Source organism: Gordonia desulfuricans NBRC 100010, assembly GCF_001485495.1.
GTDB lineage: Bacteria > Actinomycetota > Actinomycetes > Mycobacteriales > Mycobacteriaceae > Gordonia > Gordonia desulfuricans.
This window is the reverse complement of sequence record NZ_BCNF01000064.1, coordinates 1-55,527: the sequence shown is the minus strand read 5'-3', so window position 1 is coordinate 55,527 and position 55,527 is coordinate 1. Positions and strand designations below refer to the sequence as shown.

General features: G+C 69.2%; 45 protein-coding genes and 1 riboswitch. Of the genes, 19 read left to right on the top strand and 26 right to left on the bottom strand.

The annotated features are described in order from the left end of the window. Positions 1-124: 124 nt before the first annotated feature. Positions 125-793, bottom strand: coding sequence for a PaaI family thioesterase (locus tag GD1_RS11315; RefSeq protein ID WP_059037087.1), 669 nt, complete (start codon positions 791-793; stop codon positions 125-127). 126 nt (positions 794-919) lie between these two features. Here GD1_RS11315 and GD1_RS11310 point away from each other — a divergent pair, with 126 nt between their 5' ends. Then, positions 920-1,744 carry a crotonase/enoyl-CoA hydratase family protein gene (locus tag GD1_RS11310; protein WP_053776002.1) on the top strand — a complete coding sequence of 275 codons (825 nt, stop codon included), beginning with the start codon at positions 920-922 and terminating at the stop codon, positions 1,742-1,744. Between the two features lie 45 nt (positions 1,745-1,789). Here GD1_RS11310 and GD1_RS11305 read toward each other — a convergent pair whose 3' ends face one another. Further along, positions 1,790-2,263 (bottom strand): nitroreductase family deazaflavin-dependent oxidoreductase, encoded by a 474-nt coding sequence (locus tag GD1_RS11305; protein ID WP_059037096.1) that lies wholly within the window; start codon positions 2,261-2,263, stop codon positions 1,790-1,792. Positions 2,264-2,417: 154 nt separating this feature from the next. On the opposite strand from GD1_RS11305, the gene GD1_RS11300 reads away from it, so the two are divergent. After that, a complete protein-coding gene (locus GD1_RS11300) occupies positions 2,418-2,909 on the top strand; it encodes a hypothetical protein (protein ID WP_059037095.1) in 492 nt (163 codons plus the stop codon). Here GD1_RS11300 and GD1_RS11295 read toward each other — a convergent pair. The 3 genes from GD1_RS11295 to htpG form a co-directional block, all read right to left on the bottom strand. Next, on the bottom strand, positions 2,883-4,775 hold the full coding sequence (locus tag GD1_RS11295) for an FUSC family protein (RefSeq protein ID WP_059037086.1): 1,893 nt from the start codon (positions 4,773-4,775) through the stop codon (positions 2,883-2,885). The genes GD1_RS11300 and GD1_RS11295 overlap by 27 nt on opposite strands. A 180-nt stretch (positions 4,776-4,955) precedes the next feature. After that, positions 4,956-5,942, bottom strand: a complete 987-nt coding sequence (locus GD1_RS24695; RefSeq protein WP_157079442.1) for a hypothetical protein — start codon at positions 5,940-5,942, stop codon at positions 4,956-4,958. A 44-nt stretch (positions 5,943-5,986) separates the two neighbouring features. Continuing rightward, a complete protein-coding gene (gene htpG, locus GD1_RS11285) occupies positions 5,987-7,960 on the bottom strand; it encodes a molecular chaperone HtpG (RefSeq protein ID WP_174519042.1) in 1,974 nt (657 codons plus the stop codon). A gap of 212 nt (positions 7,961-8,172) precedes the next feature. Between htpG and GD1_RS11280 the strand changes: the two genes are divergently transcribed. Continuing rightward, complete coding sequence (locus tag GD1_RS11280; protein WP_059037083.1) at positions 8,173-8,925, top strand: PIG-L deacetylase family protein; 753 nt, start codon at positions 8,173-8,175, stop codon at positions 8,923-8,925. Between the two features lie 27 nt (positions 8,926-8,952). On the opposite strand, the gene recD is transcribed toward GD1_RS11280, so the two are convergent. The 4 genes from recD to GD1_RS11260 are packed head-to-tail and all read right to left on the bottom strand — an operon-like array spanning position 8,953 to position 18,271. After that, positions 8,953-10,911: an exodeoxyribonuclease V subunit alpha gene (recD, locus tag GD1_RS11275; RefSeq protein WP_083534097.1), complete on the bottom strand. Its 1,959-nt coding sequence runs from the start codon at positions 10,909-10,911 to the stop codon at positions 8,953-8,955. Next, a complete protein-coding gene (locus tag GD1_RS11270) occupies positions 10,908-14,327 on the bottom strand; it encodes a UvrD-helicase domain-containing protein (protein WP_083534096.1) in 3,420 nt (1,139 codons plus the stop codon). Before GD1_RS11270 ends, recD begins: the two co-directional genes overlap by 4 nt. Next, positions 14,324-17,776: an exodeoxyribonuclease V subunit gamma gene (gene recC / locus GD1_RS11265; protein WP_059037082.1), complete on the bottom strand. Its 3,453-nt coding sequence runs from the start codon at positions 17,774-17,776 to the stop codon at positions 14,324-14,326. Before recC ends, GD1_RS11270 begins: the two co-directional genes overlap by 4 nt. Positions 17,777-17,788: 12 nt before the next feature. Next, positions 17,789-18,271, bottom strand: coding sequence for an acyl-CoA thioesterase (locus tag GD1_RS11260; protein WP_244882672.1), 483 nt, complete (start codon positions 18,269-18,271; stop codon positions 17,789-17,791). A 237-nt stretch (positions 18,272-18,508) separates the two neighbouring features. Between GD1_RS11260 and GD1_RS11255 the strand changes: the two genes are divergently transcribed. Then, positions 18,509-19,075 carry a GNAT family N-acetyltransferase gene (locus tag GD1_RS11255; RefSeq protein ID WP_202926787.1) on the top strand — a complete coding sequence of 189 codons (567 nt, stop codon included), beginning with the start codon at positions 18,509-18,511 and terminating at the stop codon, positions 19,073-19,075. A 163-nt stretch (positions 19,076-19,238) separates the two neighbouring features. Beyond that, positions 19,239-20,708 (top strand): NAD(P)/FAD-dependent oxidoreductase, encoded by a 1,470-nt coding sequence (locus GD1_RS11250; RefSeq protein ID WP_059037081.1) that lies wholly within the window; start codon positions 19,239-19,241, stop codon positions 20,706-20,708. A gap of 134 nt (positions 20,709-20,842) precedes the next feature. Here the strand turns inward: GD1_RS11250 and GD1_RS11245 are convergent, their stop codons facing one another. The 8 genes from GD1_RS11245 to GD1_RS11210 form a co-directional block, all read right to left on the bottom strand. Continuing rightward, the gene (locus GD1_RS11245) at positions 20,843-21,571 is read right to left on the bottom strand and encodes an urease accessory protein UreD (protein ID WP_059037080.1); all 729 of its coding nucleotides are present in this window, start codon (positions 21,569-21,571) and stop codon (positions 20,843-20,845) included. After that, a complete protein-coding gene (ureG, locus tag GD1_RS11240) occupies positions 21,571-22,260 on the bottom strand; it encodes an urease accessory protein UreG (protein ID WP_059037079.1) in 690 nt (229 codons plus the stop codon). Before ureG ends, GD1_RS11245 begins: the two co-directional genes overlap by 1 nt. Positions 22,261-22,348: 88 nt before the next feature. Next, positions 22,349-22,966, bottom strand: a complete 618-nt coding sequence (locus tag GD1_RS11235) for an urease accessory protein UreF (RefSeq protein ID WP_059037092.1) — start codon at positions 22,964-22,966, stop codon at positions 22,349-22,351. Positions 22,967-23,059: 93 nt separating this feature from the next. After that, positions 23,060-24,778, bottom strand: coding sequence for an urease subunit alpha (locus tag GD1_RS11230; RefSeq protein WP_059037078.1), 1,719 nt, complete (start codon positions 24,776-24,778; stop codon positions 23,060-23,062). A 2-nt stretch (positions 24,779-24,780) separates the two neighbouring features. Next, positions 24,781-25,110 (bottom strand): urease subunit beta, encoded by a 330-nt coding sequence (locus GD1_RS11225; RefSeq protein WP_059037077.1) that lies wholly within the window; start codon positions 25,108-25,110, stop codon positions 24,781-24,783. Between the two features lie 69 nt (positions 25,111-25,179). Continuing rightward, entirely contained in the window at positions 25,180-25,482 is a 303-nt protein-coding gene (locus GD1_RS11220) for an urease subunit gamma (RefSeq protein ID WP_020794154.1), read from the bottom strand. Positions 25,483-25,614: 132 nt separating this feature from the next. Beyond that, positions 25,615-26,874: a DUF6986 family protein gene (locus tag GD1_RS11215; RefSeq protein WP_059037076.1), complete on the bottom strand. Its 1,260-nt coding sequence runs from the start codon at positions 26,872-26,874 to the stop codon at positions 25,615-25,617. Beyond that, positions 26,871-27,296, bottom strand: coding sequence for a PaaI family thioesterase (locus tag GD1_RS11210; RefSeq protein WP_059037075.1), 426 nt, complete (start codon positions 27,294-27,296; stop codon positions 26,871-26,873). The genes GD1_RS11215 and GD1_RS11210 overlap by 4 nt, the downstream gene beginning before the upstream one ends. Positions 27,297-27,716: 420 nt before the next feature. On the opposite strand from GD1_RS11210, the gene GD1_RS11205 reads away from it, so the two are divergent. The 9 genes from GD1_RS11205 to GD1_RS11165 all read left to right on the top strand — a co-directional run bounded on the left by GD1_RS11205 (position 27,717) and on the right by GD1_RS11165 (position 39,311). Further along, the gene (locus tag GD1_RS11205) at positions 27,717-28,115 is read left to right on the top strand and encodes a BlaI/MecI/CopY family transcriptional regulator (RefSeq protein WP_053776014.1); all 399 of its coding nucleotides are present in this window, start codon (positions 27,717-27,719) and stop codon (positions 28,113-28,115) included. A gap of 94 nt (positions 28,116-28,209) precedes the next feature. After that, positions 28,210-29,163, top strand: a complete 954-nt coding sequence (locus tag GD1_RS11200) for a M56 family metallopeptidase (protein ID WP_059037074.1) — start codon at positions 28,210-28,212, stop codon at positions 29,161-29,163. A 100-nt stretch (positions 29,164-29,263) separates the two neighbouring features. Beyond that, positions 29,264-30,721: an NADP-dependent phosphogluconate dehydrogenase gene (gene gnd / locus GD1_RS11195; protein WP_059037073.1), complete on the top strand. Its 1,458-nt coding sequence runs from the start codon at positions 29,264-29,266 to the stop codon at positions 30,719-30,721. A gap of 84 nt (positions 30,722-30,805) precedes the next feature. After that, positions 30,806-32,239 (top strand): GMP reductase, encoded by a 1,434-nt coding sequence (gene guaB1 / locus GD1_RS11190; RefSeq protein WP_059037091.1) that lies wholly within the window; start codon positions 30,806-30,808, stop codon positions 32,237-32,239. Positions 32,240-32,249: 10 nt separating this feature from the next. Then, positions 32,250-33,683: a hemolysin family protein gene (locus GD1_RS11185; RefSeq protein WP_059037072.1), complete on the top strand. Its 1,434-nt coding sequence runs from the start codon at positions 32,250-32,252 to the stop codon at positions 33,681-33,683. Then, on the top strand, positions 33,680-34,762 hold the full coding sequence (locus GD1_RS11180; protein ID WP_053776016.1) for a hemolysin family protein: 1,083 nt from the start codon (positions 33,680-33,682) through the stop codon (positions 34,760-34,762). Before GD1_RS11185 ends, GD1_RS11180 begins: the two co-directional genes overlap by 4 nt. Next, complete coding sequence (locus tag GD1_RS11175) at positions 34,759-35,685, top strand: 3-methyladenine DNA glycosylase (RefSeq protein ID WP_238403562.1); 927 nt, start codon at positions 34,759-34,761, stop codon at positions 35,683-35,685. Before GD1_RS11180 ends, GD1_RS11175 begins: the two co-directional genes overlap by 4 nt. 121 nt (positions 35,686-35,806) lie before the next feature. Further along, the gene (locus GD1_RS11170; protein ID WP_059037071.1) at positions 35,807-38,029 is read left to right on the top strand and encodes a malate synthase G; all 2,223 of its coding nucleotides are present in this window, start codon (positions 35,807-35,809) and stop codon (positions 38,027-38,029) included. An 85-nt stretch (positions 38,030-38,114) separates the two neighbouring features. Further along, positions 38,115-39,311, top strand: a complete 1,197-nt coding sequence (locus tag GD1_RS11165; protein WP_059037070.1) for a hypothetical protein — start codon at positions 38,115-38,117, stop codon at positions 39,309-39,311. Between the two features lie 122 nt (positions 39,312-39,433). Here GD1_RS11165 and gcvP read toward each other — a convergent pair whose 3' ends face one another. The 8 genes from gcvP to secA2 all read right to left on the bottom strand — a co-directional run bounded on the left by gcvP (position 39,434) and on the right by secA2 (position 49,331). After that, a complete protein-coding gene (gene gcvP / locus GD1_RS11160) occupies positions 39,434-42,352 on the bottom strand; it encodes an aminomethyl-transferring glycine dehydrogenase (protein WP_059037069.1) in 2,919 nt (972 codons plus the stop codon). 178 nt (positions 42,353-42,530) lie between these two features. Continuing rightward, positions 42,531-42,642, bottom strand: a riboswitch (glycine riboswitch). A gap of 103 nt (positions 42,643-42,745) precedes the next feature. Continuing rightward, entirely contained in the window at positions 42,746-43,369 is a 624-nt protein-coding gene (locus tag GD1_RS11155) for a MerR family transcriptional regulator (protein ID WP_020790178.1), read from the bottom strand. Positions 43,370-43,701: 332 nt separating this feature from the next. Next, positions 43,702-44,187: a bifunctional nuclease family protein gene (locus tag GD1_RS11150; protein WP_020790174.1), complete on the bottom strand. Its 486-nt coding sequence runs from the start codon at positions 44,185-44,187 to the stop codon at positions 43,702-43,704. Between the two features lie 85 nt (positions 44,188-44,272). Then, on the bottom strand, positions 44,273-44,959 hold the full coding sequence (gene ftsR / locus GD1_RS11145; RefSeq protein ID WP_059037089.1) for a transcriptional regulator FtsR: 687 nt from the start codon (positions 44,957-44,959) through the stop codon (positions 44,273-44,275). Between the two features lie 44 nt (positions 44,960-45,003). Next, positions 45,004-45,447 (bottom strand): glycogen accumulation regulator GarA, encoded by a 444-nt coding sequence (garA, locus tag GD1_RS11140; protein WP_053776020.1) that lies wholly within the window; start codon positions 45,445-45,447, stop codon positions 45,004-45,006. A gap of 276 nt (positions 45,448-45,723) precedes the next feature. Beyond that, the gene (gcvH, locus tag GD1_RS11135) at positions 45,724-46,128 is read right to left on the bottom strand and encodes a glycine cleavage system protein GcvH (protein ID WP_059037068.1); all 405 of its coding nucleotides are present in this window, start codon (positions 46,126-46,128) and stop codon (positions 45,724-45,726) included. A 48-nt stretch (positions 46,129-46,176) separates the two neighbouring features. Beyond that, positions 46,177-46,806, bottom strand: a complete 630-nt coding sequence (locus GD1_RS11130; RefSeq protein ID WP_059037067.1) for a CDP-alcohol phosphatidyltransferase family protein — start codon at positions 46,804-46,806, stop codon at positions 46,177-46,179. A 14-nt stretch (positions 46,807-46,820) separates the two neighbouring features. Then, the gene (gene secA2 / locus GD1_RS11125) at positions 46,821-49,331 is read right to left on the bottom strand and encodes an accessory Sec system translocase SecA2 (protein WP_059037066.1); all 2,511 of its coding nucleotides are present in this window, start codon (positions 49,329-49,331) and stop codon (positions 46,821-46,823) included. Positions 49,332-49,459: 128 nt separating this feature from the next. On the opposite strand from secA2, the gene GD1_RS11120 reads away from it, so the two are divergent. Next, on the top strand, positions 49,460-50,977 hold the full coding sequence (locus GD1_RS11120) for a hypothetical protein (RefSeq protein ID WP_059037065.1): 1,518 nt from the start codon (positions 49,460-49,462) through the stop codon (positions 50,975-50,977). Positions 50,978-51,099: 122 nt separating this feature from the next. Here GD1_RS11120 and GD1_RS11115 read toward each other — a convergent pair whose 3' ends face one another. After that, positions 51,100-52,272 carry a hypothetical protein gene (locus GD1_RS11115; protein WP_157079441.1) on the bottom strand — a complete coding sequence of 391 codons (1,173 nt, stop codon included), beginning with the start codon at positions 52,270-52,272 and terminating at the stop codon, positions 51,100-51,102. 75 nt (positions 52,273-52,347) lie between these two features. On the opposite strand from GD1_RS11115, the gene GD1_RS11110 reads away from it, so the two are divergent. The 4 genes from GD1_RS11110 (at position 52,348) to GD1_RS11095 (ending at position 55,187) form a co-directional block, all read left to right on the top strand. Next, positions 52,348-52,815: an META domain-containing protein gene (locus GD1_RS11110; RefSeq protein WP_244882669.1), complete on the top strand. Its 468-nt coding sequence runs from the start codon at positions 52,348-52,350 to the stop codon at positions 52,813-52,815. 116 nt (positions 52,816-52,931) lie between these two features. After that, positions 52,932-53,921, top strand: a complete 990-nt coding sequence (locus tag GD1_RS11105) for a malate dehydrogenase (protein ID WP_059037063.1) — start codon at positions 52,932-52,934, stop codon at positions 53,919-53,921. A gap of 68 nt (positions 53,922-53,989) precedes the next feature. Next, entirely contained in the window at positions 53,990-54,853 is an 864-nt protein-coding gene (ppk2, locus tag GD1_RS11100) for a polyphosphate kinase 2 (RefSeq protein WP_059037062.1), read from the top strand. A gap of 34 nt (positions 54,854-54,887) precedes the next feature. Continuing rightward, positions 54,888-55,187, top strand: coding sequence for a DUF503 domain-containing protein (locus tag GD1_RS11095; protein ID WP_020789630.1), 300 nt, complete (start codon positions 54,888-54,890; stop codon positions 55,185-55,187). The last annotated feature ends 340 nt before the right edge of the window (positions 55,188-55,527 follow it).

The following is a 55,527-nucleotide window of genomic DNA, read 5'->3' as shown; positions in this document are numbered from 1 at the left end:
CACCAACAGCCGGTTGAAGATTGAGACTGGACACTGACTCGACACGTCGCTTCGCTCCTCATCGGCTCAACCACCAACGGCCGGTTGAAGATTGAGTAGGGATCGTCGCGTACCCCGCGAATGGTCAGCCGTCGGACAGGGCCTTGCGGATCTTGTCGGCCGCGCCGCTCTCGCGGGCCCAACGCGGCAGGATGAAGATCCCCTCGGCCTCGGCGGTGGTGCCCTCGGCGGTGCTGATTCGACCGACGGCGATCGACTTGACCCCCTCGACGCGATCGAGGCGCGCCTCGGCGCGCACCTTGCCGAGTTTGGTGCCCTGCCGGTACCGGATGGTGAGGGTGCCGGTCATCCCGGGTGCACCGGCATGCTCGGCGGCCGATCCCAGGATCTGGTCGAGGATCGCGGCCAGGATGCCGCCATGCACCAGACCGGCGGGACCCTCGTACGCCGGGCCCATCTCGAACTCCGCCCAGGCGAGGCCGTCGTCGTCGAAGACGACATCCAGCGGTGGTGCGATCGGGTTGCGAGTACCGATGACGGCATTGCCCCACGTGCGCTTGGTGCCGTCGGTGTTGAAACGCACGCCGAAGGAGTCGTCCGGCAGTTGGCGCGAGCGCAGGATCTCCGCCGCGGCCTCGATGTGTTCGATCGCGGTGGCCGCCGCCGATGCGTCGACCTCGGTGAGCACCGTGTCGGCGATCAGGGTGCGTACCGCCTCTGCGATGTCGGTGGCGACGGCAGTGCGTTCCTGCAGCTCCTGGGCCCCGATGTCCTCGGTGAAGTAACCGCTCATGGTTTCAGTGCTCCGCTCGTCGGGTGGGCCGGAATCGGTACCGCATCCCATCAGTTGTAACAGGCCGACCCCGGCCATACCCGGTCTCGCGTCCAGTTCTTCCTACCAGCGAGTAACCTCCCTCGTATGAGCGAACAGTGGAACGCATTCGACGTCACGGTCGACGACGGCATCGCCGAGGTGTCGCTGATCGGCCCCGGCAAGGGCAACGCCATGGGTCCCGACTTCTGGCGGGAACTGCCCGAATTGTTCAAGGGCCTCGACACCGACGATGCCGTGCGCGCGGTGATCCTGCGCGGCGCCGGCAAGCACTTCTCCTTCGGCCTGGACCTCGTGTCGATGGCCGGCGATCTCGCACCAGTCCTCGCCGACAACGCGAAGGCCAAGCCGCGCACCGAATTCCATGACATGGTGCGCAGCATGCAGGCGGCCATCACCGCTGTCGCCGACTGTCGCAAGCCGGTGATCGCGGCGATCAGCGGCTGGTGCATCGGCGGCGGCGTGGACCTGATCACCGCCGCCGACATCCGCTACGCGAGCGCCGACGCCCAGTTCAGCGTGCGTGAGGTGCGCGTGGCGATGGTTGCCGACGTGGGCAGCCTCGCCCGACTGCCCGGACTGATCGGCGACGGCCACCTGCGCGAGCTCGCCCTCACCGGCAAGGACATCGACGCCGCCCGCGCGGAGAAGATCGGCCTGGTCAACGACGTGTACGCCACCCCCGAGGAACTCCTCGAGGCCGCCCGCGCCACCGCACGCGAGATCGCCGACAACCCGCCGCTGGTGGTGCAGGGCATCAAGACGGTGCTCGACCACAGCCGCGCCCCGGCGCAGGCCGACAGCCTGCGCTACGTTGCCGCGTGGAACTCCGCCTTCCTGCCCAGCAACGACATCGGCGAGGCCGTGGCCGCCGTGTTCGAGAAGCGCAAGCCCAAGTTCAGCGGATCCTGACGCCCGGGAGCCGAGGGCCGCACGGCCCTCGGCTCTGTCAGATTGTCAGGGCACCGGCGTCAGTTCGAAGACCGGGATCGTCCGGTCCGTGCGGCGTTCGTACAGATCGAAGTTCGGCCACACCGACCGGAGGGTCTGCCAGGCCGCCGCGCGGTCCGCGTCGTGTAGTTCCCGCACCCGCACCGTGCGGGTCACCCCTTGGTCGATGATCGCGGCGGTGTCGGTGGCACGGAGGTTGAACACCCACTGCGGGGTGTTCGGCCCACCGAAATACGAGCCCGCGACCAGCCAGGAGCCGTCGTCACGCGGTACCGCGAGCAGTCGCGTCCGCCGCACCACACCGCTCTTGCGGCCGGCCACCACCACCGTCGTATTGGGCAGCCCCGCGATGTCGAGCAATCCGTAGCGCTCCCGGGTGATCTTGCGGATCGCGTTGTCACACTGGACGATCCGCGGAAGGTACTTCGGCAGCCACGCGATCGAACCGACCCGGATCGCAACGGGGGTGAGCAGACCCATACCGACCAGTCTGTCATGCCGGTCCGTCATGCCTCAGATGTGGCACAGGTCCGACCGTCGATACTCCCCGGGTCGCCGTGACCTGTCAACGGCGCCCTCCACAGGTGTGGAGCAACGATCGCCGGTCGCGGTGGTACGGCCGCACGATCGGTGCATGACACCACATCACGTCCCCGCCCACCACATCCCGCCGGCCGAACCCATCCCGCACATCGACACCGCCCGCCTGCCCTTCGACGGAGCCGACGAACTCCGGCAGCGATGGCGCGCGCTGATGGGCCCGCTCGGCTTCTCCGAGTCGCTGCTCTGGTTCGTGTTCGTCCTCGACGACCGCGAGTTCATGCAGACGATCAACCAGATACCGCTGCCGACCACACCCAACGTCCACCTGATCGACGGTCTGATGGCGGAATTCGCGCGGGCGACCGAGCAGTTCACACGGGTCAGCGTCGCATGCCTGTACACACGACCCGGTTCCGACGGCATCACCGCGCGTGACCGTGGATGGGCGCAGGTGATCACCGACGGCGCGGCCAGGCACCACGTACCGATCCATCCGTTGTTCCGGGCCAACGATCTCGCGCTGGTCCCGTTGGGTCCCGACTCCGGGATCGAGTCGTCAGGTCCGTTCGAGCAGGCCTCGTAACCGGGACAGTTCGTCGTCGATCTCGTTCAGTTCCGAACCCCGATCCACCGAACCCGCGGCATCCGAATCCCGATCACAGGTCACGTCGAGTCCGTCACCGGAACCCAGTCCGACGATCCGTTCGGCGAGCACGGCAGCACGGTCGGCATCGGGCGGGTAAGTCCCCGCCAGTCGTTGCCCGGCGTACACGGTTACCGCATCGGCAAGCCGGCCGGTGGCCGTGGCCACCGGAATCCACGCCATCGCAGTGGTTCCGGCCGGTGGCGGCTCGGCCGATGCCCGCTGCATCCGGGTCTGCAGATCCGACAGCGCCCGGTACGCGTCACGACGCGCGGCCACGAGTTCGTCATGCCGTCGACGCGCGGCGCCCGCATCTTCGGGAACCGCCGTGGCAGCAATCCGAAGATGTGTTGCGATGCACGACATCGCGGTGGCAAAGGTCTCGGCGACCCAGGCTCGGCGTGAATGCGGCCAGATCAGATAGCCGAAAACGATCACCACGAGACCGCCCACAACGGTGGCGCCGATGCGCTGCCAGCTGTCGTTCGCCGAACTGTCGCCGGGGCTGATCACGTCGACGAGCAAGATGACCACCGGCGCGATCGCGACCGCCTGGAGCGCATACGACCGCATCATGAACCATGGCACGCACGCCGACAGCAGCCCGATCGCGACGCCGATTTCCCACCCCTTCGGCACCAGCAGGATCACCCCCGTGGCGATCGCGACGCCGATCACCGTTCCGACGACCCGCAGGATGGCCCTGTCGAACACCGATCCGAAATCCGGCTTCATCACCAGACAGACGGTGAGCGGGACCCAGAACCAGTGGCTGAACGGAAAATACGCCTTGGCGCCCACCGCGATCCCAAAGCAGAGGGACAACCGCACGGCCGCGAAAACGACCTCGGAGCCGATGGCATGGAAGGTGAACCCGCGACGGGGCGCCAGAACCGAGCGATGCGTACCACCCAGCGCATGATCGAGGGCACGGACTCGTCGGCAGAGTGGGGACGTCGAGGTCTGCACCACCGTAGGTGGTGGTGTCGGCTCCTTCTGCCGTCGGCCAACCGATCCGGCCAAATCGGTGAGATGCCCGCCGACGGCCGCCAGCTCCGAGGTGTCGGTCGAGGCCAGCACCAGCGCCTGCACGCGATCGGCGGCACCCACGACATCGGCGTCGAGCGACCAGTCGCCTGCCGATCCCATCCGGTGGACGCGGACCTCGGAGACCCGGCCGGCGGCGTTGCGGTGGGCGGTTGTCGCGGCGATCCGGGCCCGCCCCGTCCGATCGCTCCCATTCCGATCCTCGGGGTCGGCGAGGTCGGCAATCCGCGCGGTGGCCAGATCGGCCAGCGACTGCAGCAGCGCGACCAACACGATCCGTTGCGGCCGACGCGGTTCGACGAGCATCTCGATCGCGAGCAGCGCGGCATACAGCGCGCCGCCGACCAAGTACAGCCAGATCGGGGTCCACCAGTCGATGCCGTCGACACCGATCGCGATGGACGCAACCAACAAGAACTGCATCCCCGCGACGGAGAACTCCGGCCCGAATCCGGCGATCAGTCCCGCAAGCAGGGCGACGGCCGCCATCACCGGGATCAACGCGGCCAGCGGGATGTTCTGCACGAACCCGAGGAGGTAACCGCACGCCGCTATCGGCGTGGAGATCGCAATGATCCGGAAGTTCAGCCGGTACGTGCCCTCGCGTTCACCGGCGGCGAGCAACAACGTGGCCAGTCCGATCCACATACCGATGAGCACATGGCCGGTCAACGACCCGATGACGAACGGTCCGCCGACGGCGATGCCGGATCGGATCGAGTGGCCGATCGGGATCGCCGCGGGCTCGATCCGCATCATCTCGCCGAGCCACGATGCCGGCCGAACCAGGCCGTGCGATACCGCCGACCCACGAGCAGTACGGCCTGCCGAGGTTCCCTCCGTCGGGTTCCGATCCGGCGGGGTCCGGTCAAAGGGTCCTCGATCCAGCACTTCGTCTCCCACGAGTCGGCCGACCACGGAATGTGTCTGATCGTGAATCTAGCGCACGGAGGCGGTGAACCGCGGATCCGGCCGCGCCCTGAGATCGACCGTGCCGTCCACGATCTGGTCGACGGTCGCCGAATGGTCACCGCCGTAGGTGGCCGCATACTCGGCAGTCCAGGTGACGCTGCCGAACACCGGCACCCGTAACGGCGTGGGCTTGTCGATCTCGATCAGCAGCTCGTCGAGATCATCGGGAGGAGTCCATTGCACGGAATCGGTTGTGGCCGAACGGAACAGACGTTGAGTACAGCCGGGCCGATCGGTGGAGGCGTCGGCTTGCCGCGACCGGGCGCACTCGGCGAAATAGGCGGTCAACGCGTCGTCGACGGCGTGCGTGCCGGCGTCGGTCAGGCTCACCGCCAGATCCGGGGTGGGCGATACGGACCCGACACCGCCTCTCGCCTGACCACCGGAGTCGGCGATCGCGAGATAGCGGGTGCCGCTCCCCCACACCAGCGGGCCGCCGAAGATGTGGGCGGTGCGGATTCCGGTGGTGGCGTGACCGAGCAGGGACAGACCGGCGAGTGCGCGTTGGGTGTCCTGCGGGATGGTGACCGGGATGACCGCACCGTCGATCACCCAGCGTCCGGGAGCCCCGGACAGGCGGTAGGTCACCTCGACCGGCTCGGTACCCGAGCGGAATCGAGCGGTCACCGCGATCGGCCCGCCCGACTCGGCGCCACCGGCTCCGGTGGTGTCGGGGCCGGTGGTGTCGGGGCCGGGTGTGACCACCTCGATCGCGGTGATCGGTGCGGCCCGACGCTGGACGGCGATCGCGGTGTCGGACAGGAACGCCGTCGAGGGCGGTGTGACGATCAGCTGTCGGGCCCGGGTGCCGTCGGCGTCGGCGAGTGCATGCAGGAAGGTTCGGACCGTGTTCTGCGGGGTGTCACGGGAATCGTCGGACCCCGAGGGCCAGAACACGATGGTCCCGATCACCGCGACCAGCACAAGGGTGACGAAGACGGCGGCACCCGCCACCACTCGGTTGACGGATGGGGACGGGCGCCGCCGCTCGGGAACGGTCACTCCGCGGCGGCGGTCCCACCCAGCGACGAGGTCAGCTCGTCGGCGAGCAGCCGGGCGAACCCGGCCGGGTCGTCGAGTTCGCCGCCCTCGGCGATCAGCGCCATGCCGTGCACCAGCTTGGCCGTCGGCACCAGCGGCGTGTGGTCGTCGGCGGCCGCGAACGCCTTGTTCAGCCCGGCGACCAGCGGGTGGTTCGGGTTGAGTTCCAGGGTGCGCTTGGACTTGGGCAGTTCCTGACCCGAGGCCCGGTACAGCTTCTCCAGCTGTGGCGACATCGAGAAGTCGTCGCCGACGAGGCAGGCCGCGGACTCGGTGAGCCGCTTGGACAGCCGCGCTTCGGTGATGTCGTCGCCGAGTGCCTCACCGAGCCACCCCAGCAGACCCTCGAACTCCTCGGCCTGGGCCTGGTCCTCGGCGTCGTCGGCGGTCTCGGCATCGTCGAGCTCGTCCAGGTCGACCGATCCCTTGGCGATCGACCGGAACGCCTTGCCCTCGAACTCCAGACCCGAGGTCACCCACATCTCGTCGACCGGGTCGGACAGGATCAGGACCTCGATCCCCTTGGCGCGGAACGCCTCGAGATGCGGCGAGTTCTCGATCTGCTGCCGCGACTCGCCGGTCATGTAGTAGATCGAGTCCTGCTTCTCCGGCATCCGGCCGACATAGTCGGCGAGGGTGACCAGATCGGTCTCGCTCTGGGTCGACGAGAACGACGACGCCTTGAGCACCGCGTCGCGGTTGTCGAAGTCGTTGACCAGGCCTTCCTTGAACACCCGCCCGAAGGTCGACCAGAAGGTCTGGTAGTCCTCGGCCCGCGAGCCGCGCATCTCGGTGATCGTGGAGATGACCTTCTTGGTGAGGCGGCGGCGGATCGCGCGGATCTGCCGGTCCTGCTGCAGGATCTCACGGGAGACGTTGAGCGAGAGGTCGGCGGCGTCGACCACACCCTTGACGAAGCGCAGGTACTCGGGCATGAGTTCCTCGCAGTCGTCCATGATGAACACGCGCTTGACGTAGAGGTGGATACCGGAGTTGTGCTCCCGCATGAACAGGTCGAACGGCGCCTGGGTGGGGATGAACAGCAGCGCCTGGTACTCGAAGGTGCCCTCGGCCTTGAGGGTGATGATCTCCAGCGGCTTGTCCCAGGCGTGCCCGACGTGGCGGTAGAACTCCTCGTACTCCTCGTCGGAGACCTCGTCGCGGGACCGGGCCCACAGCGCCTTCATCGAGTTGACGGTCTCGGTCTCGACGGTGGTGACGGTGGTCGGCTCACCGCCCTCCTCCTCGGCCGGGGTGGTGGTGGTCTTCTCCACGTCCATCCGGATCGGCCAGCCGATGAAGTCCGAGTACTTCTTCACCAGCGAGCGCAGCGTCGCCGGGTCGGTGTAGTCGTGCAGATGGTTCTCGGTGTCGACCGGCTTGAGGGTCAGGATCACCGAGGTGCCCTGCGGGGCGTCGTCGACGTCGGCGATGGTGTAGGTGCCGTCGCCGGTGGAGCTCCAGCGGGTACCGGTCTGCTCGCCGGCCTTGCGGGTGATCAGGGTGACGGTGTCGGCGACCATGAACGTCGAGTAGAAACCGATACCGAACTGCCCGATGAGCTCCTCGGTGGTCGAGGAGTCCTTGGCCTCGGCGAGCTTCTTGCGCAGCTCGGCGGTACCCGACTTGGCCACGGTGCCGATCAGGTCGACGACGTCCTCACGCGACATGCCGATTCCGTTGTCGCGCACGACGAGTGTGCGGGCGTCGCCGTCGGTCTCGGTGTCGAGGGTGATGTGCAGATCCGAGGTGTCGACGTCGAGATCCTTGTCCAGCAACGACTCCAACCGCAGTTTGTCGAGCGCGTCGGAGGCATTCGAGATCAACTCGCGCAGGAAGCTGTCCTTGTTGGAGTAGATCGAATGGACCATCAGATCCAGCAGCTGCCGGGTCTCGGCCTGAAATTCCCTGACTTCGGATTCGGTACTCATCGGCGACCTCCACAATGATCACTGATCGGCTACGACTCGACCTGCGCCGCCCGGTCCACACGACCGCGGGCCGCGGGCCGGCGGCACAGATTCTGACGGCCCGAATTCTATCCAGGCGCACCCAGTAGGCTGGAACAGGGTGCCGCTCCCGAGTACGACCGACCACCGGGCACCGGGCACCGGACACCGGGAAACAGGAGGACGTCGGGCCGATGACAGTCCCGCGCTTGATGTGTGTGCATGCCCATCCCGACGACGAGTCACTGTGGACCGGCGGGACCATCGCCCGGCATGTGGCGCTCGGTGGCGACGTGACGGTGGTGACCACGACCTGGGTGCCGGGAACCTCACGGCACGGGGAACTGTGTCAGGCCCTCGGCGAGCTCGGGGTGACCCGCGAGCCGATCATGCTGGGATATGCCGACGAGGGGGTACCGCTCTCGGCGCCGAACAGCCCGCGATTCTGCGACGGCCGATTCGACAAGCAGGTCCGCGAACTGGTCACGCACATCCGGCGGTTCAAGCCGGAGATCATCGTCACCTACGACCCGGCCGGCATCTACGGCCACCGCGACCACGTGCACACCAACCGGCTGGCATGTGCGGCCGCCGACGCCGCGGCGATCCCGATGTTGCACCGCAGCACCGGTCCGGCCTGGCGGGTGCGGTCGCTGTATCTGTCGACCATTCCGGAGTGGATGATCGAGGACGTCGCCGACGACTTCTTCCCCAACATCTCCCGCTATGCGCTGCCGGGTACGCCGACGGCGCTGGTGGATCTGAGTCTCGATGTCTCGGAGTGGATTCCGCAGAAGACCAAGGCGATCCTGTCGCACCGCAGCGAAGTGGAACGCAGCTACATGATCTCGTCGCTGATGAAGCTGCCCGAACCCCGCCTGAGCCGGCTGCTGGGCACCGAGTGCTACATCCGCCGCGACCTCGTGCCCGGCGGCAGCGACCTGTAGTCCGGGTCCGGTGTGGACCGGACCGCGTCAGCGCTCGTACGGGGCATCGGGATAGGGGTGCAGTTCCGAGCGCAGTCCGCTGGCGCGATGGACACGACGTTCCACCGCCGCCTGCAGGCTCTCCGGCGTCCCGACGATGCGCACCCGCGACTTGGCGCGGGTGATCGCGGTGTAGAGGAGTTCTCTGGTCAGCAAGGGTGAGTCGGCCGGCGGCAGCACCACCGTCACCGCCCCGAACTGGCTGCCCTGACTGCGGTGGATGGTCATCGCGTAGGCCCACATCGTCTCGGCCAGCCGGGCCGGCGACACCTGGACCGGATCACTGAACTCGCTGCGCCGGAACGCCACCGACAGGCTCGGCTCACCGTCGTCGTCGAGGCGTCGGATCACCACACCGCAGTCGCCGTTGAAGACCTTGTTCTGGCGGTCGTTGGCGGTCACCAGGATCGGGGTCCCCGGCTCCCAGCGGATCATGTCCGGCGACACCGGCGGATGGCCCGGGACCTCCGAGAGCCACTCCATGATCTGACGGGACCAGCCCTGCACACCCCAGCTGCCCTCGCGGTGGGCACACAGCACGCGGTGCCCGTCGAGGGCGTCGAGGGCGTCGACCGCCGATCCGGTGCGGCCCGCCTCCCACAGCGCGCGTCCCCAGGCCACCACGTCGCGGGCGATCGCCGGATCACCGGGTTCGACCAGTTCGACGTCGTCGACCTCCGGTGATGCCAGTAGTTCCAGCACGGCGTCGGCGTCACCGCTGTTCACCGCGCTCGCGATGTCGGCGATACCGCCCCGGTTGCGGTAGTTGCGGGTCAGCGCGACGATCCCGTCACCGAGTCGCGGCAGCTCCGGTCCGGACAGCTCCGCGGTCGCCAGATCGGCGAGGTCGGTGCCCGGCATCGAACCGCTCGCCGCGCGCTCGACGAGGTCGGCGAGCACCGCACCGGCCTCCACCGACGCCAGCTGATGCGGGTCGCCGACGAAGATCAGGCGGGCATCCGGGCGGATCGCCTCCAGCAGGTGACTCATCGCGGTGATCGACAGCATCGACGTCTCGTCGACCACCACGACGTCGTGCGGCAGCAGATTCCCGCTCCGATAGCGCGGGGCCGACCCCGGTCGCCAGCCGAGCAGCCCATGCACGGTGACCGCATGCACCGTCGGGGTGTGGGTGTCGGGGATGTCGGTGTCGGGGGATGCGGCGGCCCGCCGCATGCCGTCCAGGGACGCCTGCAGCTGGGCGACGGCACGCCCGGTGGGCGCACACACCGCCACATGCGCCGGTCCCCCGGCGATCTGCTCGAGGACCGACAGGATGCGGGCGACGGTGTAGGTCTTGCCGGTCCCGGGCCCGCCGGTCAGCACCGAGGTCCATCGGGATGCGGCCACCGCGGCGGCGAGGCGTTGGCGCGGTGAGGCATCCGGGCTGGCGGCGAAGGCGGCGTCCACCGCGGCGCGCACGGCGTCGGCGTCGACGTCGGGGCGGCGTGCGCTGCGCTCGGCGAGGATGGTGCGGATCACCTGCTCCTGCTGGAAATACTTGCGCAGGTAGAGAAGTGGGCCGTCGTCGGAGTCCATCACCACCAGTGGCCGCAACGCTCCGCCGCTGGCGCCGACGATCAGCGGACCGGCCCGCAGCGCGGTGAGCATCGCCTCGGTACTCGGCAGTGCCAGCACCGGTTCACCGTTCTCGTCGGCGGGTACGGCGATGTCGGCGAGGGCCAGACAGGTGGAGCCCTGCCGGACCGCGCGGACCGCGAGCGCGGTGGCGAGCTGTTCGATCTCGCCGACCCGGTCGCCCGACATCCGTACCAGCCGGCCGGTGATGTGGATGTCGGCGGCGTCGAGGACCCCGACGCGATTGGCCTCGCGCAGCAGACCGGCGGCCGAGTGCACCTGCATGCCGTTGCGGTCGTCGGTCACCGCAGGCGCGTCGCCGGCTGCGGAGGTGCCGGAACCGGCAGGTGCGTCATGTGTGGTGCTCATCGGTCTCCCCCGGCCAGCAGATCCGACAGCGTGGTGACCAGCTCGGCCGGTACATGCCACTCGAACACCCCGCATCCCGGTGGGGTGTCGGGTCCGGCCATGCCGCGGACGAAGTGATACTGCACCGGCCCGAGATGGGTGGCCGGATGGTAGCCGGGTAGGCGCCAGCGCAGGTACCGGTGCAGCGCAACCGAATACAGCAACGCCTGCAACGGATAGTGCGATCGGATCATCTCGGCGGCCATGGCGGCGGTGGAGAAGTCGTCGACGGCGAGTTCCCCGGGGTGCAGCCGGTTGGTCTTGTAGTCGACCACCACGAACCTCCCGTCCGGGGTGCGCAGCACCGAATCGATACTGCCGGTGAGGAATCCGCGCAGTTGCTGATCGGGGACGGTGCGCAGGACGTCGGCGTAGCCGGCCAGCGGGTCGTCGGCGGGCAGGAGCCGATCGAGATGTCCGGCGATCGCCGCGAGGGTGGCACCGTTGCCGTGCCCGTCACCGAGGGGTAGCTCGAAATCCAACTCGGCCAGGCGGTCCCGCGGTCCGATCCCCCACAGGTCACCGAAACCCAGCGGGGTGGTCAGCACACCGTCGAGGGCTGCGGTGAGCGCGTCGATGTCCACCGGCGAGGCGTAGCGGGCGGCCGATTCGACACACAGCTCGCGGATGTGTGCGGTGCGATCGGGTTGTGCGGTGTCGACGTATTCGAGCACCTCGTGCACCAGGGTGCCGAAGGCCGCACCGAACGGCATCCCGTTCATGGGTGACGGGCGTCGGCCGTCGATGCCCGCGACCGCGTCGACGGGCTCACCGCCGTGGTCGACCGGCTCGTCGGCGACCGTCTCGGACTCGGATTCACTGCCTGCCGACGGTTCGGCGTGACCGTGCCCGGCGTCGGCGACGATCGCCGAGTAGGACGTGCGCCGCCACCCGCGGTCGATGGTGCCGGTGAACGATGCGGCGGCCAGTTCGATCTCGTCCGAGCCGGTCTCGGCGGCCGACCGGCGGGGCGGGGTGAGGCCACCGGCCGATTCGACGCTGATCGTGTCGGTCCCCGCGGCGAACTGCTGTAGCCGGGTGGCGCACTCGTCGGGCGCGGGTACCGGCACCTTCTCGGGCAGGTCGGTACCCATCGGCAGGAATCCGACCGTCTGGCGGGCGAACAGCAGCCGGTGCAGCGACGACTCGGCCGTGCCGTACGACGGCGCCCACCACATCACCACCTGTGAGGCGGCGCGGGTGAGTGCCACGTAGAACTTGCGGAGGTCCTCGCCGGCGTCCTCGGAGATACTGCGCGACAGCCGTTCTCCCCGACCGGTCGATCCCTGACCGCCGACGTCGAGATGCCGGCGGCCCTCGTCGTCGTGGTAGTGGAAGGTGGGTGGCTGCCGATAGCGCGACCCGTCCCAGCCGAACGGGACATAGACGATCGGGAACTGCAGCCCCTTGCTGGCGTGCACGGTCATGATCTGCACGACGTGGGTGTCGCGGTCGAGGCGCCGGGTCTGTTCCTCCGAGCGGCGCCACCGGGAGACGTCGGCGATCCGGTCGGCGAGCCACTCCTGCAGTGAGGTGAGGCCGCAATCCTGTTCCACCACATGGCGATTGCAGACCGTCGACACCTGCATCAGGTCGGTCAGGGTGCGTTCGCCGTCGTCGGTGGCCAGGACCCGGGCGGCGACCCCGCCGCGGGCGAGCACCTGCCCGGCCATCGCGGCGAAGCCGCCGTCGGTGAACACCCGGGCGAGATCGGCGAGGTCGGCGGCCAGTGCGGTCAGCCGGTCGTCACCGGCCGAGGCGACCTCGGCCGGCGTCCACCCGATCAGCGGGGTGAGGGCGGCCAGCGCGACCCGGTCGGCGCGTGAGGGTTGTTCGACGGCCCGGAGCAGCCACAGCCAGTGCAGGGCGCTCATCGTGCTGAACACGCTGGTGCCGGTGCCGACCACCGATCCGATGCCGTGCCCGGCCAGGGCGCGTTGCAGGGGTTCGATGGTCTTGTTGGCCGACACCAGGATCGCGATGTCGCCGGGGTGCACCGGCCGCGGACCGTCCACCGAGTCCAGGCGTGCGTCGGAGGCCAGCAGGGCGGCGATGTCGGCGGCGACGTCGGCGATCACCCGGTCGCGGACCGGCCCGATCGAGGCGAACTCGCCCCTCCCCGACCGCACCGGGAAGTCGTCGTGGGTGAACCACCGCAACCGCAGTGCCGGCGCGCCGGTCAGGCGGCTGCCGGTCCGGCCCGCCTTGACCTCGTGCACGGTGATGTCGGCATGGCCCAGGTTGGCACCGCCGTACACCCGGAACAGCGCCTTGACCAGCTCTTCGTCGGAGCGCCAGTTGGTGTCGAGGGCGAGCAGGTGGTCGGCGACCCGCACCGCCTGCAGGTAGCTGAGCACCTCGGCACCACGAAAGGCATAGATCGACTGCTTCGGGTCACCGACCAGCACCAGCCGCACACGACGGGCGGTGCGCTCGGTTCCGGGGCCGGTTCCGACGTCGTGGAAGCAGCGGCGCAGGATCTCCCACTGATAGGGATCGGTGTCCTGGAACTCGTCGACGAGCACCAGGTCGAAGGCGTCGCGGATCCGGGCGCAGGCCTCGGCGCCGATGGTCGGGTCGGTGACGATACCGTGCAGGATCGTCTGCAGGTCGTCGTAGGTGCGCAGGCGCAAGACACGTTTGCGTCGCTCGACGATCTCACGCACCTTGGCGCTGAACCGGACCCGTCGGGTCGCGACGGTGTCGGCGGCACCGTTGCCGGTACCCGGCGCCGGGGCGAGGATCGCGCCGGGACTGCGCACCGACTCCTTGGCGATGGTCACCGCATCGCCGAAGCCGAACGCCGGCTCCTCGGCGTCGCGCGCGAATCCCCGTAGATAGAGGTCGAGTGCGGCCTCTTCCACGAGATCGTCGACGTCCTCCACGATCTCGTGCACGAGTTCCCGCTCGCCGAGGAAGCCCAGCGCCTCGAGCATGCGGTTGCAGAAGGTGTGGGTGGTGGCGATGGTGGACGCATCGAAGTCCGAGAGTGCCCGCGTGAGTCGGTCACGGCGCGTGGCGATCTCCGCCTCCCCGCCGGTCCTCAGCACGCGGAGCAACACATCGTCGCCGCTCGGCTCATCGGTGTCGAGCGCGCGGACGAGACCGGCGAGCCGGGCACGCATCCGATCGCGCAGCTCGGCGGTGGCCGACCGGCTGAAGGTGACCAGGAGCAGTTTGTCGATCGGGATGCCCTCGGCGATCTGACGTGCGGCGATCCCGACGATCGCGTACGTCTTGCCGGTTCCGGCGCTCGCCTCGAGCACGGTGGTGCCGTCACCGAGGTCGGCGGACAGGTCGAACGGACGCGGTACCCCGGGGGCGGCGGCCGTCTCGGCGGCCCCGGTGGAGTCGGTACGGGCAGGAGACGTGGTCATCGGGGCGTCACCTCATGTTCCACGATCGGCGTCCAGAGACGTTGCGCCAGGGCACCGAACAGCTTCTCCCCGACCTGCAGACCCATTGTGGCCCAGGGGGACTCGTCGGTGACCGTCGCCACGGTGACGGCGTCGAAGCCGACCGGGGCGGTGACGTCGTTGCCGAAGACGTATCGGATGTAGGGGTCGGTGGTGTCGCCGTACATGTTGTCGAACCGCTGGGCCGCCGCCCGCAGCGCGATGGACGGGGAGCTGCCGTCGGCCAGCCTGCTCCCGTAGACCTCGCCGGCGTCGAGCGGCAACGGCAGGACCTCGAGCAGACCGAGCCGGCGGATCTCGACGAGGTCGGCGAGCAATGTCATGGCGTCATCGGGTGCCCGCAGGTGCACCGACGACACGCCCGGCGCCCTCTGCGGGGCGCGACCCACGACGATCCCCGCGGTCGGGACCGGCCCGGCAGCCGCACCCGACTGCGCCGCGGCGGTCAGGGCGAGCAGGCGGATCCACAGGGCCAGGCGCTGTTTGGGCCGGATCTTGGAATAGGTCGCCTCGACGACGGAGGTGCCGAAGACGTCACCGACGCTGCCGTGCAGGCGTCGTCCGCCGGGCAGTTCGAGGACGAAGTCGCGGGTCGCACCGGCGTCCCGACGCAGGGATGCCGCGGTGGATCCGACCGCGCGGACCTGCCCGGAGATGCGTTCGAGATCACGGCGGCCGAACTCGGCGGGCGGCAGCGTCCCGCGGCGCAGCTCGGCCATCAGGCAGTCCCGCAGGTCGGCCCCGGCGAGGGTCCGGTGCAGCAGCCGGTTGCCGATCGCCCACTCGGCGAGTCCACCGAGGGTGACGTCGAGACCGTCCTCGTCGGCGGTCTCGTCGTCGGGCATGCGGGCACCGAGTCGTTGGCGGACGAAGCCCTCGATCGGGTTGGTGAAGAACGAGATCAGCGATGTGAGCTCGATGTCGGTGTCGGGATCGGCACCCGGATCTGCGGCGCCGGGGGATGTCGCGGGTGCGATCACCGCGTCGGCGATCCGGACGGCCGGGGTCTGTGGTCCGCGCAGGGCACGGGCACCGTCGAGGAGTCCGGTGTCGAACCCGAACGGTCCGGCGATGCCGGCGACCGCACCCGGGACGAAGTTGCGTGTGTCGAAGCCGTGCAGGGTGTGCCGGATGATCACCTCGTCGGCATCGGTGGCGCGCAGCGCGGCCAGGGTGTCGGCGAGTTCGCTCACCACCACCGCGGGCGGGACGGGCGTACCACTGACCGGGTCGGCTCCGGTGTAACACACGAGCAGGTGCTCCTCGGCCGCCATGATCGCGTCGAGGAACAGCTGGCGGTCCTCGTCGCGCGGATTGCGTTCACCGACAAGCGGGACCCGACCGAGGACGTCATCACCGTCGACACGCAGTGCACGCGGGAACGACTCGGCGTCGATGCCGAGCAGGACCACCACCCGGTGCGGCACCGAGCGCATCGGGACCAGGGTGCACACGGTGAGCTCGCCGGTGCGGAAGTTGGCGCGGGTCGGTCGGCCGGCGATCATCAGGGCGACCAGGTCACGAACGTCGGAGAGCCGTAGCGGCCGGGTGGGGTCGCCGGAGCCGAGTGCCTCGGTGATCATCCGGACGGTCTGGGCGACCTGCCATTCGTCGCCGGTCGCGGTGTCGACGAGGTCGTCGACGATGCCGATGAGGGTCTGGGCCCAGACGGTGGCCGGATGGGTTCCGGTCAGCCGGGTGAGCAGGTCGCCGAGCCGGTCGACGAATTCCATCAGACGTCCGGCGAGGTCGATCTGGGTGCTCTCCAGTCCCTCGATCGGCAGGGCGGTGCCCAGCCATTCGCCGTCGTCCTCCTCGGCGACGGCACCGAGTGCGATGCGGTCGAGGCCGGCGTCGAAGGTACCCTGCGCGAATCCGGCGAGCTCGAACCGGGACCGTTGGGTGTCGTCGATCCCCCAACGGATTCCGCTGCGCGACAGCCATTCCCGAATCCACTCGAGATCGTCGTCGGACATCGCGAAGCGGTACCGAACCGGCGGCCGGGACAGCAGGTCGGCCACCTCGCTCGCGGTGACACGGCCGACGGCGAGTTCGACGACGGTGGCGACGACGTCGAGGACGGGGTTGACGTGACGGAGTCCGCGGTCGGCCAGACGTACCCGCAGCCGGGCGGCGGGGTGGTCGAGCCCGGACTGGCCGAACGACCCGCGGATGAGCGGGGCGAAGGTCTCGACGTCCGGGCACATGACGATCACGTCGCGGGGCGCCAGCGTGGGGTCGGCGTCGAACAGGTGCAGCAGCCGGTCGCGTAAGACCTCGACCTGCCGTTCCGGGCCGTGGCAGGCATGGATCTCCACCGAGGTGTCGGCTGCGGCCGGTGCCGGCCGGTCACGGGGTGCGGTGTCGTCGCGGATGCCGCGCTGTACGCGCTGCAGAAGCGTCGGCGTGTCGGTCGGGGTGCTCGCCGCCCCCTCGTGGTGGAGGTCGGCGTGGACCATCGGCTGCAGGTTGATCTGCAGTTCGCGGATGTCGTGGGACAGGCCCGCCAGCAAGGGATTCCGCAACGCGGGTGCGGTGTGCGCAGCCCGGCGGGGGTCGGCGGGGTGAGTGGATCCGGCCAGTACGTCCCACAACGCCGGCGAGGCATGCGGGATGAACAGGTGCACGTCGCGGTGGGTGGACACCGCCGCGGCCACCCGCCGGAACGACTCGGTCAGACGGGTCGGACCGAAGACCGCCGAGCGGGGCGGAAGGTCGATCACATCGGCGTCGGCGCGCAGTCGCGCGCAGACGTCGTCGAGTGCCTCCACCGGATGCGGTACCCCGATCCGCGCACGGACCTCACGCCAGACCAGCGGCTGCCAGGCCATGTCGGCGGGCAGGGCACCCCCGGCACCGTCCCCCTCGTCGCCGCGTGCCCACCCGGTGAGCATTCCCGGCCGCTGCCGGGCATACCGCTCGAAGAGATCGGCGATATGGCGTGCCGTGGCGTACCGGCGACCGGCACGCAGATCATCGGCCGCGCCGGTCGCGGGTGTCGCGGACCCGCCGGGATCGGCGCCCCCGACACCGATGTGGCGGGCCAGCATGCGCAGCGCCGGGTGGGTGATCAGCTCGTCCAGCACGGCGAGCACCGACCACACCAATGCGTTTGCACCCCACGCCGATGCGCGGTCGGCGGCATATCCGGGATCGGCGGCGAGCACCTGCTCGACGACACGATCGGTCACCGCCGCGGGCGACGAGAAGTCGATGTTGGCGGCGATGCCGTCACCGCCGGGTCCGGCACCGAGCCGGGTCGCGAGCCGCTGCTGCAGCCAGCGCTCCACCCCACGGGCGGGGACCGCGACGATCTCGGTGGCCAGCGGGTCGTCGAGCGGCACGAGCAGGATGTCGCCGAGGGCGTCGGCGAGGGTGTCGGTCCGCTCGGCGCGGTGCAGGACGAACATCGGCGTCCGGTGTCAGCGAGCCGGCCGCAGGGCCGGAACCTCACCCTGGTAGGCCGAGAGCACCGCCCGCACGCCGTCGGGGATCGGGATCGGCCGGCCCGATTCGGGGTCGATCACGACCATGGTGGTGCCGGCGAGGGCGGAGAGAACACCGTCGGCAGCGGTGATCGCGGCACCGATGGTGTACGAGCTGGTCCCGAGCCGGGTGATGGCCATCGCCACGCTCACCGGCTCCTCGGTGTAGAGGATCGGTGCCCGGAACTCGATGTCCTGGCGGGCCACCAACAGGTGCACCTGCTCGCCGCGACCACGGAACCAGCGGCTGAACGCACGGACCCGGCCCTCTTCGAACAGTCGCGCCACCTGCACGTTGTTGATGTGGCGGTTGACGTCCATGTCACCCCAGCGCAGCTGGGCCTCGACGACGACCACGTCGTCGGCGGGCGGCGCGGCAACGGGTGCGACGGGAGCGGAATCAGGTGTATCGGCGAGCACGACGGCAAGCCTAACGCCCGGTTCCGACATCGCCGGCAACACGCGGGGTGAAGTCGGCGGTATCGGTCGTACCGACTCCGTACACTCGTGACCGCACAGGCGCGTGATGCACCGGCCACCCCTCTCCACGGGCGGCGGGTGCATCCCGGTGGGCGCGCCGCCCGACCCGGATCCGCGTCGGGCGAATGTCGGAAGAGCCAGGGTATTGGGGGTCGAGTGATCGTTCAGACATCGCGGATGGTGCTGCGACCCGTGCAGCGCGATGATGTCGCCGATCTCGTCCGGCTCGACGCCGATCCGCACGTGATGCGCCATGTCAGCGGCGGACTCCCCACCCCGCGCGCGACGATCGAGGACTGGGTGGTCCCCCGTGCACAGGCCGAACTCCAGATCGGGCGGGGCGGCATCTGGGTGACCATCGACCGGCGGTACGGTGAGTTCTTCGGCTGGGTGTCGCTGCGCGCTCCACGCCACTCCCGACGACCCGAACTCGAACTCAGTTACCGGTTGCGGCGCGAGTACTGGGGTCGCGGGCTGGCGACCGAGGCGGCGCGCGCCGTCGTCGACCTCGCATTCACCGATCTCGGTGCCGCTCGCGTGTTCGCCAGCGCATCGTCGACCAACACGTCGTCACGGCGGGTGATCGAGAAGCTCGGGATGCGGGTGTCGGGAATCCATGTCTCCGACGAGCACGCGATCGACGGGATCGGCGAGGTCGAATACGACCTGCTGCGCGAACACTGGGAGATCAGGGCCCTGCGCCGACGGTCCGCGGAGGCCCCGTCGACCGATCTCACCGCCTGACCGGACCGGCCGGCGCGGCGTCGTGGACGTCGGTCGTCGGATCGGCCCTCGAGCGGGTGACGCGCCGGGAATTCACGCCTCATCGAGACCGAACCCCCGGCGGGGACTACCGTATGAGGTGCCCCAGACATGCGCTCCCCAGCCAGTTAGGAGACCTCCTCGGATGAGCAGTCCCACTCCGACGTCGGCCCGTCCACATGTCGTCATCATCGGGTCCGGATTCGGCGGGCTCTTCGCCGCCCAGCGCCTGGCCAAAGCCGATGTCGACGTCACGCTCATCGCCAAGACCACCCACCACCTGTTCCAGCCGATGCTGTACCAGGTGGCGACCGGCATCGTCGCCGAAGGCGAGATCGCGCCGGCCACCCGGGTGGTGCTGCGCAAGCAGAAGAATGCCACCGTGCTGATGGGTGACGTCTTCGGGATCGACCTGGCCGGCAAGAAGGTGACCTCCCGGCTCCTCGAGCGGATCACCGTCACCCCGTTCGACAAGCTGATTCTCGCCGCCGGTGCCGACCAGTCGTACTTCGGCAACGATCACTTCGCCGAGTACGCACCCGGCATGAAGACGATCGACCATGCCTTGGAACTGCGTGGCCGGATCCTGGGCGCCTTCGAGCAGGCCGAACTCTCCGACGACCCGGAGGAGCGCGCTCGGCTGCTGACCTTCGTGGTGGTCGGCGCGGGTCCGACCGGTGTGGAACTCGCCGGGCAGATCGCCGAGATGAGCGACAAGACCCTCAAGGGCGCCTTCCGCAACATCGATCCCACCGAGGCCCGGGTGATCCTGCTCGACGCGGCACCCGCGGTGCTGCCACCGTTCGGCCCCAAACTGGGCCAGAAGGCGGCCGCCCGGCTGGAGAAGCTGGGTGTCGAGATCCAGCTCAACGCGATGGTCGTCGACCTCGACTACGACGGCCTCGTCGTCAAGGAGAAGGACGGCTCGACCCGCCGGATCGAGTCGCAGTGCAAGGTGTGGTCGGCCGGTGTGCAGGCCAGCCCGCTGGGCAAGCAGCTCTCGGAGCAGTCCGGGGTGGAACTCGATCGCGCCGGTCGCGTCAAGGTGGGCCCCGACCTGACCATCCCCGGCAACCCCGATGTGTTCGTCGTCGGCGACATGATGGCCGTCGACGGAGTCCCCGGTGTGGCGCAGGGCGCGATCCAGGGTGGCCGCTACGCCGCCGATGCGATCAAGGCCGAACTCAAGGGTCAGACCCCAGACCAGCGCAAACCCTTCAGCTATTACGACAAGGGTTCGATGGCGACGATCTCTCGGTTCAGTGCCGTCATGCAGGTGCCGATCCCGGGCACCAAGAAGAAGTTCGAGACCGAGGGCTACTTCGCGTGGCTGGGCTGGCTGGCGCTGCACCTGGTGTACCTGGTGGGCTTCCGCAATCGCCTGAACACGCTGGTCAACTGGTTCTTCGCGTTCAGCACCCGCGGACGCACACAGTTGGCCGTCACCGAGCAGCAGGTCTACGCGCGTACCGCGATCGGCCAGTTGTCGGAGCTGGAGCGGAAGACGATCGCCGAGGTCGAGGCCGATTCCGCCGGGGCCGACGACCCCACCGGCAGCGGCCCCGATGGCGCCGGCGCCAAGGGCGCTGCCTCCAAGGACGCTCCGGCCGGCTGAGCAGACGTCTGCCCCACGACGACAGAACGGCACGACGACAGAACGGCACGACGACAGAACGGTGGGCCGGTCACCCTGGGTGACCGGCCCACCGTTCTGTCGTCCGGAGATCGGCTGCGGTGACCTGCGCGCGGCTAGGCGTGGGACAACGCGACGACGTCCAGACCGTCGCAGAGTGCCCGGGCCTGCGCGACCGACCCCGCGAGCGCGGTGGTCAGGGTCGCATCGCCCGGCAGGGTCAGGCGCGCGGCATAGTGCACCGCGTCGACGTCGGCCGCGCGGGCGTCCGGGTAGCGGAACACGCTGCTGACCGCCGACAGCCCACTGCGCTGCGTGGCGCCGGCCACCGTACCGGCGGTTCGCGCCCCCAGTGCCACCCGATGCCGCAGCACCGGCAGACCGGGCAGATCGACGCGCAACCCACCCTGCCAGCGACCGTCGGCATCGGTGTCGGCGAAGTTCCCCGAACGGCCGATCTGGACGTGCTCGTGCAGGTCGAGGGTGGCATCCGGATCGAGCACCACGCCGATGTCCGAGCGGTGGTGGGCACCTCCGGCGACGACGGTCGGCTGGGGGTCGACCCGCAGCCGGGCACCCGCACCCACCTCGATGTGCCAGTGCGCGGTCGAGTCCGGCCGGTCGGCAGCCGGTAGTGCGATGGTGGCCGCCACCGAACCCAGGTCCAGTACCGCACCCGCCCCGACCCGGATGACGACCTCGATGTGGTCGCCGCCGAGCGGGGTGGCCGCGGTCCCGATCAGATGGGCCGACGACACGCCGGTCTGCCGGACCGCGAGCCCACCGGTGGCCCGCAGCCGCGGTGACCGCCCGGCGTCGACGACGATCTCGACCTCGGTACGCACTATCCGGTCACCGCGGCCGCCTCGGCCAGCTGTTCGCGGATCCAGGCCAGGACGGTCGACGCCGCCGGGTCGTCGGTGAGCGAGATCATCGCGGTGGGGCGACCCTCACGGACACGCTCGGCGTCGGTGCGCATCACCTCGAGATCGGCGCCGACCAGCGGCGCCAGGTCGGTCTTGTTGATCACCAGCAGATCCGAGAAGGTGACGCCGGGGCCGCCCTTGCGCGGGACCTTGTCGCCGCCGGCGACGTCGATGACGAAGATCTGCACGTCGATCAGGCCGGTCGAGAAGGTCGCGGTGAGATTGTCGCCCCCGGATTCGACGAGGATCAGATCCAGCGGCGGGTTGGCCGCGACCAGATCGTCGATGGCATCGAGGTTGGCGGTGATGTCGTCACGGATGGCGGTGTGCGGGCAGCCGCCGGTCTGTACCGCGGTGATCCGCTCGTCGGGCAGAACCGCGTGGCGGCGCAGGAAATCGGCGTCCTCGGTGGTGTAGATGTCGTTGGTCAGCACGGCCACCGACAACTGGTCACGCAGCTGCCGGCAGAGCGCGGCGACCAGGGCGGTCTTGCCCGACCCCACCGGTCCGCCGATCCCGACGCGCAGCGCCTCACCCGGACGACGGTCGCGTCGGGGCCGGTCGTGGTGGTGGCCGTGGGGTTCGCCGTCGATCAGGTGCGGGGGCATGGAGATCCTCTTCTCGGGGTCGGGTGGACAACAGATCCGGTGGACGAGCGGACCGGCAGCGAACGCTGCGGTCGGTACGTCCCGGACGTCAGGACGCGAACAGCGGCATGGGGCGTCGTTCGTGGCGTTCGGCGAAGACGTCGAGCACCGGGTCGGACAGGTCGGCCAGACCGACCGCGGCCTGTGCCGCCACCTGCTCGCATTCGGGGCCGAGGTCGGTGATCATGATCGCGACGTCGGCCGGGTCGAGGGCCAGCAACCGCTGGCCGGCGGTCGCCGACCCGCTGACCGTGGTGTAACCGACCACCAGCGCGGTGTGGAATCCGGACAGGCCCGATGCGGCCCCGACCGATCCGCTGATCACCGGCAGGTGTGTAGCCGGCGAATGCGCCGACCAGTCGGCGTCGGGCCACATGCGTCGGGCCAGCCGCGCCATGCCGCGTCCCTGCGCCAGCGATGCCTTGCGGGCCGCGGGCGACGGTGTGCGGGCATCGGTCTCCAGTTGGGCCGACCCCACCTCAAGGGTGCCGTCGGCGACCGCCGCGGCGATCGACGCCGACACCAGACCGCTGGTGGTCAGCCGCCGGTACAGGAAGTCGGCGAGATCGGCGGCGGTGCGGATCACGCCGTCGGTGACGGCCTGCTCCACACCCCCGGAGTGCACATGTCCGCCCACCGGCAGACGCGAGTCGGCCAGGGCCAACATCATCGCCAGCGGCGACGACGGGGGCAGCGGGCCGGCGGGCCCGGCGGGTTCGGGCGGGCCGAGAGGGTTCGGGGACGGTGACATACGGCGTGCTCAGAACAGGAAGTAGCGCTGGGCCATCGGCAGCTCGGACACCGGCTCGGAATCCCACACCTCGCCGTCGATCCGGACGGTGAAGGTGTCCGGATCGACCTCGATCCGCGGAGTGGCGTCGTTGAGCGGCATGTCGGCCTTGCCGATCGACCGCGTGTTCTTGACCGGTACGAGACGTCGGCGGATGCCGATCCGCTCGGCCAGGTCGGGGTCGGCGCCGGGTGCGACGAAGCTGATCGACGTGGCCGCGGCGACCGGTGCGGCGGCCCCGAACATCGGCCGCGGCAGCACCGGCTGCGGCGTGGGGATGGACGCATTGGCGTCGCCCATCTGCGCCCACGCGATCGCCCCGCCCTTGATCACCAGGTCGGGTTTGACACCGAAGAACGCCGGGTCCCACAGCACCAGGTCGGCCAGCTTGCCGACCTCCACCGAACCCACCTCGTCATCGAAACCGTGGGCGATGGCCGGGCAGATCGTGTACTTGGCGACGTAGCGCTGTGCCCGGTTGTTGTCGGCGCGTGAGTCACCGACGAGCGATCCCCGCTTGCGCTTCATCACATGTGCGGTCTGCCAGGTCCGCAGGACGACCTCGCCGATGCGGCCCATCGCCTGCGCGTCGGAGCCGATCATCGAGATGGCGCCGAGATCGTGCAGCAGATCCTCTGCGGCGATGGTCGACGGCCGGATCCGGCTCTCGGCGAAGGCCAGGTCCTCCGGCACCGTCGGATTGAGGTGATGGCACACCATCAGCATGTCGAGGTGCTCGTCGAGGGTGTTGACCGTGTGCGGACGCGTCGGGTTGGTGGAGCTCGGCAGCACATTGGGCGCGGCCGCGACGGTGATGATGTCCGGTGCGTGACCGCCGCCGGCCCCCTCGGTGTGGTAGGCGTGGATGCTCCGACCGGCGATCGCGCCGAGGGTGGACTCGACGAATCCGGTCTCGTTGAGGGTGTCGGAGTGCAGGGCCACCTGGACGCCGGTCTCGTCGGCGACACGCAGGCACGCGTCGATCGCCGCCGGGGTGGAACCCCAGTCCTCGTGGAGTTTGAATCCCGACGCCCCGGCCCGGATCTGCTCGCGCATCGCCTCCGCGCTGACCGTGTTGCCCTTGCCGAGCAGCGCGATGTTCATCGGCCAGTGGTCGGTGGCGGCCAGGATCGACGCGAGATGCCAGGCGCCGGGGGTGACGGTGGTGGCCTTGCTGCCCTCGGCGGGGCCGGTGCCGCCGCCGATCAGGGTGGTGATGCCGTTGCCGAGGGCCTCGTCCATGATCTGCGGGCAGATGAAGTGGACGTGGCAGTCGATGCCGCCGGCGGTGAGGATCTTGCCGTTGCCGGCGATGATCTCGGTGGACGGGCCGATCACCAGATCGGGATGGATCCCGTTCATGGTGTCGGGGTTGCCGGCCTTGCCGAGGGCGACGATGCGGCCGTCACGCAGTCCGACGTCGGCCTTGATGACGCCCCAGTGGTCGAGCACCACGACGCCGGTGATCACGGTGTCGGGGGCGCCGTCGGCGCGGGAGGCGCGGCTCTGCCCCATCGACTCACGGATCACCTTGCCGCCGCCGAACACCGCCTCGTCCCCGGCCCGGCCGGGGCCGCCGCTGCGGTCCTCGGTGACCTCGATCAGCAGGTCGGTGTCGGCGAGCCGGATCAGGTCACCGGTGGTGGGCCCGAACAGCTGCGCGTATCGATCGCGTCCCAGTGTTGCCATCGTCAGTCGATCCTTCCGGGAGCGTCGAGGGAGATGCCGTACACCTCACGGGTGCCGCCGACCGGCACCAGGGTCACCGTCATCGCGATCCCCGGCTCGAACCGCACCGCGGTGCCCGCGGCGATGTCGAGGCGGTGGCCGCGTGCGGCGTCGCGGTCGAAGTCGAGGGCGGGGTTCGCCTGGGGGAAGTGCACGTGGCTGCCCACCTGCACGGGCCGGTCACCGGTGTTGACAACCGTGAGTTCGATGGTCTGGGCGCCCTGATTGAGTTCGATGGTGCCCTCGGCGGCGATCACCTCGCCCGGCACCACCGCTGACGTCTTCTCCGACATGTGGTCTTCTGTCCGTTCTCGTCTGCTCGGCTGACTGTTGCGACTGCGATTCGGCGGGGATAGCGCCGGTCAGCCGATCGGGTTGTGCACGGTGACCAGCTTGGTGCCGTCCGGGAAGGTCGCCTCCACCTGCACGTCGTGCAGCATCTCCGGGATGCCGGGCATGACCTCGTCACGGGTCAGGACCTCGCGGCCGCTGGTCATCAGTTCGGCGACCGAACGGCCGTCGCGGGCGCCTTCGAGGACGTGGTCGGTGATCACCGCGACCGCCTCGGGGTGGTTGAGCTTGAGGCCGCGGGCCTGCCGACGTCGCGCCAGTTCGGCGGCGTAGGAGATCAGCAGACGTTCCTGTTCATGCGGCGACAGTCGCACCGGACCCTCTCTTCGTCGTTCGACACACAGACCCGGCACCCCTGGAAGGGTGCCGGGTCTGTAATCCTGCCACGGTCCGGATGCGGCGGCGCGGTGAGCGACGAGCGGTGTCGGTCACGGCACACCGGGATGTCAGGGGGCGACCAGCGCACCTCCGCCTGCGGTCAGCTCGTCCAGCCGTGCCGGGGTACAGGCCGGTCCGACGGCCTCCACCTCGGCCGCCGTGAACGCCCCGGCGGCCAGGCCGCGGCGGATCACCCCGGCCAGCGACAGGGCGGTGGCGGGCTCGTCGACGACGTCGCCGGACTGGCGTTCGAAGTAGGACTGCAGCCTGTTCGCCGCGGTGGGCATGGCCGAGCGGAAGAACCCGGTGACCGCCAGCCATCGGGTCACCAGGTGACCCGGGTGCATGTCCCAGCCCTGGTAGAAGCCGCGCTCGAGTGAGCGGGTGACCAGGCGGTGATGGCGGCGCACCGCGGCGTCGACCTGTTCGGCCGAACCCGTCGGCATCACCTGGGTGGAGCCGTCGCTGATCCACACACCGGTCTGTGCGGCGGCCGCCTGCATGACGGCCTTGGCATGGTCGGCGACGGGATGCTCGAGCGACTGCTGCGCGGAGACGATGCCGCACGCCGCGCTGTAGTCGTAGGTGCCGTAGTGCAGCCCGACGATGCGCGGTGCCCCGCGATGGATCGCCTCGGCCACCGTGGCCCGCCCGTCCGGCCCCAGGACCGCCTGCGGGATCTCGATCTGCAGCTCCACCCGGAGCGAGCCCTCGGCCACCCCGTGGACGCGTTCGAACTCGGCACAGATCAGGTTGACCGCGTCGATCTGGCGGACATCGCGCAGCTTCGGGACGGTCACCACGAAGCCGTCCGGGATCCCGCCGGCGGCGTCGAGGACCAGTTCCAGGGTCCGCAGCCCACGGGTGCGTTCGGCGGCGCCGAGCCCCTTGGCCCGCACACCGGCGATGCGCGGGCTGTGGGGGCGGCGCGTGGTCCACGCGGCGAGAGTCTGTCCGGCCCGGCGGGCGTCGGCGTCCTCGCGCACGTCGCCACGCCATCCGTAGCCGTCCTCGAGGTCGATCCGGAGATCCTCGATCGGGTTGTCGACCAGGCGGGCGCGGGCGATGGCGCGGACCTCGTCGTCGGCGAGTTCGGCCAGGGCCGGAGCGGTGTCGGCGAGTTCGAGCGCCGCCGCGCCCCAGCGCTGTGGGGTGTCGACGTCGGCGTCGGCGGCGCTGACGTAGACCGTGTGCACCGGCTGGGGTTCCGGGCGGTCGCCGGGGAACCAGCGATCGAGGTCGCTGTCGACGGGGGTGAGGACATCCTCGATCGCCGCGCGAACCGCCGCCGCGAGCTCCCGTCCGGTGTCGGTTCGGTCCGGGCTCACTCTGCCGGGGCCTCGAGGTTCTGCAGGCGCACCTGGCTGCGGGCGATCAGCCGGCCGTCGTCGTCGGTCATGTCGACCAGCCACAGCTGTTGACGGCGACCCCGATGGATCGGGGTGGACTTGGCGGTGACGGTGCCCTCGGAGACCGAGCGCAGGAAGTCGGTGCTGTTGTTGACGCCCACGGCATGACCGCCGATGCCGGTGTCCTGCAGCCAGAAGAAGGCACTCATGCTGGCCACCGACTCGGCGAGCGCGCAGTACACGCCGCCGTGGACGATGCCGAACGGCTGATGAAGCTTCGGATCGAGTTCGAGGGTGGCGATCATCTCGTCGGCGGTCACCGACTGCACCACGGTGCCGAGCTCGGCATCGAAGCCCACGGTTCCCGAGGTCTTCACGAATTCATCTGTGTTCACTGCCATGCGACAAGCGTGACATGACCTGCGCGGCGGAGACACCCAGGGCGGCGAAGTGTCACGGGAGCCGACCGGCCGGGACCAAAGGCACAGGGACGAGGCGGGCAGGAGACCCGAGAGGACGGAGGCCCCGAAGAAGCCCCAGGCGAACCAGAATGGCCCAGGGGAACCGATAGGCCCCATGTCCCGTTGGGGACATGGGGCCTATCGGTGCGTGGACCGGGGGTCTCTGCAGCCCTCAGGACTCTCGCGCGGTCCAACGAGAATTAATGTAGGCTAGCCTTACCAATCCTGTCAAGCGGGCTGGGAATAGATCAGCAAAACTGCACGTCAGATACCACGGGAACACACAACGACTCGGCAGAGCGCCGGCCGCCACGCACAGAAGACACGGCAGATGCGGCATCGAGGAGGATCGGCAGTAAAATGCGAAAGATGAACGGATTGGGAGACCTGGAGCGGGCAGTGATGGACACACTGTGGGCCAGTCCGACTCCGCAGACGGTCCGCCAGGTCCATGCGACGTTGTCGGAGAGCCGATCGCTCGCCTACACCACAGTGATGACCGTCCTGCAGCGACTGGCCAAGAAGAACCTGGTCACCCAGATCCGTGAGGATCGGGCACACACCTATGTCCCCACCCACCCGCGCGAGGATCTCGTCGCGTCGTTGATGGTGGACGCATTGAGCGAGGCCGACGCCCCGGGATCGCGACATGCGGCACTCGTGTCGTTCGTCGGCCGGGTCGGTGCCGACGAGGCCGCCGCACTGCGTCACGCACTCGATGAGCTCGAAGCCGCACGCGGCGTCACCGAGACCGGTTAGATTCACAAAGAACCGGTTGAGTTCACGTCAGCCCGACGGCACCCCCTGACGGCACCCACAGCCCACACAGCCCGACCCGCGAGGACAGCCAACGATGACCGCCCTGTTATTCGGCATCCTGACCTTGCTGTTGGTCGGCCCGGTCCCGGAGGCCCTGACGCGGGCCGAATGGCCGATCCGGGCCCCCCGCGCCGCGATGACCCTGTGGCAGGCGATCGCGCTGGCCGCGGTGCTGTCGGCGTTCAGCTGTGGTCTGGCCATCGCCGCCAACCTGCTCGCCCCGGGCAGTGACGGCACCCCGACGACGCATCCGCTGCACGAGATCGAACGTCTCGGACTCCCGCTGTGGTGTCTGTACATCGGCATCTTCGCACTCACCCTGCTGGTGGGCGCCCGGCTGTTCTTCACCGTCATCCGCGTCGGTGTGCGAACCAGGGCCCGCCGCGCCAACCATCGCCAGCTGATCGACATCCTGGACAACTGCGACCGCTCGGATCACTCCCATCCCCTGTTCGCCCGCGACATCCGGATGCTCGGCGTCCAGCAGCCCCTCGCCTACTGTCTGCCCGGTCTGCGGCAGCGGGTGGTGCTCAGCGAAGGGGTGGTCGCACGCCTGTCCCGCGACGAACTGATCGCGGTGATCGCCCACGAACGCGCCCATCTGCGGGCTCGGCACGACCTCGTCCTCGAGGCCTTCATCGCCCTGCACGAGGCATTCCCCCGGTTCGTCCGGAGCCAGTCGGCACTCGGTGCGGTGATGCTGCTCGTCGAGGCGCTGGCCGACGACCAGGCGGTCCGGGCGACCGGGCCGACCACCCTCGGCCGCGCGCTGGTGGCGTGCGCCGATGCCACCGCACCGCGCGGGGCGATGGCGGTCGGCGGCCCGACGACCCTGGCCCGGGTCCAGCGCCTTCGCCACGATCGCCCGACCCGGCTGCTCGCCGCATCCGCCTACACCGTCGCCGTGACCATCCTGGTGGTCCCCACCCTGGCCGTCGCGATCCCCTGGCTGACCGAGATCTCCCGCCTGCTCACCGCCCAGTCGTGAGTGCGTGCTCGTGCGAGCCACCCACTCCGCGCCGGCCGGGTCGCCCGGTGACTGTGATGTCGGGTACACGCCCTTCCGAGCGACCCCATAGTCTTGTCCCATGACTACTGCCGCCTCGAGTTCTTCGACCGCAAAGGCCCAGATCGGTGTGACCGGACTGGCCGTCATGGGGTCGAACATCGCCCGCAACTTCGCCCGTCACGGCTACACCGTCGCACTGCACAACCGCAGTGTGGCCAAGACCGACGCCCTCCTCGCCGACCACGGTGACGAGGGCTCGTTCGTCCGCACCGAGACCATCGCGGAGTTCATCGATGCGCTCGAGCGTCCCCGCCGCGTGCTGATCATGGTCAAGGCCGGCGACGCCACCGATGCGGTGATCAACGAACTCGCCGACGCGATGGAGCCCGGCGACATCATCATCGACGGCGGCAATTCCCTGTACACCGACACCATCCGCCGCGAGAAGGCGATGGCCGAGCGCAACCTGCACTTCGTCGGCGCCGGGATCTCCGGCGGCGAGGAAGGCGCCCTCAACGGCCCCTCGATCATGCCCGGCGGTCCGGCCAAGTCGTACGAGTCACTCGGCCCGCTGCTCGAGTCGATCTCGGCGAAGGTCGACGGCACCCCGTGCTGTACCCACATCGGCCCCGACGGCAGCGGCCACTTCGTCAAGATGGTGCACAACGGCATCGAGTACGCCGACATGCAGCTGATCGGCGAGGCCTACGACCTCATGCGTCGCGTCCTCGACCTGCCCGCCGCCGAGATCGGCGAGGTCTTCGCCGGCTGGAACACCGGCGACCTGGAGAGCTACCTCGTCGAGATCACCGCCCAGGTCCTCGCACAGGTCGACGCCGAGACCGGCAAGCCGCTCGTGGACGTCGTCGTCGACGCCGCCGGCCAGAAGGGCACCGGACGCTGGACGGTGAAGTCGGCCCTCGATCTCGGCATCCCCGTGACCGGCATCGCCGAGGCCGTCTTCGCCCGCGCCCTGTCGAGCTCCACCGAGCAGCGCGTCGCCGCCCGCGGACTGGCCGGTGGCACCCCGGGTACCGCCCCCGCCGACAAGGCGACCTTCATCGACGACATCCGGGCCGCACTGTATGCGTCCAAGGTGGTCGCCTACGCCCAGGGCTTCGACCAGATCGCCGCCGGCAGCGCCGAGTACGGCTGGGACGTCGACCCCGGTTCGCTGGCCACCATCTGGCGGGGCGGCTGCATCATCCGCGCGCAGTTCCTCAACCGCATCCGCGAGGCCTACGCCGAGAACCCGAAGCTGCCGAGCCTGCTCCTCGACCCGTACTTCCGCGAGGCCGTCGAGTCCGGCGTGGACAGCTGGCGTCGCGTGGTGGCCACCGCCACCACCATGGGTGTCCCGGTCCCGGCGTTCGCGTCGTCGCTGTCGTACTACGACGGCCTGCGCAGCGATCGTCTCCCGGCCGCGCTGACCCAGGGCCTGCGCGACTACTTCGGTGCGCACACCTACCAGCGTGTGGACAAGCCCGGCACGTTCCACACCCTCTGGAGCGGCGACCGCACCGAGGTGGAGCAGTAACGATTCCTCACCGGGGTGTGGTCACCGGCCGGCGGTGACCACACCCCACCCGCAACCCACAGCGAACAGGAGCCCGACGCACCCGTGCGTTTCATCACCGGTCACCAACCCCCGCACGACCTCACCTACAGCGACGTGTTCGTCGTACCGTCCCGGTCCGACGTCACCTCCAGGTTCGACGTCGACCTGTCCACGTCCGACGGGTCCGGGGCGACGATCCCGCTGGTCGCGGCGAACATGACGTCGGTGACCGGCAAGCGGATGGCCGAGACACTGGCCCGGCGCGGCGGGCTGGCGGTGCTCCCCCAGGATCTGCCGTTGTCGGCGGTGGCGGAGTCGATCGCCTTCGTCAAGTCCCGGAACCTCGTCGCCGACACCCCGGTCACGCTGACCACCGAGGACTCGGTCTCCGATGCCCTGGCACTGCTGCACAAGCGTGCCCACGGCGCCGCGGTGGTCGTCGACGCGGGTATCCCGATCGGTGTGGTCACCGAGGACGCCTGCGTCGACGTCGACCGCTTCGCCCGGGTGCGCGCGGTGCTGGATCCGGCGGTGATCGTCCTGCCCGTGGAGACCCCGCCCCGCGAGGTCTTCGACGCGCTCACCGACGTCCACCAGGATCTCGCGGTCCTCACCCATCCCGACGGCACCCTCGCCGGTGTGCTGACGCGTGTCGGGGCGCTGCGCCACGGGGTGTACCGGCCCAATCTCGATGCCGACGGCCGCCTGCGGATCGGCTGCGCCGTCGGCATCAACGGCGACGTCGCCGCCAAGGCCCGCGGGCTGGTCGACGCCGGCGCCGACATCCTCGTCGTCGACACCGCCCACGGCCATCAGGACCGCATGCTGGGGGCGGTGGCCTCGGTCGCCGACGCCGATCTCGGGGTGCCGATCGTGGCCGGCAACGTGGTGTCGGCCGACGGCACGCTCGACCTGATCGCGGCCGGGGCGTCGATCGTCAAGGTCGGTGTGGGCCCCGGAGCGATGTGCACCACCCGCATGATGACCGGCGTCGGCCGGCCACAGTTCTCCGCGGTCGCCGACTGTGCGGCCGCCGCCCGCGAGCACGGCGCACATGTGTGGGCCGACGGCGGCGTACGGCATCCGCGCGACGTGGCACTCGCCCTGGCCGCCGGGGCGTCGAACGTCATGATCGGTTCGTGGTTCGCCGGTACCTACGAGTCCCCCGGCGACCTCATGCGCGACGCGCACGGCGAGTACAAAGTCAGCTTCGGGATGGCCTCCAAACGTGCGGTGGTCGCCCGATCGTCCTCCGACACCGCCTACGACCGCGCCCGCAAGAGTCTGTTCGAGGAGGGCATCTCGTCGTCGCGGATCCCGCTCGATCCCGAACGCCCCAGCGTCGAGGACCTCGTCGACCACATCTGTTCCGGCGTCCGCAGCACCGCCACCTACGCGGGTGCGCGGACGCTTGCCGAACTGCACGACCGAGTGGTGCTCGGGGTGCAGTCCCCGGCCGGATTCGCCGAGGGACGTCCCCTCCCGGGCGGGTGGTGACGCCCCGATGATGGAGATCGTCCTCTACATCGCCGGCCTGATCGGATTCGTCGCACTGACCCTCGGCACGGCCCTGTTCGTGGCCGCCGAGTTCTCCCTGACCGCACTGGAGCGGTCGGTGATCGACGCCTACGTCACCGCTCGCGGCGACCGGCGCTCCCGGATGGTCCAGCGAGCGCACCGGAGTCTGTCGTTCCAGCTGTCAGGTGCACAGCTCGGCATCACCATCACCACCCTGATCACCGGTTACATCGCCGAACCGGTGCTGGCGAGCCTCATCACACCGGGTCTGGAGGCGATCGGCCTCGGCGCGTCCACCGCGTCCGGCATCTCGCTGGCCCTGGCGCTGATCATCGCGACGTCGTTGTCGATGGTGCTCGGTGAGCTGGTCCCCAAGAACATCGCGATCGCCCATCCGCTGTCGGCGGCCCGCGCGACCGCCGGCCCGATGACGATCTTCTCGCTGGTGTTCACGCCGGTGATCAAGGGACTCAACGGCACCGCGAACTGGGTGGTCCGCCGGATGGGTATCGAACCCGCCGAAGAACTGCGTTCGGGGCGGTCTCCGCAAGAACTCGCGTCCCTGGTGCGCAACTCGGCGCGGCAGGGTGCCATCGACGCCGACACGGCGACCCTGGTCAACCGGTCGCTGCGGTTCGGCGAGCTGACCGCCGAGGACCTGATGACCCCGCGGGTGCGGGTGGATTCGCTCGACGTGGAGGCCACCGTCCGCGATCTGGTCGTCACCTGCGCCCACACCGGTCACTCCCGCTTCCCGGTGGTCGGTCACGGCGACCTCGACGAACTGGTCGGGGTGGTGCACATCAAACAGGCGTTCACCATCGCCCCGGACAGACAGGCCACCACCCTGCTCGGCGAGATCGCCCGTCCCGTACCGCGCGTCCCCACCAGCCTCGACGGTGACGCCCTGATGGACTTCATCCGCACCGACGGCATGCAGCTGTGTGTCGTCATCGACGAGTACGGCGGTGCCGCCGGGATCGTCACCACCGAGGACCTGATCGAGGAGATCCTCGGCGACGTCACCGACGAGCACGACGACGAGTACCCCGACGTGCAGGTCGACGGCGACGGTTTTCTGTGTTCCGGGCTGCTGCGCACCGACGAGCTGGCCGACGCCACCGGCTATCGCGCCCCCGACGGCTCCTACGACACACTCGGCGGACTCGTCATGTTCGTCCTCGGCCGCATCCCGGAGGTCGGCGACACCGTCGATCTGCCGACCCGCACCCCGATCGTCGTCGTCGCCGACGACGAGGATGAACCCGACGAGGCCGACCCCACCGATCCGGACATCGAACGCCGCTGGCGGGCGACGGTCACCCAGATGGACGGACGCCGCGTCGACGTGGTCTCGCTACGACCGGTCACCGACGACGGTCCGGACGGCCACCACCCCGCCGGCGCGGAGCCGGGGCGATGAACGACATCTGGGGTGTGGTCCTGACCGTGGCGTTGCTGGCGGGCAATGCGTTCTTCGTCGGCGCCGAGTTCTCCCTGATCTCTGCACGACGGGACCGGCTGGAGGCCCTGGCCGACGAGGGCAGGACCCGCGCCCGGACCGTCATCCACGCCGGTGAACACCTGTCGCTGATGCTCGCGGGTGCACAGCTGGGCATCACGATCTGCTCGATCCTGCTCGGCCGGGTCGGCGAACCGGCGGTGGCCCATCTCATCGAGCGGCCCCTGCATCTGGCGCATCTGCCCGCCGGACTGCTGCACCCGGTGGCGTTCGCGATCGCCCTGAGCCTGGTCGCCCTGCTGCACATCCTGCTCGGCGAGATGGTGCCCAAGAACATCGCCCTGGCCGGTCCGGAGCGGGCGGCCATGCTGATGGTGCCGGTGCACCTGGCGTTCATCAAGGTGGCGCGACCGCTGATCGCCTTCTACAACCTGCTGGCCAACCTCACCCTGCGGGCGTTGCGGGTGGAACCGAAGGACGAGCTGGACTCGACGGTGTCACCGGTCCAGCTGGCCCAGATGCTCGGCGAGTCCCGTGAGGAGGGGCTGATCGACGCCGAGGAGCACGCCCGGCTGAACCGGGCGTTGCGGTCGGTCAACCGCAATGTGGCAGAGGTGATGATCCCCCTCGACAAGATGCGCAGCGTCGACGTCGAACGTGACCCGGTGACCGGCGGCACCGGCCCGAGCCTCGGCGCGGTGGAACGCGCGGTCACCGACACCGGCTTCTCCCGGTTCCCGGTCCGCGGCCCCGACGGCACCTACACCGGCTATCTGCATCTCAAGGACGTGCTCGACGACATCCTCGACGAGACCATCGGACCGGATTCGATCATCGGGGTCGACCAGGTGCGACCCCTTCCGGTGATCGCCGACGACACCCCGCTCGACGAGGCCACCGGGACCCTTCGCCGCACCAGCTCGCATCTGGGTGCGGTGGTCGACGGAACCGGCCGCACCGTGGGGATCGTCGCCCTCGCCGACCTGGTCGAGGAGTTCGTCGGGACGGTTCGCGACGAGACGCACCGGGTGGCCGAATGACCACCACCCGACCGGCCGGCCCCGCCCCGATGGTCCTCGACGTCGACGACTGGACCGCCCGTCGCGCCGTCCACACCGATCGGGTCGAGCAGCTCATCGGCCCCTATCTGCAGGCGCGCCGCACCGGCGCCCGGCATCCGGTGCTGGACTTCCTGTTCACCTACTACTCGTCGCGTCCGTCACACATCCGGCGCTGGCACCCCGGATTCGGGGTGGTCCTCACCGGACCGGACGCCGACACCGCCGGCTTCCTGCGCACCCGCGGGTATCGCCGCACCGACCCCGGGGCCGCCGATGCCGGGGTCACCGTCGACCCGGCGTTCCTGGCGAGCCGGTCGCGGGCGCTGGCGACCACGGCGGCCCTGCTGTCGGCCACGGCGGGCCGCGCCCCGCGCCTGGGCTGTTTCGGGTTGCACGAGTGGGCGATGGTCTACCACGCCGACGAGACCCGCCATGACCTCCCACTGCGACTCGGAGCTGCCGGGACCGACGCCGTGGTCGAGTCGATGCCGTTGCGTTGCACGCACTTCGACGCCTTCCGCTTCTTCACCGACGACGCCCGGCCGCGCAACGAACTGAACCTGACACCGGCCGACCGACTCCGGCGTGATCAGCCCGGATGTCTGCATGCCACAATGGACTTGTACCGGGCGTGTTTCACACTGACACCCCTACTGGATGCGTCCCTCACCCTGGACGCGTTCGAGCTGGCCCGCGACGCCCGAGACCTCGACATGCGCGCCAGCCCCTATGACCTGCGGAACCTCGGTTACGAACCGGTTCCGGTGGAGACGTCGGCGGGTCGCGCCCGCTACGTCCGCGAACAGTCCGCGCTCACCGAGCGCGGCACTCGCCTCCGTGCGGAGATCCTGCACCGGATCACCCAGCTCACCGCAGCCGTCCCCGACCCGCCGGCCCACTGAGGGAAACCCCTCCTGGCGGGTAACATGGACGGCTGCCAGACCCATCACAGGTTCCGTGACCGGCGACGATGCCCTTCGGGGTTGGGCGCCGGGCGCCGCGAACCCACGTAGAAAGGCTCACATGTCCGACCGGATCACCGTCGACGGCTTGCAGATCGCCACCGTGCTCTACGACTTCATCAACGACGAGGCGCTGCCCGGCACCGGTGTAGACAAGGATGCCTTCTGGTCGGGTGCCGCCGCCGTCATCAAGGACCTGGCCCCCAAGAACAAGGCACTGCTGGCCGTCCGCGACGAACTCCAGGCCAAGATCGACGACTGGCACCGTGCCCATGACGGCGCCGATTTCGGCGATCCCGCCGTCGCCGCCGAGTACAAGGCCTTCCTCGGCGAGATCGGTTACCTCGTCCCGGTTCCCGAGGACTTCCAGATCGGCACCCAGAACGTCGATTCCGAGATCGCCGAGACCGCCGGCCCCCAGCTGGTGGTGCCGATCCTGAATGCGCGTTTCGCACTCAACGCCTCCAATGCGCGGTGGGGCTCGCTGTACGACGCCCTCTACGGCACCGATGTCATCCCCGAGACCGACGGCGCCGAGAAGGGCCGCTCGTACAACAAGGTCCGCGGCGACAAGGTGATCGCCTACGCGAAGGACTTCCTCGACAAGGCCGTGCCGCTGGAGTCGGGTAGCTACACCGACGTCACCGGTTTCGCCGTCGTCGACGGCGCACTGCAGGTGAGCGTGACCGGTGGCACCACCGTGGCCCTCGCCGATCCGTCGGTGTTCGCCGGCTACCGGGGCGAGGCCGCGTCGCCGAGCTCGGTGCTGTTGCGCCACAACGGCCTCTACCTCGACATCGAGATCGACCCGTCGTCGCCGATCGGGTCGACCGATCCGGCCGGCATCAAGGATGTCGTGATGGAGTCGGCGATCACCACGATCATGGACTTCGAGGACTCGGTCGCCGCGGTCGACGCCGACGACAAGGTGCTCGGCTACCGCAACTGGCTGGGCCTGAACCGGGGTGACCTGGCCGAGGACGTCAGCAAGGGCGGCAAGACCTTCACCCGCACGCTGAACGGCAACCGCGTCTACACCGGCGCCGACGGTGCCGAGTTCGACCTGCACGGCCGCTCGCTGTTGTTCGTCCGCAACGTCGGCCACCTGATGACCAACCCGGCCATCCTGGACGCCGAGGGCAACGAGATCCCCGAGGGCATCATCGACGCCCTGGTCACCTCGCTGGCGGGTATGCACGGTCTGGCCGCCGAGGGTGCGCAGGCCGCCGGCCTGGGCGTCGCCGCGGAGGGTCTGCAGAACTCGCGGACCGGCTCGATCTACATCGTCAAGCCCAAGATGCACGGCCCCGACGAGGTCGCGTTCACCGCCGAACTGTTCGGCCGGGTCGAGCAGGTCCTGGGCCTGCCGGAGAACACCCTCAAGGTGGGCATCATGGACGAGGAGCGCCGCACCACGGTGAACCTCAAGGCCGCGATCAAGTCCGCGAGCGACCGCGTGGTGTTCATCAACACCGGCTTCCTCGACCGCACCGGCGACGAGATCCACACCTCCATGGAGGCCGGCGCGATGTGTCGCAAGGGCGCGATGAAGCAGCAGAAGTGGATCTCGGCCTACGAGGACTTCAACGTCGACACCGGTCTGGCCGCCGGTCTGCAGCACAAGGCGCAGATCGGTAAGGGCATGTGGGCGATGACCGACCTCATGGCCGACATGGTCGAGCAGAAGATCGGTCAGCCGCGCGCCGGCGCCACCACCGCGTGGGTGCCGTCGCCGACCGCCGCCACCCTGCACGCCATGCACTACCACCTGGTGGACGTGTTCGAGCGTCAGGACGAGATCGCCAAGCGCAATCCCGCGTCGGTCGACGACATCCTGACCATCCCGCTGGCCGCATCGACCAACTGGTCCGACGCCGAGAAGCAGGAGGAACTGGACAACAACTGCCAGTCGATCCTCGGCTATGTGGTGCGCTGGATCGATCAGGGCGTCGGCTGCTCCAAGGTGCCCGACATCCACGACATCGCGCTGATGGAGGACCGGGCCACCCTGCGGATCTCGAGCCAGTTGCTGGCCAACTGGATCCGCCACGGCATCGTCACCGAGGACCAGGTGGTCGAGGCGCTCAAGCGGATGGCACCGGTGGTCGACCGGCAGAACGCCGACGACGCCGGCTACCGGCCGATGGCCCCCGATTTCGACACCAACATCGCGTGGCAGGCCGCCAAGGAGCTCATCCTGAACGGGACCACCCAGCCCAGTGGTTACACTGAGCCGATCCTTCATCGTCGTCGCCGCGAGTTCAAGGCCGCGGCCCAGGCATGAGGTGACGATCGCCGGTCCGTGCCCGGGTACCGCCCGGGCACGGACCGGCGATCGTGTGTAACCGCACGCTAACGGAGGGGCCGGGGTGGCACATCATCGCGTCGCCGATGGCAAGAATTCACTTCGCCGTCGGGGGGTGAGCAGGGGGCTGGTCTTCATGCTGCTCGCCGTACTGCTCGTCGCCTCCGGTGTGGTGGTGTGGTTCCAGGTCGGCGATCACGTCGGCCGGGAGGGCGACGCCGCGGCCGCCACCTGTGTGGAAGGTCCCGCCACGGTGGCGATCATCGCCGATCCCGACATCGCCGAGGGTCTCTCGGCGATCGCGAAGTCCTACGCCGAGACCCGTCCGGTGATTCGTGATCACTGCATCACGATCGCCGTGCGGCCGGGTGACGCCAAGATCACCCTCGACGGCCTCACCGGCAACTGGGATCCGCAGGCCAACGGCCAGTATCCGGCGGCGTGGATACCGCAGTCGTCGGTGTGGGCGGCCGATCTGGTCACCGCGAAGCCGTCGGTCGTCGACGGCACCCCGGAGTCGCTGGTCACCTCACCGGTGGTGCTGGCCACCTCCCCCGAGCTCGGTGCGCAGCTCACCGGCAAACTCGACTGGGCGCAGCTGCCCACCCTCGCCCGCCGCGACGACTCGCTGACCGAGTTCGGTCTGCGTGGCTGGGGCTCGCTGCGCATGGCGATGCCCACCGGCGCGCAATCGGATGCCTCGGCGCTCGCCGCCCAGGCCGTCGCGATGCGGATCACCCGGACCACCGGTGTGCTGACCGCCGCCGACGCGTCGTCGAAGGGGGTCGCCGCGGGTATCGGCGCGCTCACCGAGGCCGCACCCCGCTCGCCGGACGGCACCCCGGTCGGGGCGGCCACCGCGATCGCCGACGCCGCCGACGCCGCCGACGCCAAGGCGGCGCCCATCCACGCGGTCCCGATCACCGAGCAGCGCCTGTTCCAGCTGACCAAGGCCGACACCACCGCGAAGCTCGCCGAGGTGCTGCCCTCGGGTCCGACGCCGCTCGCCGACTACCCGTTCCTGAAGCTCACCGGCGATCAGGTGCCGGAATACGCGGCCACCGCCGTCGCCGACTTCTTCCGGTTCGCCGAGGAACCCGATCACCTCGCCGTCCTGACCGCGCTCGGCTTCCGCGGTGCCGCCCCGATGCCGCCCAAGACCGCGACGGTGACGTTCCCGGTGACCCCCAACCCGATGGCGAGCCCGGAGACCGCGGCCGTCGTCGACATCAACCGGCTGGTGTTCGGCCCGACCAGCTGACCCCGGCGACCGACAGACCGCACAGACCGAGAGTGGCCCCGGGAATCCTCCCGGGGCCACTCTCGTCTCACCGACGGCTCATGCCGACGTCACACTCGTGCTGAGGTGACCGTGGTGCACGGTCACTCGGCGAAGGCCTCGACCGGCGGGCAGCTGCACACCAGGTTACGGTCGCCGTAGGTGCCGTCGATCCGCCGCACCGACGGCCACACCTTGGTCCGTGCACCGGCCGACGGCAGACCCTGCGGATACACCGCGACCTCGCGGGAGTAGGCGTGATCCCACTCCCCGACCAGGCATTCGGCCGTGTGCGGGGCGCCGTGCAGCGGGTTGTCGTCGGCGGGCCAGGTGCCCTTGGCGACCTCGTCGATCTCGGCACGGATGGAGATCATGGCGTCGCAGAAGGCGTCGAGCTCGTCGAGGTTCTCACTCTCGGTGGGCTCCACCATCAGGGTGCCGGCCACCGGGAAACTCATCGTCGGCGCATGGAAACCGTAGTCGGCCAGGCGTTTTGCCACATCGTCGACGGTGACGCCGGTCGCCTTGGTCAGCCCGCGCAGGTCGAGGATGCACTCGTGCGCCACCCACCCGTACTCGTCGGTGCCGTCGGTACCGGTGCCCTCGTGTCCGGTGTAGAGCACCGGGAAGTACTCGCCGAGGCGTCGGGCGATGTAGTTGGCCGAGGCGATGGCGGTGAGGGTGGCCCGCCGCAGTCCCTGCGCGCCCATCATCGCGATGTAGGCGTAGGTGATCGGCAGGATCGACGCCGACCCGTAGGGGGCGGCGGAGATGGTGATGTCGCCGGGCAGTTCGGGGGCGAGCGGATGGCCGGGCAGGAACGGGGCGAGGTGGCTGCGCACCGCCACCGGACCGACGCCGGGACCGCCGCCACCGTGCGGGATGCAGAAGGTCTTGTGCAGGTTGAGGTGGCTGACGTCGCCGCCGAAGCGTCCCGGCCGTGCCACCCCGACGAGGGCGTTGAGGTTGGCGCCGTCGACGTAGACCTGTCCGCCGGCGTCGTGCACGGCCGCGCAGATGTCGCGGATGTCGTGCTCGAACACACCGTGAGTGGAGGGATAGGTGATCATGATCGCGGCGAGCCGATCGCCGTGGTCGGCGATCTTCGCGCGCAGATCGTCGACGTCGACGTCGCCGTTCTCGCGGCAGCCGACCACCACCACGCGCATCCCGACCATGGCCGCCGACGCCGCATTGGTGCCGTGCGCACTGGAGGGGATCAGACACACGTCGCGCCGGCTGTCACCGCGGCTGTGGTGGTAGTGGCGGATGGCCAGCAGACCGGCGTACTCGCCCTGCGATCCGGCGTTGGGCTGCAGGCTGATCCGGTCGTAGCCGGTGATGGTGACCAGCCACGACTCGACGCGGGCGATCATCTCGCGGATACCGACGGTGTCCTCGGCGGGCGCGAACGGGTGCAGTCCGGTGAACTCGCGCCAGGTGATGGGTTCCATCTCGGCGGTGGCGTTGAGCTTCATGGTGCACGAGCCCAGCGGGATCATGCTGCGGTCGAGCGCGATGTCCTTGTCGGACAGCGCCCGCAGGTAGCGGAGCATGGACGTCTCGGTGCGGTACCGGTTGAACGCCGGATGTGACAGGTACTCACTCGTGCGGGTCTCGATGGGCTGCGCGAACTCCCTGGGCACCACGCCGGCGGCACTGAACGCGCCGAGCAGTGCGTCGACGTCGGCGGGGGTGGTGGTCTCGTCGCAGGCGATGCGCAGCGTGTCCTCGTCTACCTGCCAGAGGTTGAATCCGGCTCGCCGCGCGGCGGTCACGTAGTGGGCGGCACGGCCCTCGCTGCGCACGGTGATGGTGTCGAAGAAGGTGGCCGACTTCACCGCGAAGCCGGCCGCGGTCAGACTGTTGGCCAGCAGGGCCGCCCGTTCATGGACGCGACGTGCGATGGCGCGCAGCCCGGACGGGCCGTGGTAGGCGGCGTACATGGCGGCGATGATCGCCAGCAGCACCTGCGCGGTGCAGATGTTGCTGGTGGCCTTCTCCCGGCGGATGTGCTGTTCACGGGTCTGCAGGGCGAGCCGGTAGGCGAGGTTGTCGTCGGCGTCCTTGGACACGCCGACGAGGCGACCGGGCATCTGCCGGGCGTGCTTGGTGTGCACGGCCAGATATCCGGCGTGCGGTCCACCGAAGCCCATCGGCACACCGAAACGCTGCGAGGTACCGAAGGCGACGTCGGCGCCCTGCTCGCCGGGCGGGGTGATCAGGGTCAGCGCGAGCAGATCGGCGCCCACCGCGACGAGTGCACCGGCCGCGTGTGCCGCCTCGACGACGGGTGCGACGTCGAGGATGCGTCCGGATGCGCCGGGGGTCTGCAGGATGACGCCGAAGTAGTCACCGTCGGGCAGTCCGGTGCCGGGCAGACCCGGATGCAGCGACGCCTCCACGATCTCGATACCGAGCGGCTCGGCACGGGTCTCGATGAGTGCACGGGTCTGGGGGAACAGGTCGGCGTCGACGACGAGCCGCGGCGACCTGGACTTGCCGGCCCGACGCATCAGGGTCATGGCCTCGGCGGCGGCGGTGGCCTCGTCGAGCATCGATGCGTTGGCGATCTCGAGGCCAGTGAGGTCGGAGATCATGGTCTGGAAGTTGAGCAGCGCCTCGAGGCGGCCCTGGCTGATCTCGGGCTGGTACGGCGTGTACGCGGTGTACCAGGCGGGGTTCTCCAGCACGTTGCGGAGGATGACCGGCGGGGTCAGCGTGTCGTAGTAGCCGAGGCCGATCATGGAGCGGCGCACCGTGTTTCGCGATGCCAGCTCGGCGAGTTCGGCGAGCACCTCATGTTCGGTGCGTGCGACGGGCAACGCCGACAGCCCGGTGTCGGCGGGATCGTCGGCGATCACCGCCGGGACGACGCGGGTGGCGAGTTCGTCGAGCGACGCCACGCCGAGGGCCGAGAGGATTCGCGCGGTCTCGTCGGCGTCGGGCCCGACGTGCCGGTCGACGAATGCGGCGGACTCTGTCTGGGAACCCGACGACGGGGATCCGGAGATCTGGGACATGGGGGCGCGACCTCTCGCAGGATCCGTGAATCCACGGATCGGGCTCGTCCTCCCCCTCTGTCATGCCATCGGATCGCGATCCGAACGGCGCCTGAGAGATTCGGTGCGCGTGTCGTCGGCGACGCACGCACCTTTCACCGTGGGCGGACGAGGTAACTCGTCACTTTCCAGAGACGCCGTCGACACCACGGTCCTGGGTGCCTGAGAGTTTGACGAGGAGGTGTTGCTCCTTCGGCGGCCGCCCGACCGGGACGCGGGTCCCGGCGGCGACGCTCTCCCGCAGTGCAGCGACGCGTTGGTCAGTCTACCGTCCGGTAGACCGATCCCGGTCATCGTCGGCACCGAGTGTGTCCGGCGCTACACCGCGACCGGCGCGCACCGGTCGTCGAGTGTCTAGCCGGTGCGGCGGGTGCGGTTCTTGCGGCGGGCGGCGAGCTCGTCCTCGGGCGACGATTCGGTGATGCCGCCGTCGGCGCGCTCGCCGGGGAAGTCGGAGATCGTGCCGGTCAGCTCACGCATCGCTCCGCTGACCGCTATCCCAAAAACCCCCTGCCCTCCCTGCAAGAGGTCGACGACCTCTTCGGCCGAGGTGCACTCGTAGACGGTGGTGCCGTCGGAGAACAGGGTGATGCGGGCGAGGTCCTCGACGCCGCGCTTGCGCAGGTGATCGACGGCGACGCGGATGTTCTGCAGCGAGATGCCGGTGTCGAGCAGGCGCTTGACGATCTTCAGGACCAGGATGTCCTTGAAGGAGTACAGCCGTTGGCTGCCCGAGCCGGCCGCGCCGCGGATCGACGGGACGACCAGCGAGGTGCGGGCCCAGTAGTCGAGCTGACGGTAGGTGATTCCCGCGATCTGGCAGGCGCTGGGCCCGCGGTACCCGACGAGTTCGTCGGGGACGATGTCGTTGGGAAAGAGCCCGGGAATGATCTCCTCGAGGGTTCCCTGGGTCGCCGTTCGTTGCGGTCCGTCGTGGTCCTCGGACTTCGCATCGTCGTCAAACGGCTGATCGCCCACTGCAGACTCCTCGCCACCTCTTGACCGACCCGACTCGCACGTCATCCGTCGGCCACTGTCCGTGGTCAAGGGTACGCGCTCCCGGGCTGGTTCATGTCCTTGTCGTCGCGGTGGTCCGCCGACGATCGCTTGCGACGGTATTCGGCCGAGGGGGTCGGATCAACGCGACACACCCTAAGTCTCAACCTCAACTTGAGCTGGAGCTGAATCGTTATCAACCCGGCCGGCTCGGACCGAGGGGTGACGCGGCGAGCCTGCGTCGCCGCGAGCCCACGAGCGTCGCCGCGACGAGGGACGGCCCGAGCAGGGAATCCCCGAGCAGGGACCGACCGTCACACGAAATCGTCGGGCGAGACGTTGTCGAGGAATTCCTTGAACTTCTCGACTTCGTCTTCCTTCTCGTCGGGGGTCTCGGTCTCCTCCTCGTCGGGGATGAGCAGACCGGCCTCGGCGAGGACTTCTTCGTCGGCGGTGATGGGGACCTCGGCGCGCATGGCGACGGCGATCGAGTCCGAGGGCCGTGCCGAGATCCGCAGATCGTTGGCGAAGATCATCTCCGCGTAGAACGTGCCCTCTTGCATGTCGACGATGCGGACCTCGACGAGGGTCTGGCCGAATTCTTCGATCAGGTTGACGATCAGATCGTGGGTGAGGGGACGCGGGGGTTCGATCCCCTTCTGCCGCAAGGCGATCGACGCAGCCTCACTTTGCCCGATCCAGATCGGCAGGTAGCGCGCTCCGTCCACCTCACGCAGCAGCAGGACCGGCTGACTCTGGGGTGGTTCGACCCGAATGCCGACCACGCGCATCTCGCTCATCAAGCACCTCCAGGGACGTCAGACGATCATGTCGGGATGCATTCGACGCTACACCGCGAAGGGTCGCGGTGATGAGCGTGCGAACTCAATCGAGGACGTCGCGGACGGCGGCCTTGACGAGCTGGGTGTGCAGGGTCACCGACAGTGCGGCGATCTCCCGGACGAGTTCTTCGGCGCGGTCGCGGGCGCCGGTGCCACGTCCCTTGGCGATGGGACTGGCGATCTGTGCGACCAGACCCGCCTCACGGTCGGCGGACACCTTGAACGCCCGCAGGTGCCGGGTCTCCAGACCGTAGGCGGCCAGTGCCGCGGCGGCCTCGACGAGCCGGATGGCGTCTTCGTCGAAGAAGCCTGCCGGCCCCGGGGTGAGCAGGCCGTTGCGCTGCAACTCGGTGACGAACGCCGCCTCCACCCCGGTGCGGTCGATCAGCGATTCGCGGGACACACGGTCTCCTCGGGTTCCGAAGTCGGTGGCCGGGGCCACCGTGCCGCGTGCCGACGAGAGGAGCCGGGTGTTGCCCGAGGACGTTGCCCCGGTCCCCTCGTCGATGGCGTCGAGTTGTTCTTTGATGACCTTCAGCGGGAGGTAACGGTCGCGTTGTGCGGTCAGCACGAAACGCAATCGCTCACAGTCGGCGGTGCTGAACCGCCGATAACCCGAAGGGGCCCGTTCAGGACTGATCAGGCCTTCGGCTTCGAGGAATCGGATCTTGGAGATCGTGACGTCGGGGAACTCCTCGCGCAGCAACGCGAGGACCGACCCGATCGACATCGATCCCTCGCCGCGCTGTCCCGCTGCGGTTGCCGGCACGTTCGTCAGGAACCCGAGGGACCGCTGAGGAACACCAGTCGGAACTTGCCGATCTGGACCTCGTCGCCGTTGCTGAGTTGGGCGGTGTCGACCGGTTCACGGTTGACGTAGGTGCCGTTGAGGCTGCCCACGTCGACCACCTGGAACTGGTTGTCGGCGACCCGGAACTCGGCGTGCCGACGGCTGACGGTGACATCGTCGAGGAAGATGTCGCTGTCGGGGTGCCGACCGGCGGAGGTGGTCGGCTGGTCGAGCAGGAATCGCGAACCGGCGTTCGGGCCACGCTTGACGACAAGCAATGCCGTTCCGGGCGAGAGTCGCTCGACCCCGGTGTCGGCAGGCTCACTCGAGGTCGCCGCACCCGCGTCGAGTTCGTTGATGAACTCTTCACGGAAGACCGATGTCGTCTCCACCGGCGCCTCGAAGTCCTTGTCGTTGTCGCTCACTATCTCTCCTTCGTCGTCCGCAGTGCTCTGTCGTGGTGCACGGGTCCCCCACGGTCGCGACCGTGCGGTCCGTTGGGGTAGTGCGTCGGAGCCGACTCAACGCCACCGGGTTTCGCATGGAGACCCCGCGCCGCCGCTCACGATCCAACCTACCGATCGTCGGGTCGTTCCCTGCGGGGAAGACTCGACGATGACACGCCCCTGATCATAACCGTCCGGTCCGTGTCGCCACCCGCGTTGGGGGCCGATTGTGGTTGTGCCGTGAGACGCCGGAGCCGGTCAGCCCTCGATGACCTGTCGGTATCCGTCGGCGTCGAGCAGATCGGCGAGTTCGGAGTCGAGGGCACTCGCCTCGTCCACCGAGATCTCGACGAGCCAGCCGGCTCCGTAGGGCTCCGAGTTGACCAGATCGGGGGTCGATTCCAGTTCGTCGTTGACCGCCGAGATGGTCCCGTTGAGCGGCCCGAAGATGTCGGAGACGCTCTTTGTGGACTCCACCTCGGCGAAGGACTCTCCGGCCTCGACCTCGGTACCCACCTCGGGCAGCTGGACGAACACGACGTCGCCCAGCGCGTCCTGGGCGAAGTCGGTGATACCCACCCGCACCGTGGTCGGCGAGGTGCGGGTGATCCACTCGTGTTCGGGGGTGTAGGTGAGTTCCTGCGGCACGTTGGTCTCTGTCACGGGTGTGCCCCTTTCTGTCGTTCGAGACTCTAGGACATGGAGTTCGGTTCAGCCCACCGGCACGCGGGGCACGGGCGGCATGTGACGGATCACCAGAATCGTCTGGGCCCAATACAACACGAACGACCACACATACATCCCGACGCCCCAGATGAGGAAGGCCCAGCCGATCGGATAGCAGATCGTCCCCACGACCGAGTCGAGCTGTCCGACCAGCAGCCAGGGGAATGCGCTCATCAGTGCGAATGTCGCGGCCTTGCCGACGTAGAGCACCGGCAGTGCGAGCAGCCCACGGGAACGCAGCAGCGGCGCCGTCGCGAACAGCAGTACGTCGCGGGCGATGATCACCCCGATCAGCCACCACGGCACGATGTCGCGCAGTCCGAAGCAGATCGGGATGACGATGACGTAGAGGCGATCGGCGGCCGGGTCGAGCAGTTCACCGATCCGCGACGACTGGTCGAGCAGTCGCGCCAGTTTGCCGTCGAGCCAGTCGGAGACGCCCGAGACGAACAGCACCACGAAGGCCCAGCCGTCGGACTTCTCGAACAGCACCAGCCACACGAAGACCGGGATCAGCGCGAGCCGCATGACGCTCAACGCGTTGGGCACGGTCAGGATCCGGTCGCCGGGAGTGGCGGCCGAGGGCGCCTGGTGCGGCGACTGCTCCCCTGCCATGCCCGGCCCGGAGGTCACCGGAAGATGCCGATGATGCCCTGCAGCGTCTTGGCGCCGCCCGACGAGAACAGATTGTCGTGGACCATGTAGGTCCAGGTCTGTGTCGAGCGATGCATGTCGGAGGCGCCCAGGTCGATCCCGTCCGCGGTGATGGTGGCCTCGCGGAAGGTCTTGCGGGACTTCTCGATCGCACGCTGCGGCAGTTCGCCGAACTCCTCGAGGATGAGGCGGTGGAACTCGTCGAGCGGGCTCTCGCGACCGATCGCACGCAGGTGGATGCTGGCCCGGACGTCGGAGACGAAGGCCAGGTGGTCGGCCCACTCGCGGTCGAGGTGATAGAGCATGATCTCGCGGGCCACCTGTGTCAGCACGGTGACCGGCACCGGCTCGACCGGAATCCACTTGTCCTCTGCCGCCACGGTTTCGGTGTCCGCGTCGGCGGTCGCGGCTTCTGCGGTCGTGGTGGCATCGGCGTTCGTGTCGCCGGAGTCCGTGCCCTCCGACTTCGTGCCCTCCGACTTCGCGCCCTCCGACTTCGTGTCGACCGAGCCGGCCGCACCGTCATCGGCGGCATCGGAGTCGTTCTGCGGCTTGCGTTCGCCGATCAGTTCCGCGTACCGGTCGGCCTCGAGACCTTTGAGTTCGTCGATCCCGGCGTCGGTGCGCAGCAACTCCATCCGACGTTTGACGACGATCTCGCGCTGCTGGTTGACCAGCTTGTTGTATCGCCAGGTGTTGGCGTGCAGCTCGAGCATGACGCCCTCGGCGACGCGCTGGGCCTGTTCGATCAGGTCGATCCCCTTGGCGCCCATCGATCCATCGGGCGACGGCGAGACCGGGTCACGCTTGAACGACAGGTTGCGGGTGACCACCGGGTCCTCGAGGCTGCTGAAGAACACCGACCGGCCGGGGTCGCCCTGACGACCGGCACGGCCGCGCAACTGGTTGTCCAGGCGCGCGGTGTCGTGACGGCCGGTGCCGACGACGCAGAGTCCGCCGAGCTCGATGATCTCCTCGCGAGCGGTCTCGTCGTCGGCGGAGCCACCGAGCCGGATGTCGGTACCGCGACCGGCCATCTGGGTGGAGACGGTGACCGCGTTCTTCGCGCCCGCCTCGGCGATGATCTTGGCCTCTTCGGCGTCGTTCTTCGCATTGAGGACGACGCAGGACACGTCGGCCTTCTCCAGGAAGTAGGCGAGTTCCTCCGACTCGGCGACGTCGTGGGTACCGATCAGCACCGGCTGCCCGGTCTCGTGCACCTCCTTGACGTAGGCGACGACGGCCTCGACCTTGTTGGCCTTGGTGTCGTAGACGCGGTCGGGCAGATCCTTGCGGACGTTGGCGGTGTTCGGCGGGATCTGCGAGACCCGCAACTCGTAGAACTGCCGGAGCTGCTCACCGGCGGCGATGGCGGTACCGGTCATGCCGCACACGATGGGGTATCGGCCGATCAGCGCCTGCACGGTGATGGTGTCGATCATCTCACCGCCGTCGGTCTGGGCGAGGCCCTCCTTGAGCTCGACGGCCGCCTGCATTCCGTCGGGCCAGCGCTGCAGCTGGGCGACGCGGCCGCGGGAGGCGTTGATCAGGTGCACGCCACCGTCGCGGACGATGTAGTGCACATCGCGCTCGAGCAGATGGTGGGCGTGCATCGCGATGTTGACGTGCACCAGGGTGGTACCGACGTGTTCCTCGTCGTAGAGGTTGATCCCGCCGAGCTCCTCCTCGACGAAGGCCGCGCCCTCGTCGGTGAGCGAGACATTGCGGCCGTCGACGTCGACATCGAAATGCTTGTTCTTCATCCGCGACACCACGTCGTGGATGGCCTGGTCGGGCACCTCGGCGTCGGTGGACCCGGCGAGCACCAGCGGGATCAGCGCCTCGTCGACGAGTACCGAGTCGGCCTCGTCGATGATCGCGACATCCGGTGTCGGCGAGACTAGTTGGTCTTCCGACAGCACCAGCTGGTCCCGCAGCACGTCGAAGCCGATCTCGTTGACCGAGCCGTAGGTGACGTCGCCGACGTAGGAGCGTTTGCGCTCGGCGCGGGTGGAATTCTCCGACACCGCCGACACGGTGATCCCGAACGCCGCGAACAGCGGTGCCATCCACTCGGCATCGCGCGTCGCGAGATAGTCGTTCACCGAGATGATGTGCACCTGGTGGCCTTCGAGTACGTGGCCGATGGCGGCGATCGCACCGACGAGCGTCTTGCCCTCACCGGTGGCCATCTCGACGACGTCACCCTCGAGCATCCGCAGTGCGCCCTGAAGCTGCACGTCGAAGGGGCGCAGGCCGAGGCTGCGGTCGGCGGCCTCGCGGGCGAGCGCGAGGAACTTCGCCCGGTCGCCGGCGTCGGAACCGATGTCGAGCTTCTCGGCCTCGGACCGGAAATCGGCCTCGTCGAGTCCGGCTGCCCAGTCGGTATGTGTTTCCGCGTCCTTGATCAGGCCGATCGACTTCGACTGATTGCGTGAGCTCTGGGCTCCCAGCAAACGCCACATGCTGTTGGTCAGCTTTCCCACCGAGCGCTTCTCCTGCCAGTTTGGTTCCGGGACCGAATCGCCTCCACGGTACGCGGCGGCTGCGCACCGGGTGTGCCCGCCGCTAACATCTGGCATACCCCGGTCGGCCACCCGAGATGAGGATCGTGATGACCCGTGCCCTGCGCGCCGTGATCGCGGGCGTCCTGATCGCCGCCGGGATCGGATTCGGCGCGTACAGCGTGTGGTGGATCGCGATGCTGCTCGGCATCCCGCTGATCATCGGCGGCCTGGCGGTGTTACCCCGTCCGGGACGTGCCGCAAGCCTCCCCACCTTTGCTGCCGGCGGGCCGCGTGAGGGCGTCCCGGTGCTGGTCACGGCGCTGAACCGGTCCACCTTCGACGTCACCGACGCGCAGCCGACCCTGGTGTCGGCGCGGATCACCCCACACGACGACACCGCCTATGACGCCCGCTGGATCACGATGATGTCGCGGGTCGGGTTCCAGACGACGGTCCACAACCCGCGGATCGCGCTGGCACCCGACGACCTGCCGCCGCGGACCGGCACCGAACCGGATCTCACCGCCGGCCCCGGATGGGCGACATTCCTCCCCCCGGCCATCGCCATCGTGGTGGGCGCCGTCGTGCTGTTCGGCGTCGGTGACTCGGTGTGGCGGATCGACACCCCGAACACGTTCGCGTCGTCGAGGAGCGGTTCCGGATCCGGCAGCGGGCCGGCGGCCGGCGAGGGGATGGCGCAACTCGGCGACCGGCGTGATCGGCTGGTGCAGGCCATCGACGACGCCGGACCCGACGCCCGGGCCAACGTGCTGGCCATGACCTTCGACGCGTCCGGCTCCGATCGCGCCGAGGTGTACGACCCGGCCACCGGCCAGTCGGTGAGCCTGACGGTTCGGGAAGGCGGCGAGGTCGATCAGCGTCGTTCCCCGACCACCAAACGTCGCGGCGACACGTTCGCGACGTCGGTCGTCGCGTCCACCGATCTGTCCAGGATGGCCGCGACGATGACCGAGCGGACCACCGCCTTCGCGGGTGCGGTGGTCTTCGACGACATGGTGGTCGAACGGCCGGACACCGACGAGGACGTGCTGATCACCGCCTCCTATCGCAACCCGGAGCACATCACCGAGACGCACGACATCCAGGCCACCCCGGCCGGCGAGGTCGCGGAGTTCTTCGACCCGGGCGACTTCGAGGCGTCCTTCGGGGTGTTGCGCGCCGCCCTCGTCGACGCCGGGGTCCCGCTCGACCGTCCGGCACTGAATCGTCTGGAGATCCGGGGTCTCGGCTCGATGACCCCGACGATGTATGCGGGCGACATCCAGAGCAGCGGTGGTGTGCTCGCCGAGTTCGTCTCCGGGCGTAACAGCGGCGAGGTGTCGGTGGTGCCGGGTGCCTTCCCGACCGTCGACCTGCGGTCCTGGTCCCCGGGTGACCTGTTCGCCTTCACCGATGTCACCCCTGCCGTGTTCGACAAGGTGCGCGACCAGGCGATGCGACGTGGCGACGTCGAGGAGATCGATCGCGCGGCGGTCGACATCCAGATGACCACCACCTTCCAGCGCGACGGCAATCCGGTGATCCAGGTCGCGGTGGGGAGATCGGACGGGTCCGAGGGCACCTACAGCCCGTCCGGGGTCTTCCTCCGTGACGGGGTGCGCTGACGCCTGACCGGGTGAGCTGAGGCCTGACCGGGTGAGCTGAGGCCTGACCGGGTGAGCTGAGGCCTGAACGGCGGGAGTCGGGGGCCTGATGGGCGGGAGCCGGAGCCGACGCAGTGCCCGGATCACCGTTCGCGCGGCGACTCGATCATCCTGCGCGACACCGTCTCCAGCTGTTCGAGTGCGCCCGTGGTCGGGTGGATCGCACCGCGATCGACGAGCCCGCCGACGATGTCGCGGACCCGCCCGATGTAGGCGGCCTGTTCCTCACTCGTGCTGCCGCCCTCGGCATGCCGGTACAGCTTGAGCGCGGTCCGCAGCGAATCGCGGTCGGGATCGTCGAGGTAGCCGGCCCCGAGCCGCCGCCCCTCGGCCTCGCATGCCGTCCAGGTACGACGCAACGTGGTGACCGCCTGCCGATAGGCGTCGGCCCGCGCACGGTCACCCGGGTAGGCGTCGGTACGCAACGCGTTGGCGTCCTCCAACGCGACCAGGAAGTCCTGCACGTGGGTGAGCGTGACGTCGATGACCGCCGGATAGGTCAACAGCATCGCCGGGTCGAGTTCGTACCAGCCGTACCGGCCGAGCACATCGTCGTGGCGGCGGGTCGCCTCCTCCCACAGACGTCGGGACGCGTCCTCGCTGCCCGCCTCGGCCATCGGGCCCGCACCGTCGTCGATGGTGGTGTTCTCGGTGGTGCCGGCCGCAGGTCCTCCGCGGGTACCGTCCGCCGGCGGGCCCGGCGGCTCCGACGGCGGGCCCGGCGGCTCCGACGGCGGTGACGGTTCGGCGGTGGCCTTCCGCCGGCGCGGGGCGGCTGCGCGCAGCACGTCGAGCACCGCTTCGGCGGCCGGGTCACCGACCGCCACCGCGATACGCCAGCCCTCGGGTTCCGGTGTGGCGAAGACGATGTCGGCCCACCGCATCCCCCGGATCAGCAGGTCGTGTGGATCGGCACGCACGGCACCGGCACCCACCGTCGTCGTGGTGGACGCGGTGCCCAGTGACGCCGACACCACGCTGCCGAGTGGGCGGCTGACGATCCCCGACTGTTCGTCGCCCAGATAGACGTCGGTTCCGTCGACACCCAGGACCACGGCGGGGCGCGTCATGGTGCGCGCGGTGGCCCCGGCGAGCATCGACCCCGACAGCAACACCCCGACCGTGACGGCCGTGGTGGTGCCGGACACGCCCACCGCGCTCGAGACGATCAGCATCACCAGTGCGGCGACGGCGAGCAGCATCGCACCGATTCCGGCGATGCGATGCTGCGGGGTCTCGTACTCGGTTCGTGCCATGATCGCGACCATCGCCATCATCATCGCCTATTCCTGCCGTGCGGCCACCCGGGACGCTCGGTTACGGTGGTGTCCGTGACCGAGAAGGAAACTCCTTCGACCGTCGCGGCCACCGCACTGATGGCCGCGATCCTGGTGGTGGTCGGTGTCGCCGTCGCCGCCGTCGTCCTCACCGACGCCCCGTCCGGCTCCGCCGAGGACGCCGCACCGACACCGCCTCCGATCGGGTCGGCCTACCGTTCCACCGAGGTCACGGGTGTCGCGATCCCCGGTGGCGGCCCCCTCGAGATCGTCTTCCCCGAATCCGGCCGAGTCTCGATGACCGCGGGCTGCAACCGCCACATGGGTGAGGTCACCGTCGACGGCTCCACGATGACCTTCGGGGCGCTCGCCTCGACGATGATGGCCTGCGCTCCCCCGCGCGACGGCGCCGACAGCTGGCTCGCCGACTTCGCCTCCGCACCGGTCCGCTGGCATCGCGACGGCACCGCCCTCACCCTCACCTCCGCCCGGTCCACCGTGGTCCTCACCGAGGTCGACTGACGGTCCCCCACCACACGCGCGCCCGGTTCCCGGGGTATCCCGGTTCCCGACCGCCCCAGTTCTCGTCCACCCCCTGCCCACACGATCCCGTTCCCCGATCGAGACAGGAGTCCTCGATGACATCCACTCCCGCCACCGTGACCGTGACCGGCGCCGCCGGCAGCATCGGATACGCGTCGCTGTTCCGGATCGCCGCCGGCGCCATGCTCGGCCACGACCGGCCGGTGCGTCTGCGACTGCTCGAACTCCCGCAGGCGGTGGCCGCCGCGGAGGGTACCGCCATGGAACTCGAGGACGGCGCGTTCCCGCTGCTGGAGTCGGTCGACATCTTCGACGACGCCCGAGCCGCCTTCGACGGCACCGACTTCGCGCTGCTGATCGGTGCCCGGCCCCGCACCAAGGGGATGGAGCGCGCGGATCTGCTGGCCGCGAACTCGGCGATCTTCGCCGGCCAGGGCTCGATCCTCAACGAGGTGGCCGCCGACGACCTCCGGGTGATCGTGGTGGGCAACCCCGCCAACACCAATGCCGCGGTCGCCGCGGCCAGCGCCCCGGACATCCCGGCCGAGCGGTTCACCGCATTGACCCGCCTCGACCACAACCGCGCGATCGCACAGCTGGCGCGACGCACCGGCACCCCGGTCGGCCGGATCAGCCGGGTGTCGATCTGGGGTAACCATTCGGCCACCCAGTACCCCGACATCTTCCATGCGATCGTCGGCGACACCCCGGGTGCCGAGATCGCCGCCGATCAGACCTGGCTGGTCGACGACTTCATCCCGACCGTCGCCAAGCGCGGCACCGCCATCATCGAGGCGCGCGGTGCGTCGTCGGCGGCGTCGGCGGCCAATGCGACCATCGACCACGTCCACGACTGGGTGCTGGGCACCCCCGCCGGCGACTGGACATCGGTCGCCATGCCGTCGAACGGCGCCTACGGCATCCCGGAAGGTCTCGTGTGCTCGGTGCCGGCCCGCTCGGTCGACGGACGTTGGGAAGTGGTCGAGGGACTGGCAATCAACGAGTTCTCGCGCGGGCGGATCGACGCATCGGTCGCCGAACTCCGGTCCGAGCTGGATGCGGTGTCGGCACTCACAGTGTCGTGACACACCGTTCGTGACACATCTGTCGCGCCCCGTCCCGTACGGGCCCGAGGAGGCATAAGCTTTCGCCCATGGCAAAGAAGGGCAAGTCGGGCGGGGCCAAGTCCGGCGGGGAGAAGTCGGGCAAGGAACGGAAGATCGGCAACAAGGTCTACGAGGCCGAGTTGTTCCGACTCCAAACCGAACTGGTGAAGCTGCAGGAATGGGTGCGCGAGACCGGCGCCCGCGTGGTGGTGGTCTTCGAGGGTCGCGACGCCGCAGGCAAGGGCGGCACGATCAAGCGGATCACCGAGTACCTGAGCCCGCGGGTCGCCCGGGTCGCGGCGCTGCCCGCACCCACCGACCGGGAACGTGGTCAGTGGTACTACCAGCGCTACGTGGCGCACCTGCCGGCACCCGGCGAGATCGTGTTGTTCGACCGTTCCTGGTACAACCGTGCCGGAGTCGAGAAGGTGATGGGCTTCTGCACCCCGGAGGAGCACACCCGGTTCCTGCGGCAGACCCCCATCTTCGAGCAGATGCTGATCGACGACGGAATCCTGTTGCGCAAGTACTGGTTCTCGGTGTCCGACGACGAGCAGCTCCGCCGGTTCCGGTCCCGGATGACCGATCCGGTCCGGCAGTGGAAGCTCAGCCCGATGGATCTGGAGTCGGTGTATCGCTGGGAGGAGTACTCGCGGGCCAAGGACGAGATGATGGTCCACACCGACACGTCGGCGAGCCCCTGGAACGTCGTCGAATCCGACATCAAGAAGCATGCGCGACTCAACATGATCTCGCATCTGCTCTCGACCATCGACTACCACGAGGTTGCCCGACCCGAGGTGACGCTGCCCAAACATCCGATCGAGACCGGCAACTATCACCGTCCGCCGCGGTCGTTGTCGCGGTACGTGCCCGATCACGTCACCACCCTGATGGGAGATGCCGGCTGATCGCATGACGGATCGGCACGGAGTCGGCACGGCGATGTGGATCGGATTCGCAGAATTCGACTATCTGCTCGGAGATGTGCACTCGCTCAAGCAGAAAAGGTCGGTGGTTCGTCCCATCGTCGCCGAGATCAAACAGCGGTTCTCGGTGTCGGTATCGGAGGTGGCACATCGGGATGTGCACCGCCGCACCGGCATCGGGGTGGCCGTGGTGTCCGGTGACCGGGCGCATGTGGTGGAGGTCCTCGAGGCGATCGAGCGGTTCGCCGCCGGCCGCCCCGAGGTGGAGCTGTTGTCGGTGCGCAGCCGGGTGATCCGCTCCGACGAGGTCGACTGAGGTCCCGCGTCTCACCCAGTTCGGTTGTGCCCTCGTCACACCGGTCGAGTGTCGGTGACCACCCCTGAGGTTGGTCACCGGCACTCTTACCTCACCGGGCCTCGACACGGGTCCTCGCCCAGGGGCTCGGTCCCGGCTCGACCACCCACGAGTCAAAACCTCGGTTGGCCGACGTCGACAAGCGACCAGCTCGGAGGTGGATGCGTTCCAGCGTGACCTTGCAGAGGTTTCGACGGCCGGTCGGCCTCGCCAGCGCGAGGACGTCCTGCTCAACCACCGTGCGGGGTGCGGTTTTTGCTGGTTGAGCCGACGAGGAGCGAAGCGACGAGGCGTGTCGAAA

Coding starts and splice junctions, on each gene's coding strand:
- GD1_RS11210 (WP_059037075.1), bottom strand. CDS start 27,296: ATGGCAGTGAACACAGATGAATTCGTGAAGACCTCGGGAACCGTGGGC.
- GD1_RS11095 (WP_020789630.1), top strand. CDS start 54,888: ATGTGGATCGGATTCGCAGAATTCGACTATCTGCTCGGAGATGTGCAC.
- GD1_RS11225 (WP_059037077.1), bottom strand. CDS start 25,110: ATGTCGGAGAAGACGTCAGCGGTGGTGCCGGGCGAGGTGATCGCCGCC.
- recD (WP_083534097.1), bottom strand. CDS start 10,911: ATGAGCACCACACATGACGCACCTGCCGGTTCCGGCACCTCCGCAGCC.
- GD1_RS11185 (WP_059037072.1), top strand. CDS start 32,250: ATGGAGATCGTCCTCTACATCGCCGGCCTGATCGGATTCGTCGCACTG.
- GD1_RS11130 (WP_059037067.1), bottom strand. CDS start 46,806: ATGGCAGGGGAGCAGTCGCCGCACCAGGCGCCCTCGGCCGCCACTCCC.
- GD1_RS11305 (WP_059037096.1), bottom strand. CDS start 2,263: ATGGGTCTGCTCACCCCCGTTGCGATCCGGGTCGGTTCGATCGCGTGG.
- GD1_RS11235 (WP_059037092.1), bottom strand. CDS start 22,966: ATGTTGGCCCTGGCCGACTCGCGTCTGCCGGTGGGCGGACATGTGCAC.
- ppk2 (WP_059037062.1), top strand. CDS start 53,990: ATGGCAAAGAAGGGCAAGTCGGGCGGGGCCAAGTCCGGCGGGGAGAAG.
- gcvP (WP_059037069.1), bottom strand. CDS start 42,352: ATGTCCCAGATCTCCGGATCCCCGTCGTCGGGTTCCCAGACAGAGTCC.
- GD1_RS11150 (WP_020790174.1), bottom strand. CDS start 44,187: ATGAGCGAGATGCGCGTGGTCGGCATTCGGGTCGAACCACCCCAGAGT.
- GD1_RS11115 (WP_157079441.1), bottom strand. CDS start 52,272: ATGGCACGAACCGAGTACGAGACCCCGCAGCATCGCATCGCCGGAATC.
- recC (WP_059037082.1), bottom strand. CDS start 17,776: ATGTTCGTCCTGCACCGCGCCGAGCGGACCGACACCCTCGCCGACGCC.
- GD1_RS11120 (WP_059037065.1), top strand. CDS start 49,460: ATGACCCGTGCCCTGCGCGCCGTGATCGCGGGCGTCCTGATCGCCGCC.
- GD1_RS11200 (WP_059037074.1), top strand. CDS start 28,210: ATGACCGCCCTGTTATTCGGCATCCTGACCTTGCTGTTGGTCGGCCCG.
- GD1_RS11180 (WP_053776016.1), top strand. CDS start 33,680: ATGAACGACATCTGGGGTGTGGTCCTGACCGTGGCGTTGCTGGCGGGC.
- GD1_RS11175 (WP_238403562.1), top strand. CDS start 34,759: ATGACCACCACCCGACCGGCCGGCCCCGCCCCGATGGTCCTCGACGTC.
- GD1_RS11105 (WP_059037063.1), top strand. CDS start 52,932: ATGACATCCACTCCCGCCACCGTGACCGTGACCGGCGCCGCCGGCAGC.
- GD1_RS11280 (WP_059037083.1), top strand. CDS start 8,173: ATGACAGTCCCGCGCTTGATGTGTGTGCATGCCCATCCCGACGACGAG.
- GD1_RS11295 (WP_059037086.1), bottom strand. CDS start 4,775: ATGATGCGGATCGAGCCCGCGGCGATCCCGATCGGCCACTCGATCCGA.
- GD1_RS11255 (WP_202926787.1), top strand. CDS start 18,509: ATGGTGCTGCGACCCGTGCAGCGCGATGATGTCGCCGATCTCGTCCGG.
- ureG (WP_059037079.1), bottom strand. CDS start 22,260: ATGCCCCCGCACCTGATCGACGGCGAACCCCACGGCCACCACCACGAC.
- htpG (WP_174519042.1), bottom strand. CDS start 7,960: ATGAGTACCGAATCCGAAGTCAGGGAATTTCAGGCCGAGACCCGGCAG.
- GD1_RS11250 (WP_059037081.1), top strand. CDS start 19,239: ATGAGCAGTCCCACTCCGACGTCGGCCCGTCCACATGTCGTCATCATC.
- GD1_RS11205 (WP_053776014.1), top strand. CDS start 27,717: ATGCGAAAGATGAACGGATTGGGAGACCTGGAGCGGGCAGTGATGGAC.
- GD1_RS11310 (WP_053776002.1), top strand. CDS start 920: ATGAGCGAACAGTGGAACGCATTCGACGTCACGGTCGACGACGGCATC.
- ftsR (WP_059037089.1), bottom strand. CDS start 44,959: ATGTCGATCGGGTCGGTCCTCGCGTTGCTGCGCGAGGAGTTCCCCGAC.
- GD1_RS11270 (WP_083534096.1), bottom strand. CDS start 14,327: ATGACCACGTCTCCTGCCCGTACCGACTCCACCGGGGCCGCCGAGACG.
- GD1_RS11230 (WP_059037078.1), bottom strand. CDS start 24,778: ATGGCAACACTGGGACGCGATCGATACGCGCAGCTGTTCGGGCCCACC.
- GD1_RS11170 (WP_059037071.1), top strand. CDS start 35,807: ATGTCCGACCGGATCACCGTCGACGGCTTGCAGATCGCCACCGTGCTC.
- gnd (WP_059037073.1), top strand. CDS start 29,264: ATGACTACTGCCGCCTCGAGTTCTTCGACCGCAAAGGCCCAGATCGGT.
- GD1_RS11315 (WP_059037087.1), bottom strand. CDS start 793: ATGAGCGGTTACTTCACCGAGGACATCGGGGCCCAGGAGCTGCAGGAA.
- GD1_RS11300 (WP_059037095.1), top strand. CDS start 2,418: ATGACACCACATCACGTCCCCGCCCACCACATCCCGCCGGCCGAACCC.